General features: G+C 53.5%; 53 protein-coding genes and 1 tRNA gene (1 of these 54 only partly in view). 9 read left to right on the forward strand and 45 right to left on the reverse strand.

Translation table 11 applies throughout. The features are described 5' to 3' along the window. A protein-coding gene (gene trpE, locus TH19_RS13575; RefSeq protein WP_114102893.1) for an anthranilate synthase component I crosses the window boundary here: on the forward strand, window positions 1-1,410 show its 3' portion. 90 nt of this gene lie to the left of the window's left edge; the window shows 1,410 of its 1,500 coding nt (coding positions 91-1,500); the start codon falls outside the window, past its left edge; the stop codon is at window positions 1,408-1,410. A gap of 76 nt (window positions 1,411-1,486) precedes the next feature. Here trpE and TH19_RS13580 read toward each other — a convergent pair whose 3' ends face one another. After that, window positions 1,487-2,701, reverse strand: a complete 1,215-nt coding sequence (locus TH19_RS13580; RefSeq protein WP_114102894.1) for a divergent polysaccharide deacetylase family protein — start codon at window positions 2,699-2,701, stop codon at window positions 1,487-1,489. A 270-nt stretch (window positions 2,702-2,971) separates the two neighbouring features. Between TH19_RS13580 and TH19_RS13585 the strand changes: the two genes are divergently transcribed. The 5 genes from TH19_RS13585 to lexA all read left to right on the forward strand — a co-directional run bounded on the left by TH19_RS13585 (window position 2,972) and on the right by lexA (window position 6,769). Beyond that, window positions 2,972-3,544, forward strand: a complete 573-nt coding sequence (locus TH19_RS13585) for an anthranilate synthase component II (protein WP_114102950.1) — start codon at window positions 2,972-2,974, stop codon at window positions 3,542-3,544. 33 nt (window positions 3,545-3,577) lie between these two features. Beyond that, window positions 3,578-4,612 carry an anthranilate phosphoribosyltransferase gene (trpD, locus tag TH19_RS13590; protein ID WP_114102895.1) on the forward strand — a complete coding sequence of 345 codons (1,035 nt, stop codon included), beginning with the start codon at window positions 3,578-3,580 and terminating at the stop codon, window positions 4,610-4,612. Next, window positions 4,609-5,406 carry an indole-3-glycerol phosphate synthase TrpC gene (gene trpC, locus TH19_RS13595; protein ID WP_114102896.1) on the forward strand — a complete coding sequence of 266 codons (798 nt, stop codon included), beginning with the start codon at window positions 4,609-4,611 and terminating at the stop codon, window positions 5,404-5,406. Before trpD ends, trpC begins: the two co-directional genes overlap by 4 nt. A gap of 18 nt (window positions 5,407-5,424) precedes the next feature. Further along, the gene (gene moaC / locus TH19_RS13600) at window positions 5,425-5,904 is read left to right on the forward strand and encodes a cyclic pyranopterin monophosphate synthase MoaC (protein WP_114102897.1); all 480 of its coding nucleotides are present in this window, start codon (window positions 5,425-5,427) and stop codon (window positions 5,902-5,904) included. Window positions 5,905-6,061: 157 nt separating this feature from the next. Next, window positions 6,062-6,769: a transcriptional repressor LexA gene (lexA, locus tag TH19_RS13605; protein ID WP_114102898.1), complete on the forward strand. Its 708-nt coding sequence runs from the start codon at window positions 6,062-6,064 to the stop codon at window positions 6,767-6,769. A gap of 98 nt (window positions 6,770-6,867) precedes the next feature. Here lexA and TH19_RS13610 read toward each other — a convergent pair whose 3' ends face one another. After that, window positions 6,868-8,925, reverse strand: coding sequence for a ComEC/Rec2 family competence protein (locus tag TH19_RS13610; RefSeq protein ID WP_258547957.1), 2,058 nt, complete (start codon window positions 8,923-8,925; stop codon window positions 6,868-6,870). Window positions 8,926-9,159: 234 nt separating this feature from the next. On the opposite strand from TH19_RS13610, the gene gltX reads away from it, so the two are divergent. After that, complete coding sequence (gltX, locus tag TH19_RS13615) at window positions 9,160-10,566, forward strand: glutamate--tRNA ligase (RefSeq protein ID WP_114102900.1); 1,407 nt, start codon at window positions 9,160-9,162, stop codon at window positions 10,564-10,566. 111 nt (window positions 10,567-10,677) lie between these two features. Continuing rightward, a complete protein-coding gene (locus tag TH19_RS13620) occupies window positions 10,678-11,985 on the forward strand; it encodes a citrate synthase (RefSeq protein ID WP_114102901.1) in 1,308 nt (435 codons plus the stop codon). Between the two features lie 106 nt (window positions 11,986-12,091). Here the strand turns inward: TH19_RS13620 and TH19_RS13625 are convergent, their stop codons facing one another. From TH19_RS13625 to TH19_RS13830, 41 genes are all read right to left on the reverse strand, one after another. Further along, window positions 12,092-12,532 carry a VOC family protein gene (locus TH19_RS13625; protein ID WP_114102902.1) on the reverse strand — a complete coding sequence of 147 codons (441 nt, stop codon included), beginning with the start codon at window positions 12,530-12,532 and terminating at the stop codon, window positions 12,092-12,094. 75 nt (window positions 12,533-12,607) lie between these two features. Then, entirely contained in the window at window positions 12,608-13,774 is a 1,167-nt protein-coding gene (gene lpxB / locus TH19_RS13630; protein ID WP_114102951.1) for a lipid-A-disaccharide synthase, read from the reverse strand. Further along, window positions 13,764-14,627 carry an LpxI family protein gene (locus TH19_RS13635; protein WP_114102903.1) on the reverse strand — a complete coding sequence of 288 codons (864 nt, stop codon included), beginning with the start codon at window positions 14,625-14,627 and terminating at the stop codon, window positions 13,764-13,766. The genes lpxB and TH19_RS13635 overlap by 11 nt, the downstream gene beginning before the upstream one ends. Next, window positions 14,608-15,411, reverse strand: a complete 804-nt coding sequence (lpxA, locus tag TH19_RS13640; protein ID WP_114102904.1) for an acyl-ACP--UDP-N-acetylglucosamine O-acyltransferase — start codon at window positions 15,409-15,411, stop codon at window positions 14,608-14,610. The genes TH19_RS13635 and lpxA overlap by 20 nt, the downstream gene beginning before the upstream one ends. A gap of 2 nt (window positions 15,412-15,413) precedes the next feature. Beyond that, the gene (fabZ, locus tag TH19_RS13645; RefSeq protein WP_114102905.1) at window positions 15,414-15,863 is read right to left on the reverse strand and encodes a 3-hydroxyacyl-ACP dehydratase FabZ; all 450 of its coding nucleotides are present in this window, start codon (window positions 15,861-15,863) and stop codon (window positions 15,414-15,416) included. 11 nt (window positions 15,864-15,874) lie between these two features. Next, window positions 15,875-16,894 carry a UDP-3-O-(3-hydroxymyristoyl)glucosamine N-acyltransferase gene (gene lpxD / locus TH19_RS13650; RefSeq protein WP_114102906.1) on the reverse strand — a complete coding sequence of 340 codons (1,020 nt, stop codon included), beginning with the start codon at window positions 16,892-16,894 and terminating at the stop codon, window positions 15,875-15,877. Beyond that, a complete protein-coding gene (locus TH19_RS13655; protein WP_258547958.1) occupies window positions 16,894-17,469 on the reverse strand; it encodes an OmpH/Skp family outer membrane protein in 576 nt (191 codons plus the stop codon). The genes lpxD and TH19_RS13655 overlap by 1 nt, the downstream gene beginning before the upstream one ends. 7 nt (window positions 17,470-17,476) lie before the next feature. Further along, window positions 17,477-19,777, reverse strand: a complete 2,301-nt coding sequence (gene bamA, locus TH19_RS13660; protein ID WP_258547959.1) for an outer membrane protein assembly factor BamA — start codon at window positions 19,775-19,777, stop codon at window positions 17,477-17,479. 25 nt (window positions 19,778-19,802) lie between these two features. Further along, on the reverse strand, window positions 19,803-20,906 hold the full coding sequence (rseP, locus tag TH19_RS13665; protein WP_114102908.1) for an RIP metalloprotease RseP: 1,104 nt from the start codon (window positions 20,904-20,906) through the stop codon (window positions 19,803-19,805). 38 nt (window positions 20,907-20,944) lie between these two features. Next, window positions 20,945-22,105 (reverse strand): 1-deoxy-D-xylulose-5-phosphate reductoisomerase, encoded by a 1,161-nt coding sequence (locus TH19_RS13670; RefSeq protein ID WP_114102909.1) that lies wholly within the window; start codon window positions 22,103-22,105, stop codon window positions 20,945-20,947. A gap of 38 nt (window positions 22,106-22,143) precedes the next feature. Continuing rightward, a complete protein-coding gene (locus tag TH19_RS13675) occupies window positions 22,144-22,962 on the reverse strand; it encodes a phosphatidate cytidylyltransferase (protein ID WP_258547960.1) in 819 nt (272 codons plus the stop codon). Continuing rightward, window positions 22,949-23,689 carry an isoprenyl transferase gene (locus TH19_RS13680; protein ID WP_114102911.1) on the reverse strand — a complete coding sequence of 247 codons (741 nt, stop codon included), beginning with the start codon at window positions 23,687-23,689 and terminating at the stop codon, window positions 22,949-22,951. Before TH19_RS13680 ends, TH19_RS13675 begins: the two co-directional genes overlap by 14 nt. 2 nt (window positions 23,690-23,691) lie before the next feature. Further along, window positions 23,692-24,255, reverse strand: coding sequence for a ribosome recycling factor (gene frr, locus TH19_RS13685; RefSeq protein WP_114102912.1), 564 nt, complete (start codon window positions 24,253-24,255; stop codon window positions 23,692-23,694). A 2-nt stretch (window positions 24,256-24,257) separates the two neighbouring features. Beyond that, entirely contained in the window at window positions 24,258-24,989 is a 732-nt protein-coding gene (pyrH, locus tag TH19_RS13690; RefSeq protein WP_114102913.1) for a UMP kinase, read from the reverse strand. A 165-nt stretch (window positions 24,990-25,154) separates the two neighbouring features. Beyond that, the gene (gene tsf, locus TH19_RS13695) at window positions 25,155-26,078 is read right to left on the reverse strand and encodes a translation elongation factor Ts (protein WP_114102914.1); all 924 of its coding nucleotides are present in this window, start codon (window positions 26,076-26,078) and stop codon (window positions 25,155-25,157) included. Window positions 26,079-26,164: 86 nt separating this feature from the next. After that, the gene (gene rpsB / locus TH19_RS13700) at window positions 26,165-26,944 is read right to left on the reverse strand and encodes a 30S ribosomal protein S2 (RefSeq protein ID WP_114102915.1); all 780 of its coding nucleotides are present in this window, start codon (window positions 26,942-26,944) and stop codon (window positions 26,165-26,167) included. Window positions 26,945-27,175: 231 nt separating this feature from the next. Then, window positions 27,176-30,661, reverse strand: coding sequence for a DNA polymerase III subunit alpha (dnaE, locus tag TH19_RS13705; protein ID WP_114102916.1), 3,486 nt, complete (start codon window positions 30,659-30,661; stop codon window positions 27,176-27,178). A gap of 99 nt (window positions 30,662-30,760) precedes the next feature. Continuing rightward, a complete protein-coding gene (locus tag TH19_RS13710; RefSeq protein ID WP_114102917.1) occupies window positions 30,761-31,495 on the reverse strand; it encodes an ABC transporter ATP-binding protein in 735 nt (244 codons plus the stop codon). Next, window positions 31,488-32,738, reverse strand: coding sequence for a lipoprotein-releasing ABC transporter permease subunit (locus TH19_RS13715; RefSeq protein WP_114102953.1), 1,251 nt, complete (start codon window positions 32,736-32,738; stop codon window positions 31,488-31,490). Before TH19_RS13715 ends, TH19_RS13710 begins: the two co-directional genes overlap by 8 nt. Window positions 32,739-32,853: 115 nt before the next feature. Beyond that, window positions 32,854-34,173 carry a proline--tRNA ligase gene (proS, locus tag TH19_RS13720; RefSeq protein WP_114102918.1) on the reverse strand — a complete coding sequence of 440 codons (1,320 nt, stop codon included), beginning with the start codon at window positions 34,171-34,173 and terminating at the stop codon, window positions 32,854-32,856. A 169-nt stretch (window positions 34,174-34,342) separates the two neighbouring features. Then, window positions 34,343-34,828 (reverse strand): hypothetical protein, encoded by a 486-nt coding sequence (locus tag TH19_RS13725; protein WP_258547961.1) that lies wholly within the window; start codon window positions 34,826-34,828, stop codon window positions 34,343-34,345. A 485-nt stretch (window positions 34,829-35,313) separates the two neighbouring features. After that, the gene (locus tag TH19_RS13730) at window positions 35,314-35,553 is read right to left on the reverse strand and encodes a DUF1467 family protein (protein ID WP_114102920.1); all 240 of its coding nucleotides are present in this window, start codon (window positions 35,551-35,553) and stop codon (window positions 35,314-35,316) included. Between the two features lie 69 nt (window positions 35,554-35,622). After that, window positions 35,623-36,027, reverse strand: a complete 405-nt coding sequence (mce, locus tag TH19_RS13735; protein ID WP_114102921.1) for a methylmalonyl-CoA epimerase — start codon at window positions 36,025-36,027, stop codon at window positions 35,623-35,625. Window positions 36,028-36,438: 411 nt separating this feature from the next. Continuing rightward, window positions 36,439-38,115 carry a ribonuclease J gene (locus TH19_RS13745; RefSeq protein WP_181846413.1) on the reverse strand — a complete coding sequence of 559 codons (1,677 nt, stop codon included), beginning with the start codon at window positions 38,113-38,115 and terminating at the stop codon, window positions 36,439-36,441. 69 nt (window positions 38,116-38,184) lie between these two features. Next, window positions 38,185-38,976, reverse strand: coding sequence for a type III pantothenate kinase (locus TH19_RS13750; protein ID WP_114102923.1), 792 nt, complete (start codon window positions 38,974-38,976; stop codon window positions 38,185-38,187). A 43-nt stretch (window positions 38,977-39,019) separates the two neighbouring features. Further along, window positions 39,020-39,778, reverse strand: a complete 759-nt coding sequence (locus TH19_RS13755) for a biotin--[acetyl-CoA-carboxylase] ligase (RefSeq protein WP_114102924.1) — start codon at window positions 39,776-39,778, stop codon at window positions 39,020-39,022. Between the two features lie 2 nt (window positions 39,779-39,780). After that, entirely contained in the window at window positions 39,781-41,220 is a 1,440-nt protein-coding gene (nuoN, locus tag TH19_RS13760; RefSeq protein WP_404969486.1) for an NADH-quinone oxidoreductase subunit NuoN, read from the reverse strand. A gap of 11 nt (window positions 41,221-41,231) precedes the next feature. Further along, the gene (locus tag TH19_RS13765; RefSeq protein WP_114102926.1) at window positions 41,232-42,749 is read right to left on the reverse strand and encodes an NADH-quinone oxidoreductase subunit M; all 1,518 of its coding nucleotides are present in this window, start codon (window positions 42,747-42,749) and stop codon (window positions 41,232-41,234) included. A gap of 6 nt (window positions 42,750-42,755) precedes the next feature. Next, a complete protein-coding gene (gene nuoL, locus TH19_RS13770) occupies window positions 42,756-44,759 on the reverse strand; it encodes an NADH-quinone oxidoreductase subunit L (protein ID WP_114102927.1) in 2,004 nt (667 codons plus the stop codon). 7 nt (window positions 44,760-44,766) lie between these two features. Further along, on the reverse strand, window positions 44,767-45,075 hold the full coding sequence (gene nuoK, locus TH19_RS13775; protein WP_007089416.1) for an NADH-quinone oxidoreductase subunit NuoK: 309 nt from the start codon (window positions 45,073-45,075) through the stop codon (window positions 44,767-44,769). Then, window positions 45,075-45,683, reverse strand: coding sequence for an NADH-quinone oxidoreductase subunit J (locus TH19_RS13780; RefSeq protein WP_114102928.1), 609 nt, complete (start codon window positions 45,681-45,683; stop codon window positions 45,075-45,077). Before TH19_RS13780 ends, nuoK begins: the two co-directional genes overlap by 1 nt. An 83-nt stretch (window positions 45,684-45,766) precedes the next feature. Next, a complete protein-coding gene (gene nuoI / locus TH19_RS13785; RefSeq protein ID WP_068518918.1) occupies window positions 45,767-46,255 on the reverse strand; it encodes an NADH-quinone oxidoreductase subunit NuoI in 489 nt (162 codons plus the stop codon). A gap of 31 nt (window positions 46,256-46,286) precedes the next feature. Further along, window positions 46,287-47,300, reverse strand: a complete 1,014-nt coding sequence (gene nuoH / locus TH19_RS13790; RefSeq protein WP_114102929.1) for an NADH-quinone oxidoreductase subunit NuoH — start codon at window positions 47,298-47,300, stop codon at window positions 46,287-46,289. An 86-nt stretch (window positions 47,301-47,386) separates the two neighbouring features. After that, window positions 47,387-49,447, reverse strand: coding sequence for an NADH-quinone oxidoreductase subunit NuoG (gene nuoG / locus TH19_RS13795; protein WP_114102930.1), 2,061 nt, complete (start codon window positions 49,445-49,447; stop codon window positions 47,387-47,389). Window positions 49,448-49,474: 27 nt separating this feature from the next. After that, complete coding sequence (gene nuoF / locus TH19_RS13800; protein WP_114102955.1) at window positions 49,475-50,755, reverse strand: NADH-quinone oxidoreductase subunit NuoF; 1,281 nt, start codon at window positions 50,753-50,755, stop codon at window positions 49,475-49,477. 1 nt (window position 50,756) lies between these two features. Further along, window positions 50,757-51,419 carry an NADH-quinone oxidoreductase subunit NuoE gene (nuoE, locus tag TH19_RS13805; protein WP_114102931.1) on the reverse strand — a complete coding sequence of 221 codons (663 nt, stop codon included), beginning with the start codon at window positions 51,417-51,419 and terminating at the stop codon, window positions 50,757-50,759. Beyond that, a complete protein-coding gene (locus tag TH19_RS13810) occupies window positions 51,416-52,594 on the reverse strand; it encodes an NADH-quinone oxidoreductase subunit D (RefSeq protein WP_114102932.1) in 1,179 nt (392 codons plus the stop codon). The genes nuoE and TH19_RS13810 overlap by 4 nt, the downstream gene beginning before the upstream one ends. Beyond that, window positions 52,594-53,223, reverse strand: coding sequence for an NADH-quinone oxidoreductase subunit C (locus TH19_RS13815; protein ID WP_181846414.1), 630 nt, complete (start codon window positions 53,221-53,223; stop codon window positions 52,594-52,596). The genes TH19_RS13810 and TH19_RS13815 overlap by 1 nt, the downstream gene beginning before the upstream one ends. A 19-nt stretch (window positions 53,224-53,242) precedes the next feature. Beyond that, window positions 53,243-53,785, reverse strand: a complete 543-nt coding sequence (locus TH19_RS13820) for a NuoB/complex I 20 kDa subunit family protein (RefSeq protein ID WP_114097350.1) — start codon at window positions 53,783-53,785, stop codon at window positions 53,243-53,245. Next, the gene (locus TH19_RS13825; protein WP_008891231.1) at window positions 53,776-54,141 is read right to left on the reverse strand and encodes an NADH-quinone oxidoreductase subunit A; all 366 of its coding nucleotides are present in this window, start codon (window positions 54,139-54,141) and stop codon (window positions 53,776-53,778) included. The genes TH19_RS13820 and TH19_RS13825 overlap by 10 nt, the downstream gene beginning before the upstream one ends. Window positions 54,142-54,425: 284 nt before the next feature. Beyond that, window positions 54,426-54,502 (reverse strand) — tRNA-Asp (locus TH19_RS13830). A gap of 312 nt (window positions 54,503-54,814) precedes the next feature. On the opposite strand from TH19_RS13830, the gene fliG reads away from it, so the two are divergent. After that, complete coding sequence (gene fliG, locus TH19_RS13835) at window positions 54,815-55,834, forward strand: flagellar motor switch protein FliG (protein ID WP_114097349.1); 1,020 nt, start codon at window positions 54,815-54,817, stop codon at window positions 55,832-55,834. Window positions 55,835-55,923: 89 nt separating this feature from the next. Here fliG and TH19_RS13840 read toward each other — a convergent pair whose 3' ends face one another. Then, window positions 55,924-56,556, reverse strand: coding sequence for a hypothetical protein (locus TH19_RS13840; protein WP_258547962.1), 633 nt, complete (start codon window positions 56,554-56,556; stop codon window positions 55,924-55,926). 182 nt (window positions 56,557-56,738) lie between these two features. Continuing rightward, on the reverse strand, window positions 56,739-56,959 hold a 221-nt coding region (locus TH19_RS22940), incomplete at its 5' end, for a hypothetical protein (RefSeq protein ID WP_220151740.1).

Consider the following 56,959-nt stretch of genomic DNA (forward strand, 5'->3'; position numbering starts at 1 on the left):
GATACGCCGGTATCGGCGTTCCTCAAGATCGCCGAAGGCATGCCGAACACCTATTTGCTTGAATCTGTTGAAGGTGGTGCTGTTCGCGGCCGTTATTCATTTCTGGGCCTGAAACCTGACCTGATATGGCGATGCTTTGGGACCAAGGCGGAACTCAACCGTCGTGCCATGGCCGATGCAGATGCCTTTGAGAACGAGGCTGACGCACCACTCGACAGTTTGAAAAAACTGATTGCGGAAAGCTATATCGAATTGCCCGACAACCTGCCGCCCATGAGTGCTGGTCTGGTCGGCTATATGGGCTATGACACCGTTCGTCTGATGGAAAAGCTTCCTGACAGCAACCATGACGAACTGGGCGTTCCCGACGGAATTTTTATCCGCCCGACCGTCACGGCAAGCTTTGACACCATTGAAGATACTGTAACCGTCGTCACCCCGGTCCGCCCGGAAGATGGCATTGATGCCAATGCCGCCTATGATCTGGCCTGCGCGCGCCTGAATGATGTGGTGATGCAGTTTCAGCGCAACCTGTTCATCGACCGTCGGTCCAAATCCGTGCCCGACACCCTTCCCGACCCGAAAGTCAGCGTTGATGAGGTTGGATTTTATGACATGGTTGACAAGGCCAAGGAATATATCCGCGCGGGCGACATTTTTCAGGTTGTGCTGTCTCAGCGTTATACGCTGCCCTATCAGTTGCCGCCATTTGCCTTTTATCGGGCGCTGCGCCGGATCAATCCGTCGCCCTTCATGTTCTATCTTGATATTGGCGGCTTTCAGGTTGTCGGGGCCAGCCCGGAAATTCTGGTCCGCCTGCGTGACGGCGAAGTCACCATTCGTCCGATTGCCGGTACACGTCGGCGCGGCAAAACGCCCGAAGACGATAAAGTCATGGCCCAGGACCTGTTGGACGACCCCAAGGAACGCTCGGAACATCTGATGTTGCTTGATCTTGGCCGCAATGATGTTGGTCGTGTTTCCAAACCGGGAACCGTTCGCGTTACAGACCGCGAACAGATCGAATACTACTCCCACGTCATGCATATTGTTTCCAACGTGGTCGGTCAGATTGATGAAACAAAATATGACGCCATGGACGCGCTTAAGGCGGGTTTCCCGGCAGGCACCGTTTCGGGTGCCCCAAAAGTTCGTGCGATGGAAATCATCGATGAACTGGAATCGGTTCGGCGTGGCATTTATGCCGGATGTATCGGCTATATCTCGGCCGATGGATCAATGGATACCTGCATTGCGCTGCGTACGGCCGTGATCAAGGACGAGAAAATCCATATTCAGGCCGGTGCCGGTATCGTCGTCGACAGCAAACCGGAACTGGAACACAAGGAATGCCGTAACAAGGCCGGTGCCCTGATGGCGGCAGCACGCGAAGCATATCGGTTTGCCTGATCAATCTTCGGGATCAGATTGAAAAGGGCCGCAATCATCTGCGGCCCTTTTGCTTTAATGTCGACGTACCAGACAATCAGCCGGTAACACTTTGCGAAGACCGGCGCAAAATATCGGTCACAGGCACAAGAACAAATCCGCGCGCCTCGATTTCGGGAATCCATTTGCGAAGCGCGCTAATCGTCAGATCGCGCGGATGGCCGATTGCAATCGCATAACCCTGCTTGGCAGCAACCCGTTCAGTACGTTCCAGCATTTCGGCGATCTTGGTGGCATCATCCGCATCATCAATAAAGACATCGCGTGTAATGGCGGGCACCCCGAACTGGTTCGCCGTCGAATAGCCGACCGACTTCGCACTTGTTCGCGAATCAAGGAACAGCAGCCCGCGTGATTTCATAACTTCCATGACGATTTGCATGCGTTCGGGATCGGCGGTGAATTTGCTGCCCATATGGTTATTCACCCCGACATAACCGTCAAAGCGATCCAGCATCCAGTTCATCTCGCTGAGAATCTTTTGTCGATCAAAGTCTGCGAACAAGGCATGCGGGCCCGGATCGACCGACTTTGATGACGGCTCCATCGGCATATGCAACATGACTTCATGCCCGGCCTTGCGCGCAGCATTGACTTGCGGCTGTAAATCGCGGGCATAGGGCAAATATGAAATCGTGATCGGACCGGGTAGCTCCGTCGTGCGTGCCGTGCGTGGCTGATCAAGGCCCGCATCATCAATCACAATCGCAATTACCGGCTTTTGCCCGGCATCGGGGGCAAGGGCTGCATATTTGCGCCATGGCACATCGTTTCCCCCTGGTGCGACGGTTGTCGCCGGGCTATCGCTTCCGCTATCGCCGGGAAGAATTTCCTGTTTTGGCCGCGATGGCGGGGGTGTTCCAACAAAATCGGACAAATTTTGTCCACCCTGCCCCGGATCGACGCTTTGACGGCCGTTTTCATCAATCAGATACCCTGTCCGTCCCTCCATCGCAGGTGGCGGCGTTTTCGGTAGCTGATAATCCTTGCGCAGCATCGGCTTGTGTTCCGGTTCTGCCAATGCGTAGTCAGGCGCACGCTGATCGGATGTGCGGCCAAATTCATCGGATGCACGATCAAGTTCAAGCATGCTGCCAACAGCAATGATGGCCGATAATGTACCCGCCACAAATGCACCGCCCAGCATCAGGCGGCCAATACCACCCGATTTCTTTTTCGGTGCAGTTTTCTTTCGGCTGGATTTCTTGGGTGCCGCCTTTTTACGTTTGGCGGTCGTTGCCCGGCGTGCCACGCGGTGGTCTCCAGTATCGTTTGCTGGGTCGCTCGTAGGCGCTGTACGCTTGGGCGTACAGTTCCTTCCCATATGGTGATTATAGACCGATCATGTCGGTTATTGTTGGGATGTTTTAAAACGATGCTGGTTAGCACCCGGTTAAGAGATCATCCCGACATTGGAACAAGACAACCTGCTGTAGGAAAAAACCCTTACTCTGCTTCCGCTTGACGTAGCGGCAAGGGCGTTTATTCTCTGCCGACCTTCAGATGTATGGGCGCCTTTCCGATGTATCTACTCATCGATAATTACGACAGCTTCACATTCAATTTGTGGCATTATCTGCGCGAACTCGGCCCCGAGGTCGAAGTGCGCCGCAATGATGAACTTTCCGTTGAAGAGGCCCTTGCCCTCAAACCTGAAGGCATCGTGATTTCGCCCGGCCCCTGTGACCCGGAGCGTGCCGGTATCTGCCTTGATCTGATCAAGGCAGCAGCAGGCAAGGTCAAGCTTCTTGGGGTTTGTCTTGGCCATCAGTCCATCGGACAGGCCTTTGGTGGCAAGGTGGTGCGTGCGCCCCATTGCATGCATGGCAAGACCGATGCCATGAAGCATTCCGGTACAAGCGTTTTTGCAGGCCTTCCCAGCCCGTTCGAGGCGACGCGTTATCATTCTTTGGTGATCGAGCGCGAAACTTTGCCTGACAGCCTTGAAATCACGGCCGAAAGCGAAGATGGTCTGATCATGGGTGTCCGGCACAAGACCCATCAAATCCACGGGGTTCAGTTCCATCCTGAAAGCATTGCTTCGGAACATGGCCACGCATTGTTAAAGAATTTTATCGACTATACCGGCGCGTAAAACCGCACCGGACCGTAAACCGAGGAAACCCGAATGCCGACTGATAATGATCTGAAGCCAATCTTGGCCAAAGTCGCTGATGGTGAAAAACTGACCGAAAGCATGGCCGAACAGGCCTTTAACGTGCTGATGTCCGGTCAGGCCACCCCGTCGCAGATGGGGGCTTTCCTTATGGGGTTGCGTATCCGCGGTGAAACGATTGACGAAATCACCGGTGCGGCACGTGTCATGCGCGAAAAGGCAACCGGCATCGTTGCCCCGGAAAATGCGGTTGATACCTGCGGTACGGGTGGTGATGGCAGTGGAACGTTTAATATTTCAACCGGTGCCGCGATTGTTGCGGCCGCGGCAGGTGCTGTTGTTGCCAAGCACGGCAACCGCGCCGCATCGTCGAAATCGGGTTCTGCCGATGTTTTGATGGCACTTGGTGTCAATCTTGATGCCGATATGAAGCTGCTGGAAAAAGCGCTTCGTGAAATTGGTCTGTGCTTTATGATGGCAACCCGCCACCATTCCGCGATGCGTCACGTGATGCCAACCCGCGTTGAAATGGGTACACGTACCATCTTTAACCTGCTGGGACCACTGGCCAACCCGGCAAAGACCAAACGCCAGGTTCTTGGTGTGTTTGCCAAGGAATGGGTTGAACCGGTTGCCCATGTGCTTAATCGCCTTGGATCGGTTCATGCCTGGGTCGTGCATGGTCATAGCGGTCTTGATGAAATCTCGACCACCGGTCCGACTTTGGTTGCCGAAGTAAAGGGCGGCAATGTCACGACCTTTGAAATTACCCCGGCTGATTTCGGGTTTGAGACCGCAACCCTTGACGACCTTAAGGGCGGCGATGCGGATGTAAATGCCAAAGCCATTCTTGATCTTCTGGCAGCAAAAAAGAGTCCCTATCGCGACATCGTTCTGATGAATGCCGGTGCGGCCCTTGTTGTCACGGGTGTCGCAACCGATCTTGCCGATGGCATCAAAAAGGCAGCAGAAGCAATTGACAGCGGCAAGGCAGCAGAAACCCTGCAAGGTCTTGTCACGATTACCAACGAAGGAAACGCGGCGTGAGTGACGTTCTTCAAAAAATCTGTGATGACAAACGTGACCATGTTGCGGCCTGCAAGGCGCGCAAAAGCCTTGCTACACTTGAAGCAGAGGCAAAAGCGCAATCCGCACCGCGCGGCTTTATCAATGCCCTTGAAACAAGTGTTGCCAGTGGCCGTTATGGCCTGATTGCCGAAATCAAGAAGGCATCCCCGTCCAAGGGCCTGATCCGCCCGGATTTCAATCCGCCGGAACTGGCAAAGGCCTATCAGGCTGGCGGTGCAAGCTGCCTTTCGGTTTTGACCGATATTCCCTATTTCCAAGGCGATGACAGCTATCTGGTGGCGGCACGTGCGGCTGTTGACCTTCCGGCATTGCGCAAGGATTTCATGGTTGATCCCTATCAGATCACCGAAGCACGTGCATTGGGGGCTGATTGCATCCTTTTGATCATGGCAGCCCTTGAAGACGAACTTGCCGCCGAGCTTGAAGACGCGGCACACAGCCTTGGCATGGATGTTCTGATCGAAGTACACAATGCGCCGGAACTTGAACGTGCGCTGAAACTGAAATCACGACTGGTCGGGGTTAATAACCGTAACCTCAAGACCATGGAAATTTCGCTGACCACAACCGAGGAACTTGCCGGTATGGTCGATAGTGATCGTCTTCTGGTCGCCGAAAGCGGCCTGTTCACCCCCGAAGACCTGGCCCGTATGTCCAAGGTCGGTGCGCAATGCTTCCTGATTGGTGAAAGCCTGATGCGTCAGGATGACGTCACAGCCGCCACCCGCAATCTTCTGGGCCTTGCGGCCTGATTAACGACAGATAAAACAATGGCAGACCAACTTTCCCATATTGATGCTGGCGGCAATGCCGTGATGGTGGATATATCGGCCAAGGCCGATACCACCCGTATTGCCATCGCCAAGGCGCGGGTTCTGATGTCCGCACAAACGGCACAGCTGATTGCGGATCGTGGTCACAAAAAGGGCGATGTTCTTGGCATCGCCCAGCTTGCCGGGATCATGGGGGCAAAAAAGACGCCGGACCTGATCCCGCTTTGTCATCCCCTGCCCCTGACATCGGTTACGGTTGACCTTGAACTGGCCGATGATGTTGACGGTGTCGATATCACAGCAACATGCAAGACCACCGGTAAAACCGGGGTCGAGATGGAGGCACTGACTGCGGCATCGGTTGCTGCCCTGACCGTGTTCGACATGTGCAAGGCGGTTGACAAGGCCATGCAGATCACCGACATCCGCGTCACCCACAAGGAAGGCGGAAAGTCCGGCACCTATACCGCCGATTGATCCACACAGCTCTGTTTGAGGCCCCGTTTCAGGGCATTGATTTCCGGTAATCAGTCCCGGCGGACGGTTTTTACACGCGCATGCTTGACCGCACAGAAGAACTAAAGTAGAACATTTATGTATCCTTTTTGTTCTTACTACAGGTTCGGGAAATATCATGCTGACGCGCAAGCAATATGAGTTGCTGGTCTATATTGACAATCACCTTCGCGATCACGGCATTTCGCCCTCTTTCGATGAAATGAAAGAGGCCCTGAACCTTAAATCCAAATCCGGCATTCACCGCCTTATCACCGGGCTTGAGGAACGCGGCTTTATCCGCCGCCTTGCACACCGCGCCCGTGCCTTGGAAGTCATCCGGCTTCCTGAAAACAGCGATGATGATGCGCCGGAAACCCCGAACAACGTCACATCGATTGCCAGCGCACGCAAGGCGCCCCATCGCACGGCCACCGTACCCACCGCCTTTGCTGAAACCGGCGAAGCCATTTCGCTTCCGCTTTATGGTCGCATTGCCGCAGGTACACCGATCGAGGCGCTGCGCGATCAAAGCACGATGGTTCAGGTACCAGCCGCCCTTTTGGGATCGGGTGATCACTATGCGCTTGAGGTGTCGGGTGATTCAATGATCGAGGCAGGTATTCTTGACGGGGATACAGTCCTGATCCAGCGCTGCGAGCAGGCCCATGACGGCACAATTGTTGTCGCCCTTGTCGATGACAGCGAAGCCACCCTTAAGCGCCTTAAGCGCGGACGCGGTGAAGTTCTTCTGGAACCGGCCAATGCCCGCTATGAAACCCGTGCCCTGTCACCGGATCGTGTACGCATTCAGGGGCGTCTGGTCGGGCTTTTGCGCCAGTATTAAGCATCCCCAAATTAACGACACAAAATCGCCCGGTGCCCTGCATTCGGGCGATTTTGTTTTGGGATGCACTTTATCACCACATGACAGGAACTGGCAGATCAGTGGCTGTCACGTCCGGCCTTTCCACCGATCACAATCCAAGGCCAGTGCCCCGACGTTTCACGCACAGTTTCCAGTTCAGTGTGATCCGTGGTGATCTTTTCCGCATCGAAGGCAACGCCGCCCTGCCACCATAAAACATCATCATCAATCATCGTCCCCGTCCCGGCCTTGCGGCAGGTCTGGCGTGGCAAATCGGTTTTGAGCGTGACCACAACATCGGCATTGCGACAGGCGTAAAACGGGTTGGTCAGCTTGCTTGCAATGATGATGCGCGTTTGCAGGAGTTCCGAACCAACAGACAAAAGGCACGGATCGGTTTTGCAGACCTGCACCCTTTGATCTTTATCCTCGGGCCGGATGCCAAAACGGCCCATCCAGATCGATTTTTGGAAATCTCCGACACCATCGGAGATATGCAGGATTCCCGTATCTTTATCAAAAACTGCCCAGCTTTCCTGATCCCCAGCCACCAGCACGTTTGGCGTCCTTTGGTTCAGATATGTCATTCCGGCAAACACGATAAGCGGCAAGGCCAAACCAAGTGCGACCTGATCACGCCAGACCATAGCCCAGGCAAGTGCAAACATCAGGCAGGCTACAGCACCAAATCCAAGCCCGGAAACATACCAAAGCCCCCATTCCTGGGCAGCCACCATCGCGGCCGTTTCAATCAGCAGTGACAGCCCCGGCTTCATCAGTGCCAAAACCCACCCGGCCAAACCGAACGGCATTAAGGCAAGTGCCAGGACAATCAATGGCATCACCCAGAATGCCATCACCGGAATAGCAATCAGGTTGGCAAACACACCCAACATCGAAATACGCCCGAAATGAAACCCGATGATGGGGGCCGTAACCGCCGTCACGATCACACCGGTGATCAGCAATCCGACAACATAGTAGAAAACACGTTCATACCACGGGTGCATTCCCCGCCGATCCAGCCATCGGCGTCCCGGTCCTTCATAAAACGCGACCAGCGCGCCGACAGCGGCAAAGGAAAGCTGAAAACTGGCGCCAAGAATGGCGTCCGGGCGCAAGACCAATACCGCCACAGCCGCAACACCAACCAGCCGCAACGAAATCGCCCGTCGATCCAGCAACAAGGCAATCCAGACCACCAGCAGCATGACAAAGGCACGCTGTGTCGGCACAGTGGCCCCCGACAGGCCAAGGTAAATCAAACCGGCCAGTGCCGCGATCACGGCCGCCCATTTCTTGACCGGGTATCGCAGGGCAATGAATGGCAATGCGGCAAAGCCCAGTCGGACCAGAAAGAACACAGTCCCGCATAGCAATCCCATATGCAGACCCGAAATTGCCAACAGATGCGCCAGCCCGGACTTGCGCAAATCCTCGGCAATTTCAGGTGTGACTTCACCGCGTTCACCAATGATCAGAGCCTTGGCTATTCCGGCTTCCGGCATACTTAAATATTGATCAATCGACTTTGAAACAGATTGACGCATTTTCTCAACAAACGACCATAAGTCGCTGCGTTCAAAGGATGATGCAGACTTTAAAACCTCGAACTGACGCCCAAAGGCAAAGCCGGTTGCCCCTATGCCGCTGAAATACAGATTGCGGGCAAAGTCGGGATCATCCGGCACGGATGGCGGGCGCAACGGAAACAACCGCGCACGGACACGAACTTGATCACCAATGGCAAATTCAGCATCCCCCAAGAAGCTTAGTCTGACCTTCCAAACCAGCTGGTCAGGGGACAAACCATCTATCCTTGAAGGTTGAAGTGTTACGCGAAGTCGGCTTCCCCGGGGTTCGAGGTTCGTCACTGTGCCTTCGATTTCTGTTGAATAGAGGGTCTTGGTCAGAATGGATTTCGGTCCAAGTTCCATATGCACGGCACTGATAAACGCCCCCGCCATCAGGCTTGCCGCCAACTGCAGGGCAAATGCCAGCATGGCAAACCGGCGCACCATCCAGAAAGCACTGAGCAAAAGAATCACAGCAACGGCATTTTTGGAAACACCGATACGCGCAGGAAGCAAGAAATACAGTGCACAGCCCAACCCAAAGAAGAGAACAGAGGACAAGAACCACTTATTTCTTTGGCTTGTAACAACAAAATTGACTTGCGAGAAAAACCACACAAGCCATTGTTTTAATTCACTTCCTGCAAACGTATTACGACGAATGTCCAATAGCCTGCCTTAAGGTAAGTTTCTATCTAACATCGGCTGTGGTGCAACAGCGTGTCATTTGTGCTATAGCCTGCACGCCAAAAGTCCATACGACAAGCAACAACATCCAGATAACGGATAGATTGAATGACGGTTGTTACCCGTTTTGCCCCGTCCCCGACCGGGTATTTACATATCGGCGGCGCACGCACCGCCCTTTATAACTGGCTTTATGCCAAGCACACCGGCGGCAAGTTCTTGCTGCGCATCGAAGACACAGACCGCGAACGTTCAACGCCCGAGGCCGTAGAAGCCATTTTTGACGGCTTGAACTGGCTTGGCCTGACCGCTGACGAGGAGCCGACTTTCCAGTTCGCCCGTCGCGACCGCCATGCAGAAGTCGCCCAACAACTTCTTGATGCCGGCAAAGCATACCTTTGCTACTGCACGCCAGAAGAACTGACCGAAATGCGCGAGAAAGCCCGCGCCGAAGGCCGCCCGATGAAATATGACGGCACCTGGCGCGATCGTGACCCGTCCGAGGCCCCTGCCGGCGTCAAACCGGTGGTACGTCTTAAAGCGCCGCAAGAAGGCGATGAAGTCATCAATGATCAGGTTCAGGGCGAAGTTCGCGTTGCCAATGAACAGCTTGATGATTACGTCATTCTGCGTGGTGACGGCACGCCGACCTATATGCTTTCGGTCGTAGTTGATGACCATGATATGGGTGTCACCAATGTCATCCGTGGCGATGACCATCTGACCAACGCCTTCCGCCAGAAAGCACTTTATGACGCAATGGGTTGGGATGTTCCGACCTTTGCCCATATCCCGCTTATTCATGGCCCGGATGGTGCAAAGCTTTCGAAACGTCACGGCGCGCTGGGCGTTGATGCCTATCGCGACGAGATGGGATTCCTTCCGGAAGCCGTGAACAACTACTTGCTGCGTCTTGGCTGGGGTCATGGTGACGATGAAGTCATCTCCCAGGAGCAGGCAATCGAGTGGTTTGATGTCAAGGATGTTGGCAAAGGCGCGTCGCGTTTTGACTTCGCAAAGCTGACAAACCTGAACGGGATTTACCTTCGTCAGGCTGATGATAAACGGCTTGTAGACGAGATTTCTCAACGGGTTGCAACCATTGTTGGTATTGATGCAATTGATGCAGCGCAAAAAGAAATCTTGATCAATGGCATGTCAGGCCTTAAAGAAAGGGCCAAGACACTTATCGAGCTTGCCGAATCTTCGGCCTTCTATGTAACGGACGGTGTGGCGTCGGTTAACGAGAAAGCTCAGTCCCTGATTGATAGCGCACCTGAAGGTCTGTTTGCAGAACTGGCCAACAGCCTTGAAGCGCTTGATAGCTGGACCGAAGAGAGCGTAGACGCAAGTGTCCGTGCAACTGCCGAGAAACTTGATCTCAAACTCGGAAAAGTTGCGCAGCCCTTGCGCGCCGTGCTCACCGGCTCTAATTCTTCACCGGGCATCTTCGAAGTAATGATCGTGCTTGGCAAAGAGCAAACGCTGAAACGCATTCGACATTTCGGTGCATAACAACAGCGAATTATAAAAAACTAATAGTCTGTTTGCGCTTAATGCGCCGCAGCATTATGCTGCACCCAACTTGAAACCGTGTTCGTTCAAACAGGGAAGGAAAAATAAGTCATGGCTCAGAATTCCAAGACTTCCCACACCGTAACACTGACCGACAATGCCACTGGCAAGTCGGTCGAGATGCCGGTGATTGAGGGTAGCGTAGGCCCGTCTGTTATCGACATTCGGAAGCTTTATGCTGAAACTGGATTTTTCACGTATGACCCGGGCTTCACTTCGACCGGCTCCTGCCAGTCCGAGCTGACCTATATTGACGGCGACGTAGGTATCCTGCGCCACCGTGGTTATGCCATTGACGATCTTGCTGAACAGTCTGACTTCCTCGAAGTCTGCCACCTGCTGCTTTATGGGGAACTGCCGAACGCAACCCAGAAAGCACAGTTCGAAAACGACATCACCATGCACACCATGGTGCATGAGCAGATGCGCAATTTCTATAACGGCTTCCGCCGTGACGCGCATCCGATGGCCATCATGTGTGGTGTTGTTGGTGCGATGTCTGCTTTCTATCATGACAGCACCGACATCAATGATCCGAAGCAGCGCCTGATCTCGGCTTATCGCCTGATTGCAAAGATGCCGACGATTGCTGCGATGGCATACAAATATTCGATCGGTCAGCCGTTCCGTTACCCGAACAACAAGCTGGGCTTTGCTGAAAACTTCCTTCAGATGATGTTTGGCAACCCGTGCGAAGAGTACGTGGTCAATCCGGTTCTGGCCAAAGCAATGGATCGTATCCTGATCCTCCATGCTGACCACGAACAGAACGCATCGACCTCGACCGTACGTCTTGCCGGTTCGTCGGGTGCGAACCCGTTCGCTTGTATTGCTGCTGGTATCGCGTCCCTTTGGGGTCCGGCACACGGTGGTGCGAACGAAGCTGTTCTGGTTATGCTCAACGAAATCGGCGATGTGAAAAACATTCCGGAATTCGTTGCAAAAGCAAAAGACAAGAACGATCCGTTCCGCCTGATGGGCTTTGGTCACCGCGTTTACAAAAACTACGATCCGCGCGCCAAAGTCATGCAGGAAACCTGCCACGAAGTTCTCAAGGAACTCAACATCAGCGATCCGCTGCTTGATGTTGCCCAGGAACTCGAGCGCATTGCACGTGAAGACGAGTACTTCATCGAGAAGAAACTCTATCCGAACGTCGACTTCTATTCGGGCATCATCTTCAAGGCGATGGGCATTCCGGTCAGCATGTTCACCGTGCTGTTCGCGGTCGCACGTACCGTCGGCTGGATCGCCCAGTGGAAAGAAATGATCGAAGATCCGTCGCAGAAAATCGGCCGTCCGCGTCAGCTGTTCACCGGCGTCGCAGAACGTCCGTTCGTTCCGGTCGACAAACGCTAAGTCGTACCCGAGACGATCTGATACGAACAAAGAAAAGGCCCGGATATTTCCGGGCCTTTTTGCATGTCTGAGGTAACCTGTAACAGGGCATCCTCTGTTGGCGATGTTACCAGTTGCCGGTGTTTTCCATGCTTGCCCACGGCTCTGCCGGTGCAAGGCTTTCACCTTTCTGCAGGAACTCGATGGAAATACCGTCCGGAGAACGGACAAACGCCATGTGGCCATCACGCGGCGGACGATTGATCGTCACACCAGCATCCATAAGCTTCTGACAGGTCGCATAGATGTCATCGACTTCATACGCCAGATGACCAAAATTACGGCCGCCGGAATAGCTTTCCGGGTCCCAGTTGTAGGTCAGTTCGAGTTCAGGAGCCTTGTTTGCCTTGGCATTGGCAACATCCGCCGTCGGGGCAAGATAAATCAGGGTGAAACGCCCCTTCTCGCTTTCGATGCGGCGGGTCTCGCTCATGCCCAGAAGGTCGCAATAGAATTTCAGCGACTCATCGACATTTTCGACACGCACCATCGTGTGCAAATAACGCATAACAATGTCTCCGTCATGGATTGATCAATGACCTGAAACTAAATGCATTCCTTGCCTGATGCCAGACGTTAGAAGTTATTTTTTGCCTATAATTTTCAAAATCTGTTCGGCCGCTTTTTCGCTGGGTGCCCGATCGCCGAAGCCAAGCATTTTACAGGCATCGTCAAACCCGGATTTCTGTTCTTCCCGGGCCGGGCTTTCTTTCATCAGCGCTTCTAGCACCGGAACGATGTTCTTGGCCTTGCATTTTTCCTGAAGGAATTCAGGGATCAGTTTACGGCCCAGAACAAGATTGACGATGGTCACGGTATCAATCTTGATCAGGCGCTTGGCAATCCAGCCGGTAATTGCATTGACCTGATAGGCAATGACATGCGGAACCCCGGCAATCGCCAATTCAAGCGATACTGTGCCAGATGCTGCCAAGGCGCAATCCGCTGCGGCAAACGCATCATGACGTTCCTGATCGGTGGCAACTACGATGGGTGCCAGTGGCCAGCTTTTCATCTCTTCGGTTACGACATCGGCAACCTTGCTGACGGTCGGAACGACAATGCGTGCATCCGGATATTTTTGCGCAAGGGCTTCGACAACTTCCCTGAAAACAGGCAAAAGGCGTTTGACTTCGGAGTTACGGCTTCCAGGTAAAACCGCCAGAAGCCGTTTTTCTGCGTCCAGGCCGTGCTTTGCCCGAAATCTGCTGCCATCCCCATCATGACGCTCTTCGACGGCTGAGTGGCCGATAAACGTCGTAGAAAGCCCTTCTTTTTCGAAGTATGGGGGTTCGAATGGCAGTAAAGCCAGAAGATGGTCCAGAAAACCTGCAATCTTCTTTGCCCGTCCCGCGCGCCAGGCCCACACAGAGGGGGCAACATAATGCACAAGCGGGATACCCTTGCCCTTCAGTTTCTTGCCAACGCGAAAGCTGAAATCCGGGGCATCAATCGTGATCACCACGTCAGGTTTTTCCGATTTGGCGAAATCTGCGGTTTGAGAAATGCGTTTCAGAAGATGCGGGATATGTGGAACCACCTCGGCGATTCCCATGACCGACATTTCATTCATTGGAAACAGGCTTTGAAGGCCTTCGCCTTCCATTCTCGGCCCACCAACCCCGATAAACCGTGTATCTGGTTGCTGACGCTTGATGGCGGCCATCAGGCGTCCACCGAGTTGATCCCCGGATGCTTCGCCGGCAACCAGCATGATCTTCGGGGCTTGCACCATGTGATCAGACTCCATGGCCATCTTTCCCGTCTGCATCACGTAATCCGATGATAAACATGCCAAGCGCATCAGCCCGGGCAATAACAGCTTCTCTGTCGATGATCATCGTACCGCCAGCCAGCAACGCGATACCGCGCAAGCCAGCCTGATGGGCTTCATCAACTGTTGTCAGGCCTATGGCCGGAAGATCCAGACGTTTATCCTGCTGTGGCTTGGATGACTTCACCAGAACACCACCAACGCCGTCGCGGCGATACTGCGCGGAACGGCGGACCATTTCATCCGTCCCCTCGATGGCTTCAAGGGCAAGTACCAATCCCTGCTGAACCACGCATCCCTGCCCGACATCGGCCTGACCCAGAATACGCGCAACGCCAAGACCATGTTTGGCATCTGTCATCGCCTGGTCATCAGGGGAAACTTTACCCAACACGCCTTCGGGCACAGCAAGGTCTGTCAGAATTTCATGCGCTCCGACCAGTCGGAAGCCTTCGCGTTCCAACTCTTCACCAACGAGACGCAACAAGCCGTCATCGCCCAGCGCCTTCATACCAACTTTCATCAGAAGCTTGGCAGCACGCCAGTCAGGGCGCATTGCGGAAAAACTCGGACGTTTGACCTTGCCAGCAAGAACCACATCCCGGCAGTCATTTGTGCGCATGGCATCAAGGATTTTGGCAGCGGCGCCCAACCTTGCCGTTACGTTCGGATATGCATCCAGATCGGCGTCGTTGGCATGGCCATCAAGTTTTACAACGAAAACAGCCCGCCCGGCTGTCTGCGCAGCAGAAGCCAAGCGGGCCGGAAGCGCACCGCCCCCAGCAATAATCCCAAGTTTCGGTAAAGGATTATCCTGCGGAGCTGTCATATTTCGGCGTGCATACGGAACGCATACTTTCCGCTTTGAGGAAGTTGATGATTTCCATCACCGGTCCGACGCCTTCGAAGTCTTTGGCAACTTCTTCAACGCGTTCGGCAAGCGTACCTTCCTGTGCAAACAGCAAACGATATGCCTTGCGCAGGGAATGGATGGTTTCACGATCAAATCCGCGCCGTTTCAGGCCAACAATGTTCAAGCCCGAAAGATATGCACGGTTGCCGATTACCGAACCATAAGGGATCACATCGCTTTCGACACCGGTCATGCCACCGATCATGGCATGTTTACCGATGCGCACGAACTGATGCACCGCCGACAATCCACCGACAATCGCGAAATCCTCGACCACAACATGCCCGGCCAAAGTGCCATTATTGACCAGAATGCAGTGATTCCCGACATGGCAATCGTGACCGACATGGGCCCCGGTCATCAAAAGGCAATCATCACCGATGGTGGTTTCCATACCACCACCTTCGGTGCCGGGATTGAGCGTCGCACCTTCACGAATTTTCGTGCGCTTGCCAACGATCAAGCGGCTTTGTTCGCCCTTGAATTTCAGGTCCTGCGGCGCGTGTCCAACAGAAGCAAAGGGATAAACTTCGCAATCTTCGCCAAGGGTGGTGTTGCCTGCGACAGCAACGTGGCTGTGCAGTTTGACACGATCACCCAAGACAACATTCGGACCAATAACACTGTATGGCCCGATCTCGACATCCTGACCAATCTGCGCGCCATCTTCGACGACGGCGGTTGGATGCACTTTTGACATTATCAGCTATCCCGGATCATCGCGGCGATGGTTGCCTCGGCAACGACCTGCCCGTCTACCTTAACCTGGCTTTCGAATTTCCAGACCGGACCGCGGCTTTGTTTCTTGGTCACATGGATATGCATCACGTCACCCGGTACAACCGGCTTGCGGAAACGTGCGTTATCGATGCTCATGAAATAAACCAGCTTGCCTTCGGCATCGGCACCAAGAGTCTGAACGACAAGAATCGCCGCTGTTTGCGCCATACTTTCAATGATCAGAACACCGGGCATAATCGGCTGTTGCGGGAAGTGGCCGGTAAATTGCGGCTCGTTCATCGTAACATTTTTAACGCCGGTTGCCGATTCATCAGCGGCAATATCGATAACCTTATCAATCAGCAGAAAAGGATAACGATGCGGAATCATTTCCAGAATGCGCTGGATATCAACACTCACCAATTCGGTCATGTGTGTAGCCCTTATTTCTTTTTTCGTATCAGACGGGACAAGGCCACCGTCTGTTTATGATATTCCATAACCGGAACTGCCGGGCTTCCGCCCACAGTCTCCCCCGGTCCGATATTTTTCATGACACCTGACTGGGCTGCGACTTTTGCGCCATCGCCAATTTCAAGATGTCCGGTAACGCCCGCCTGCCCGGCAAGAACAACAAAATTGCCAAGCTTGGTCGATCCGGAAACACCGACTTGTGCGACGATCACACAACCCATGCCCATTTCGACGTTATGGCCGATTTGGACCAGATTGTCGATACGGCAACCATTGCCAATAACGGTATCAGGCCCCGCCCCGCGGTCAATTGTACTGTTCGAACCGACCTCGACATCATTGCCGATCACGACGCGACCAAGCTGCGGAACTTTCACATGTCCCTGTGGTCCCATGGCAAAGCCAAAGCCATCCTGACCGATACGTGCGCCCGGATAAATCAGGCACAGGTTCCCGATCAGACTGTGACTGATCGAGGAATTTGCACCAATCCGGCAACCGGCACCGATCACAACACCTTTGCCAATTACGGCATTGGCTTCAATGATCGTTCCATCACCAATTTCGCAGTTGACACCGATCACAGCGCCCGCATCAACCTGAACACCACGACCGAGCTTTGCCGACGGATCAATGACCGCACGGTCCGAAATTGATCCGTTGCCGGTTTCAAAGGGGTAAAACGCGGTCGCGGCTTTCGCGTATGCGCGATACGGATCGTTCGTGGTGAACAATACCATGCCTTCCGGCGCGCGATCTGCGAATTCAGGACGGACGAAACAGGCACCAGCCTTGCTGCTTGAAAATGCATCAAGGTATTTGCGGTTATCAAAGAAGCTCAGGATCGCGCTGTCCGCATTCTGGAGCGGAGATACATCCTCAAAGACGCGTGACGTATCAGGCCCGTTAACAACAGTCGTACCTGTCAGCTCAGCAATCTCGGAGATGCTGAATGGTCCCTTGCGACTAAAAAAACGCGTATCGGCCATCAGGAGCCTTCCTTGAACTCAACCTTGATTGTCGGAACCTTTTTGTTGATCCGATCAAACACTTCCTTGCTGGCATTCATCGCATTGGCAAAGATGATCACCTGCGCCTGATGCAAGACTAGGGTCGCACGGCGTTCTTCAGCCAAACCGGCAATCACATCATTCAGCGACTTCTGGAAAGTTGCCTGCGTTTCGGCGAGTGCCTGATCCAGAACACGGCTGCGCCCCTGCGCAAATTTCTGGAACCCGGCCACTTTCTGCTGAAACTGCTTTTGCTTTTCCTGATACACGTCAGCGGCAAGCAAGGTACGCTGCTGCGCAAGCTGCTTTTCTTCCTCGCGCAGGGCCTGTTGACGGGTTTCGATATCCTGCTGATAGGCGACCTGACGTTCGCGGATCTGCTTTTTGGCATCCTGCATGGCAGATGCCTCACGCATGATCCCGGCATAATCGACAATCATGACCGATGCCACGGTTTCCGGGTTAGGAGCCTCTTGCGCATGAGCCTGCGGGATCACCGCAGCACCCATTACAAGTGCAGATGCAACAACCAGCTTCTGTAGCGACTTTTTCATAATCATTTTAGAATCTGGTTCCGAAGTTAAGTCGGAACACTTCCTCTTTGTCGTGATCTTCTTTCAGGATGGCCTGCGAAAGGTCGATACCGATCGGACCAAATGGCGATTCCCAGCCGACACCAAAACCAACCGATCCACGAATTGATCCGGTATCATAAACCTCGCCGGCACGGGCGCCATCAACACCTTCGGATGAACCAAAGTCGCTAAATACGCGGCCCTTCAAGGCAAACTCGGACGGCAAGCCAAGCGGGAAGTCCATCTGAACAGAACCAGTGTAATACAGCTTCCCGCCCAATGCATCGTCTGTGGCCTTATCGCGCGGACCAATACCCGCAGATTCAAAGCCGCGAAGGTTTGCACCACCAACCATAAAGCGCTGGGAAATACGTGTATCATCATCAAGACCGAAGATATATCCGGTCCCGACACGGGTCGAGAGAACCCATTCGTGTTCTCGGTCCAGGGGATAATAATATCCACCTTCAACACGAGTACGGATATAGGATTCATCCCCGCCAAGTCCGGCGAAATCGTTCGACAGACGACCGAAATACCCGTCTGTTGGCGCAACAGAACTGTCACGCTTGTCATAGGTCAAGGTATGACCGACCGAAGATTCAATGAATTCTGAGTCTTCTGCCAACAGCAAACGCGACGCATCGGTCGTATCGATATTCGAGTAACTGTTTTGTTCAAGCGTATAGCGGAACGAATGAGACAGATCCTCGGTATATTTGAAGCCTGCGCGCAGACGTCCACCGGTCTGTTCCTCGTCATAGGAACTTTCGTCCTGATTGTCTTCCTCGCGACGGTAGACGTCGAAACCAGCGGCAATTTCGCGATCAAGGAAATACGGTTCAGTGAAGGACAAATCGATCTGCTGATCGGACGATCCCAAGGTGAAGTTCAGGCGCAGATCCTGGCCTTTACCCAACAGGTTACGTTCACGAATGCCAAGCTGACCGAAAGCACCATCATCCGTACCATAACCAGCACCGATCGAGAATTCGCCTGTCGATTTTTCTTCGACATCAACTTCGATAACGGTCTGATCAGGTGATTGCCCCGGCAACGTTTTGACATCAACCGACTTAAAGAAGTTCAAGTTTTCAATACGTTGTTTGGAACGCTTCATCTTGGAGCTGCTGAATGCATCCCCTTCGACCAAACGGAATTCACGACGAATTACTTCATCAAGCGTTCGAACGTTGCCAACAACATTGATACGTTCGACATAAACTTTCGGGCCTTCGGCAATCGTGAAGGTGATGTCGATGGTTCCGGTTTCACGGTTACGCTGAACACTCGGACGAATATCGATGAAGGCATAGCCTTGATCGCCAACCTGCGTTGTCAACGCATCAACGGCATCATCCACCATTGTTGCGTTATACCACTCGCCCTTTTCGATTTCGATCAGAGGCATCAGGGCATCGGCGTCGATTTTGTCGATCTGCGAAACGACCTTGATATCGCCAAACTCGTAACGCTGCCCTTCAGATACCGTGTAGGTGATAAAGAAGTCCGAACGATCAGGCGTCAGTTCAGCAACAGACGACAACACCTGGAAATCCGCATAGCCCGCCGACAGATAGAACCGGCGCAACAGTTCACGGTCAAACGTGACGCGGTCCGGATCGTAGTTGTCATCCGAGGTCAGGATTTTCCACCAGGCACTTTCCGTTGTACGAATAACTTCGGACAGTTCGCCATCGTCAAACGCCTTGTTACCGACAAAGTTGATTTTGCGAACGCCGGTGGCTTCGCCTTCATCAACTTCGAACACCAGATCAACGCGGTTTTGTTCAAGCTGAATGACCTTTGGTTCGACCGTCGCTGCGAAACGCCCACTACGACGATAAAGTTCCAGAATGCGCTGAACGTCGGACTGAACCTTGGTGCGGGTATAAACAACACGCGGACGGAGCTGCAATTCTGCGCTCAGAACTTCATCCTTGAGCCGGTTGTTCCCCTCGAACGCGATGCGGTTAATGATCGGGTTTTCAACGACATTAACCTGCAAGACACCCTGATTGAACGAAAAGGACACATCCGCAAACAGACCTGTGGAGAACAGCGCCTTGAGCGAATTGTTGATTTGACGCGCATCATAGGAATCGCCGGGTGCGACGGTCAGATATGCATTAACCGTCGCACTTTCGATACGGTTATTGCCTTCGACCTGAATTTCGCGAATCAGGCCGGAATTCTGTTGGGCATATGCTGCCACCGGAATGATCAATGGCGCGGTTCCGCCAAGCAAGGCTGCCATCAATGCAGCCGCTTTTACCTTACGCAGCAAGTTAACCCCCTGTTGCTGTCACACATTAGCCAGCAAGTCCTTTGAGGAAACTAAAGACACCCAATTGCGTCAAATCGTTCCACGTTGCGAAAATTATTAAGCTGAATACCAAACCCGCGCCAATACGGAAACCATATTCTTGTGCTTTTGCGCCCAATGGCTTACCGCGAATTGCCTCAATCGCGTAAAACACCAGATGCCCGCCATCAAGAACCGGAACCGGCATCAGGTTGATCAGGCCAAGGCTTATGGAAAGATAGCCCATAAAGAACAGAAGCGGGCCAAAACCACCCTCGGCCACTTCGCCAGACATCTGGGCAATACGGATCGGCCCGCCGAGCTCGGAACTGTCGCGGTCACCACTGATCATCTCGCCAAGTGCCGAAAAAGTCTGTGTCGTCAGGGAATAGAACGTCTCGAACGAACGGCTGACAGCTTCCAGAATGCTATCACGGCTGGTGTCAAAAGCACCGGCCGTAATACCAAGGCGCCCGAATGTCTGGCTGACGCCGTTTTCATCGGCAGTCACTGCTTCTGGTGTGACCGACAGATCAAGTACTTGACCATCACGTAGAACACTCACAGCAAGGGTCTGATCCGGATGGTCCCGCACAATTTCGGACAGCTCGGAAAACCATTCAATGGACGCGCCATCAATAGCCGTAATCTGGTCATTACTGAGCAAACCCGCACTTGCCGCCGGGCTGTTTTCAATGACTTCGCCAACGACCGGCAATGCACGCTGTTGACCAACAGCCGCAAACAAAACGGTAAAGACGACAATGGCAAAGATAAAGTTTGCAAACGGGCCGGCAAACACGATCGCCGCACGCACAGCGACACTTTTGTGATGGAAAGCGTATTTCGCCTCGTCCTCGGCAATGTCGTCACGCTGACCGGCACTTGCCGGGTTCATGTCGCCAAACATCTTCACATAGCCGCCAAGTGGTATCAAACTGACTTTCCAGCGCGTACCCTTTTTGTCTTTCCAGCCAAACAATTCCGGGCCGAAGCCGATTGAAAACGCTTCGACCTTCACACCGTTTTTGATCGCCACCCAGTAGTGACCGTATTCGTGAACGAATACGAGAACGGAAAGTACAAAAAGAAAGGCAAGTAAGGTTTCCATCAAGACGTCCCTTGTCCGGTCAGACCGGAAAATTCAAATTATTCAGCTGCAATGTACACAGCAGTTTCGCGACGTACACAGGCATCTGTTTCAAACACCTGATCCAGACTGGTCAACGGCTGGCTGCCAATCTTTTCCATCATGGTTTCAACAATTTCGGCGATCTGAAGGAAACCGATCCTGTCTTCCAGAAATGCCGCAACCGCCACTTCGTTTGCCCCGTTCAGAACAGTAGGCAGTGTACCACCTTCCTGCAATGCCTGACGCGCCAATCGCAATGCGGGAAACCGTTTTGCATCTGGCTTCTGGAAGTTCAAACCTCCGATCGTGGCAAAATCAAGACGGGGAACATCCACTTTAATCCGTTCGGGCCAGGCAAGCGCATATGCAATCGGCGTTCGCATGTCTGGCGAGCCCAGCTGCGCCAGTACCGAACCGTCGCAATATTCGACCATACTATGCACAACCGACTGAGGATGAACAACAATTTCAATTTTTTCTTCTGCAACAGGGAACAGGTGCCAAGCCTCGATCAGCTCGAGCCCCTTGTTCATCATGGTTGCCGAATCAATAGAAATTTTTGCCCCCATTTCCCAATTCGGGTGGGCAAGCGCCTGGGCCCGGGTGACGGACCGCATCTGATCAAGCGACCATTCCCGGAATGGCCCTCCTGACGCTGTCAGTAATATCCGATCGACCTGAGAGTCGGCCCGGTCTTCAAGCACCTGAAAAATTGCACTATGCTCAGAGTCGACCGGGATCAAGGTCGCATTATGTTTTGCAACCTCGGCCGTCATGAGCGCACCGGCACACACCAGTGTTTCCTTGTTGGCAAGACCGACCCGTGCGCCTCGACGAATGGCTGCCAATGTGGGCTTAAGCCCGGCGGCACCAACAATTGCTGCAATGACGATATCGGATGGCCGTGCGGCTGCCTCAATCAGGGCGTTCTCGCCGGCGCCGACTTCAATGCCGGTATTGGCCAATGCATCAGAAAGATCCTGATAAAGTGCCGGATCACCAATCACTGCGCATTGGGCGTTAAGTTCTTTGGCGATATTGGCCAATGCATCAACATTGCGATACGCGGTTACGGCATCGACAGTGTATTTGTCCGCATGGCTTTTGAGAATATCAACAGTGCTGGTTCCAATTGAACCGGTCACACCAAAAACGCTGACGGATTTCTTCAAGGTCATCAAACACCTGTAAAAAAACGGTCGGTTGTTCGACCGCCCTATCGCAAGGCAAGGCCTGCGAAACAGATAATAACAAATGCGACAGGAAACACCGACAACATCCCGTCGGCGCGATCAAGTAAACCGCCGTGACCCGGAATCAGGTTGCTGCTGTCCTTGACCTTAAAATGACGTTTGAGAGCCGACTCTCCAAGATCGCCAATCTGGGCAACCACGGCCAGAAACATGCTGACGGCAACAATCGTCCAGCTGATTTGACCTGCGCTGAAATAGGTAATAATCCCACCAATCACACCGGCGCAAACCATACCGCCGATCAAGCCTGCCCACGTTTTCTTGGGACTAAAGCGCGGTGCCAGTTTTGGGCCCCCAATCGTCTTGCCAAAGGCATAGCCACCAGTGTCTGTCGCCCAAACAAGGAAGAACAGCCACATGATCGTCAGCAAGCCATCATGATCCTGATCGCGAAGCCAAAGTGCAGCCAATGCAGCCAATGAAACGTAAAGAACGCCAAACCCGGCAAGGAACCAGCTTCGCCCTGCCCGCGCTGACGCGATGATCACACTGATCGCAATCGGCATCGGGATATATTCGGGCTGTCCGGCGATTTGCATCACCATGGCAACACCAAGAGCAACGGCAGCAACAATCGAAATCCCGTTATAGCTTTGCGGGGCACACATCCGCACCCATTCCCACATCATTCCTGCGGAAAACACAAACAACAGAATATCAAAATAAGGGGAACCGAACCACACCGCAGCAATTGCAACAGGTGTCATCACCAGCGCAGAAAGAATGCGCGGCTTCAATCCGGAATTATTATCTTTGAGACGTTCGGCTTCAGATGACGGCACCAAAACGCCGCTCCCGTCCGGCAAAGTTTTCAATGGCTTTTTCCAGATGGCTACGGTCAAAGTCAGGCCACAGAACATCGTCAAACACGAATTCGGTATAGGCCGATTGCCACAACAGGAAGTTACTGATCCGTTGTTCGCCACTGGTTCTGATCAAAAGATCAGGATCAGGAATACCAACCGTCGACAGATTTTGCTCGATCATGTCTTCGGTTATCGCATCCGCAGAAATCTCACCCGAAGCAACTTTTCTGGCAATCGCGCGCATGGCACAGGTAATTTCCGCCCGCGCCCCATAGCTCAGCGCTATTGTCAGATTAAGGCGCGTATTGCCCTCTGTCTGTTCTTCGGCCTTGGCCAGCAGTGCGCGAATATCATCGTCAAACCGTTCCCGATCACCGATGATACGCACCTTGATACCATTCTTGTGCAACGTCGCCAGTTCCCGTTTCAGGAACAGGCGCAACAGTCCCATCAGATCACTGACTTCGCTTTCCGGCCGCTTCCAGTTCTCAGTCGAAAACCCGTAAAGTGTCAGATACTGAATGCCGAGTTCAACCGACGCTTCGATAGAACGGCGAACGGCCTCAACGCCCGCACGATGACCCATCGTACGGGGGCGACCACGGCTACGCGCCCAACGCCCGTTGCCATCCATGATGATGGCAACATGACGCGGTACTGTTTGCGTATCTGAAGGTTGGGGTTGCGAAGAAAGCACAGCCATAATCAGACTTGCATGATTTCCTGTTCTTTATGCGCAAGCGTCTCATCGATATCCGCAATGACCTTGTCGGTCAGTTTCTGGATCTCTTTTTCTTCGCTGTGCATTTCGTCTTTGGAAATCTCGCTGTCTTTTTCCCACTTCTTCAGCTGATCCATGCCATCACGACGAACGTTACGTACCGAAACTTTCGCTTGCTCGGCATATTTACCGGCAACTTTGGAAAGTTCCGCACGACGTTCTTCGTTCAGTGCAGGAATCGGCACACGAACAAGCGTGCCGTCCGCGGCAGGGTTAAGACCGAGACCCGAATCACGAATGGCTTTTTCGACGGACTTGACCATCGACTTGTCCCAGACCTGAACCGAAAGCATACGCGCTTCGGGAACGCTGACAGATGCCACCTGGTTAAGCGGGGTCGGCACGCCATAGGCTTCAACCATGACCGGCTCAAGAAGGCTCACACTGGCGCGCCCGGTCCGCAGACCGGTGAATTCCTTGTGCAATACTTCGACAGCCCCTTCCATACGGCGGGACAGGTCCTTTTTTAGGCCAGCAACGTCAGACACGTTCAGTCTCCATTCGAAATAATCGTAAACGTCCCCTTTGCAGTAACAACGTCTGCAAAGGCACCCGGATTATGCAAAGAAAACACAATAACCGGAATATCATTTTCACGGGCCAAAGAAATAGCCGATGCGTCCATGACACGCAAATCTTTAGCCAAAACTTCCATATAGGTCAGTGTATCATAACGCACAGCCGTCGGATCGGTTTTCGGATCTGCGGTATAAACACCGTCAACCTGCGTCCCTTTAAGCAGTGCATCACAGCCCATTTCAACAGCGCGCAACGCAGCAGCCGTATCAGTGGTAAAGAACGGGTTGCCAGTACCGGCAGCAAAGATAACTACCCGGCCCTTTTCCATATGACGTACGGCGCGGCGGCGGATATAGGGTTCACAGACCGAAGACATCGGGATCGCGGACTGTACACGGGTCTGAACCCCGTGGCGCTCAAGCGCGTTCTGAACGGCGAGCGCATTCATGATGGTAGCAAGCATACCCATATAGTCGGCAGTTGCACGTTCCATACCTTGCGAGGCACCTTTGACACCGCGGAAAATGTTCCCGCCGCCAATGACCACGCAAACTTCGGCACCCATGTCATGAACGACTTTGATTTCACTGGCAATCTGGTCAACCGTTTCGGGATCAATCCCGTATTGCTGTTTCCCTAAAAGCCCTTCACCCGAGAGCTTAAGAAGAACGCGGCGAAATTTCAGTTGGCCGGTTTCTGCCATATCTCAATGCCTCTTAAATGCCGATGTAACGCATTGCCCGGATCGGGAAATGCAGAATTCAGATATAAAAAGACCGGCGAGTAACAGGGCGGATATGCGCTGCCGACCTCGCCGGTCTGGATCATACACGAAATGATGGCAAACGCACCATTCCGAACAGATGTTTTATTTGTTCAGCTGTTCTGCAACTTCAGCTGCGAAGTCTTTCTCTTCTTTCTCGATGCCATCACCGAGTTCGAAGCGAACAAAGCCCTTAAGGGTGATCGGCTTGCCAGCTTCTTTAGCAGCATTCGCAATCACGTCTTTGACTTTGGTTTCACCGTCAATAACGAAGGTCTGTTCAACCAGAACAACCTGTTCGTAATATTTACGGATACGACCTTCGATCATCTTTTCGATGATTTCGAGCGGACGGCCCGATTCTTTCGCCTGGTCGGTCAGAACTGCTTTTTCGCGCTCGACCAATTCCGGATCCAGATCGTCAACCGTTGCCGAAGCCGGGTTGGTTGCAGCAATGTGCATAGCAATCTGTTTGCCAAGGCCTTCGAGAACAGCGGCATCAGCTTCGGATTCCAGAGCAACCAGAACGCCGATTTTGCCGAGGTTCGCAGCAATCGCGGAGTGGATGTAAGAAGCAACCACACCGTTTTCGACCGACAGACCAGCCGAACGACGCAGGGACATGTTTTCGCCGATGGTGGCGATCATGTGGGTAACCTGCTCTTCAACATTACGCGAAGTGCCCGGGAAAGCAGCAGCTTTCAGTGCATCGATATCGCCATTGGCAGCAACTGCCTGGGTTGCGATCTCTGCAACGAACTTCTGGAAGTCTTCGTTACGCGAAACGAAGTCGGTTTCGGAGTTGAGTTCTACAACAGCACCGGAAGTACCGTTAACAGCAACACCAACCAGACCTTCGGCAGCAACACGGCCAGCTTTCTTGGCAGCAGCAGCAAGACCTTTGGTACGAAGCCAGTCAACAGCTGCTTCAAGGTTACCATCGGTTTCAGACAGCGCCTTTTTGCAATCCATCATGCCAGCGCCGGTGGTTTCGCGAAGCTCTTTAACGAGAGCAGCGGTAATAGCCATTTTTTAAGCCCCTATTACGCGATCAGGTGAACACCTAACAAAACGGCGGCATGTTAGCCGCCGTTTCATCAGGTACAAAATGAAACTTATGCGGAAGCTTCTTCTGCAGCTTCAACAGCAGCAGCTGCCTCGGCCGGAACTTCTTCCGCTTCGCCGAGATCTGCGCCAGAAGCAGTCATTTCTTCCTGGATACCATCCAGAACAGAACCGACAAACAGGTCGCAATACAGCTGGATCGCACGGATCGCATCGTCGTTACCCGGAACCGGGAACTGAACGTTTGCCGGATCAGAGTTGGAGTCAAGGATCGCAACGACCGGAATGTTCAGGTTTTTTGCATCCTGGATAGCAAGAGATTCTTTGTTGGTGTCAACCACGACGATGATGTCCGGCAGACCACCCATGTCCTTGATACCGCCAAGCGCGCGCTCAAGCTTGTCGCGCGAACGGGTCAGGTTCAGGATTTCTTTTTTGGTCAGACCTTCTGCACCAGAAGACAGGATCTCTTCCTGTTCTTTAAGGCGCTTGATCGAGTTGGAAACGGTGTTCCAGTTGGTCAGCATGCCGCCGAGCCAGCGATGGTTTACATAGTACTGGCCGCAACGCTTTGCAGCGTCTGCGATGATCGGGGAAGCCTGACGCTTGGTACCGACGAAGAGAACACGACCACCAGAAGCAGTTACGTCGCGAACAGCCTGCATCGCGCGATGCAGCATCGGAACGGTTTCCTGCAGGTTCAGGATGTGAATGTCGTTACGTGCACCAAAGATGAATTTTTTCATCTTCGGGTTCCAACGGCGGGTGTGGTGACCAAAGTGGACACCAGCTTCCATGAGCTGGCGCATGGTAAAGGTTGGCAATGCCATAATAGTTCCTACCTTTTTCCGGTTAATACCTCCGCGAAAGGGAATTTCATGCCTCATGCATGAAACACCGGATGGACGAGTTGCCATATGACGGCAGTCGCCGCTCTTCCGCGTGCGATGTTCGGGGCGGGTTTTAATCCCGTCCGGCAAAGAATGCAACCCCTAAAGTACGCATTTCTGCGCGATCTGGAAAGCTTTCAGGCAATCACTTTTGCAATCGCCGATGAAAGGTCAGATTTCTTCGGCAAATTCCACACCCGGAATTGCGCCAATTGCCCCAATCAGGGACGGACCAACCTTGAACTTGTCATCAAGCTCGATCTCGGCCATGCGCCCGTCATCACAGACAGATGAAAGGGTCACAAGCCCCCGTCCCTTGCCCGCACCTTCAAGAAGTCCGCGGATTTCCGCCACAGGATCGGGACGGTTCAGGCGAATGCGGATGCCTTCCGCGGCACCGGCAACAGCCTGTTCCAAATCCTCGACCCGCTGACCCTGAATACGCAGTTGGCCATCACGCATTTCGGCTGCCACCACCAGCAAGACCGGACGCCCGGCATTGATGATCTCCTTGTAGGCCGCCCATGCCTCTGCCCAGAACGCAACTTCGAAGCTGCCGGTCGGATCAGAGAACATGACAAAGGCGAATTTTGACCCGTTCTTTTTAGAGATCATCTCGCGGGCGTTGATCAGCGTTCCGGCAAGACGAATGGCGCCCTTGTTCTGGGCACGCATACGAGCCGGCAGTTCCTTGATCGGTGCGATCCCGATCCGCTGAATGCTTTTGCCGAATGTATCAAGTGGATGGGCCGAAAGATAAAAACCAATGGCCGAGAATTCCTCGGTCAGTTTTTCCATCGGCACCCAGTCGCGGTCTTCCGGCAACCGGATCTTGTCCTTGCCAAAGCCGCTGCTGTCACCAAACATCGAAATCTGGTCATCATTGCGGGCCTGCATTTCACGCTGGGCGACCGCAATAACCTTATCGACATTTTCAAACATGACCTTGCGGTTTTCAGTCAGGCAATCAAGCGCCCCCGCCCGCACAAGGTTTTCAAGCAAACGCTTGTTTACTGCACGGCTATCAATACGTGATGCAAAATCGGTTATATCCTTGAACGGTCCGTTGGCTTCGCGTTCGGCCACCAGACTTTCCATCGCGGCGTCACCGACATTTCGAACAGCCGCCAGCGCATAACGGATTTTGCGAACACCGTCGTGATTTTCGACCGAGAATGCCACTTCCGAGTTATTCACACATGGCGGCAGGATTTCGATCTCAAGGCGCTCGACTTCCTGCTTGAACACCGCAAGTTTTTCGGTGTTGTGCATATCAAGCGTCATCAAGGCGGCCATGAATTCGACCGGATAGTTCGCCTTGAGATATGCCGTCTGATAGGCCACCAGCGCATAAGCCGCCGCGTGGGATTTGTTAAAACCGTACGACGCGAACTTTGCCACCTGATCGAAAATGTCAGATGCCTGACCGCGATCAACGCCATTTTGTTCGGAGCCATCAACAAACAGCCCGCGCTGCTTTTCCATCTCCTCGGCGATCTTTTTACCCATCGCACGGCGCAGCAAGTCAGCGCCGCCAAGCGAATATCCCGCCATAAGCTGGGCAAGCTGCATGACCTGTTCCTGATAGATCATGATGCCATAGGTTTCTTCGAGGATCGGCTGCAACATCGGGTGCATGTAATCAGGTTCTTCCTGACCATGCTTACGTGCGATGTAGTGCGGGATGTTATCCATCGGCCCCGGACGATACAGCGCCACGACAGCGATAATATCTTCAAGGGTATCAGGCTTCAGGCCGCGCAAAACATCCTGCATCCCCTGGGATTCAAGCTGGAACACGCCGACGGTTTCGGCCGCCGAAAGCAGTTTGAACGCCACACGATCGTCAAGCGGAATTGCACTGATATCAAAGTTTTGCGGGACGTCTTTACGCTGCAACATCAACCGCACGGCTTCGATGATCACCGTCAGCGTCTTAAGACCAAGGAAGTCAAACTTCACCAGACCGGCATTTTCAACAAACTTCATGTTGAACTGGGTTACCGGCATGTCAGAGCGTGGATCACGGTAAAGCGGAACCAGCGCATCAAGATCGCGGTCACCGATCACCACCCCGGCCGCGTGGGTCGAGGAGTTACGATAAAGCCCCTCGATCTGCATCGCGATCGAAAGCAGTCGATCAATATCGGGGTCTTCGCGCGCAATGCGTCGCAGATCCGGTTCCATGTCGATCCCTTCCTTAAGCGGAATCGGTTTGGCCGGATCACCCGGAATCATTTTACAGATTTTATCGACATAACCATACGGGATGCTCAGAACACGGCCAACGTCACGTACGGCCGCCTTTGCCTGTAACTTACCAAAAGTAATAATCTGGGCAACGCGGTCGTGGCCGTATTTCTTTTGAACATATTCGATAACTTCGCCACGCCGATCCTGACAAAAGTCGACGTCAAAGTCAGGCATGGACACACGTTCCGGGTTAAGGAAACGTTCGAACAGCAACGAGAAACGCAGCGGGTCAAGGTCAGTAATGAGCAGCGCATAAGCCACAAGCGAACCTGCACCAGAACCACGCCCCGGTCCAACCGGAATACCATGATCCTTTGCCCACTGGATAAAGTCGGCAACGATCAGGAAGTAACCCGGAAAGCCCATCTGGTTGATGATGCCAAGTTCATAATCAAGGCGTTCCCAGTAGGGTTTTGCGACTTCTTCTTTGTCGGCGTCCGACATGTCTTCGGTATAGACGTATTTTTCCAGACGACCTTTAAGGCCTTCTTCGGACATGTGGCGTAGTTCATCGACCTCGGTACGGCCTTCGCCGCAATCAAAAGGCGGCAGGATCGGATCGATCTTTTCAACATGCCAGGAACAGCGCTTTGCGATCAGAAGCGTGTTGTCGCAAGCCTCCGGGATATCAGCAAACAGATCACGCATTTCTGCGGCAGTTTTGAACCTATGATCCGGTGTCAGTTTCCAGCGGCCTTCCTGACCAACAACCGCCCCCTGCCCGATACAGATGAAAACATCGTGAGCTTCGTACATGTCGACAGACGGGAAATAGCAGTTATTGGTCGCAACCAACGGCACGTTGTGATCATAGGCCAGCTTGATCAGGCCCGGTTCGACCTGATCTTCAAGTTCTTCGCCGTGGCGCTGCAATTCGATATAAAGCCGGTCACCAAAGATATCTTTGAGCTGCGCCAGGCACGCCTCGACCTTATCAACCTGTTCTTCGGCCAAAAGCCGCGCCAGCGGCCCGGTCGGGCCACCTGTCAGGCAAATGACATGTTCGGAGTATTTACGAATGTGATCGTAAAGGGCCTTGGGTTCGCTACCGGCTTCGGACGTCATGTGGGCGCGCGACACAATTTTAAGAAGGTTGAAATAACCTTCCTTGTTCTGCGCAATCAGCACCAGTCGATCCGGCATCGGTTCACGAGCAACCTTGCCCGCGGCTGGTTTGTCACCAAACCGCTCGACCCCCATCTGGACACCAAGGATCGGCTGCACCCCGCCGCCACTGAGTGCGCCTGCGAAATCAAGGGCACCAAACATATTGTCGGTATCGGTCATCGCAACGGCCGGCTGGCCATCAGCTGCACAAAGTTTGGCGAGCTCCTTCGTCGTGATGGCACCTTCGGCAAGCGAATAGTTGGTGTGAACACGAAGATGGACGAAACCGTTTTCCATCGTAGTTAAACCCCGGAAAATAAGACAAAAGGCAGGTACGGCGTCACTTTGGGCAAAAGCAAAGCGACGCCGTCAATCAGCTTAAAGAATTTTGACCGCTTAGGAAAGTTCGGCGGGATCAAGTTCGATCAATTGACCATCACGCAGGGTCACAACCCGGTCCATCTGGCGTGCCAGTTCCGGGTTATGGGTCGCAATCAGCGACGCCAGACCGGTTTCACGCACCAATGTCATCAACATGCCAAACACCGTATCCGCGGTCTGTGGATCAAGGTTTCCGGTCGGTTCATCGGCAAACAGGACGTCCGGCACATTGGCCAGCGCACGGGCAATCGCCACACGTTGCTGTTCCCCACCCGACAAACGGGCTGGACGATGATCCGCACGCTTTTCCAAACCAAGACAGCGCAACAATTCAAGCGCGCGTTCTTCTGCTTGGGATCGTTTCAGGCCATTGATCATTTGCGGCATAACGACATTTTCCAGTGCGGAAAATTCCGGCAGCAAATGGTGATACTGATAAACGAACCCGATATGGTTCCGACGCATTTCAGTCCGCGCCAGATCGGACAGATCGGTGCTGCGTTTACCACCAATCGATACCAAACCGCCATCGGGCTTTTCCAAAAGACCGGCAATCTGAAGCAGAGTTGATTTACCGGCACCGGACGGGCCGACAAGGGCAACGATTTCGCCCTGATGAATTTCAAGATCAACCGATTTCAGAATTTCAAGCTGATCCGGGCCCTGATTGAAAATGCGATCAATCTTTTCAAGGCGCAGGACAACATTGCGCGACCGCTGCTCGGCCGTGGTTTTGACCATATCACTCATAACGAAGGGCCTCCACCGGGTCGAGGCGCGAAGCCCGCCATGCCGGATACACCGTTGCCAGGAAGGACAGCGTCAGAGACATCACACAGACCATCACAACTTCGCTGACATCCATGTCGGCAGGCAATTGCGACAGGAAGTAAATCTCGGCGTTAAACAGATCGGTTCCGGTCAGGCTTTGGATAAACTGACGGATATTTTCGATATTCAGACAGAACAGAACCCCGATAATCAGGCCGCTTAATGTACCCAATACACCAATGGATGCACCGGCCAGGAAAAACACCTTCATGATGGATCGGCGTGTTGCCCCCATCGTGCGCAGAATGGCGATATCGCGTCCCTTGTCCTTAACCAGCATCACCATGCCGGAAATAATGTTGAATGCCGCCACCAGAATGATCAGGGTCAGGATCAGGAACATCACATTACGTTCGACCTGAAGCGCGTTGAAGAAACCGGCATTTGATTGCTGCCAGTTCACCAGTCGCAGCCGTTCTCCGGCAAGGGTGGTCAGCAACTGATCCATCGTATCGTCAAGGGTCGAGATATCATCAAGCATCACTTCGAAATGCGTGATCTGTTCGGGCAGGCGGAAATAAACCTGTGCAGCCGAAAGCGGCATAAAGATAAAGCCGCTGTCATATTCATACATGCCAATGTCAAACAGACCGGCAACCGTATAGGCCCGCACACGCGGCACAGCCCCAAATGCGGTGACATTACCCTTGGGCGAAATCAGGTTGACCGTATCACCAACACCAACGCCAAGCTTCATAGCCAGACGCGCGCCCATGATCACCGTGTCATCCCCCTTGAAGTCATCAAGCGAGCCAAAAACGATGTTATCGGCAATCGTTTTGCGTTTTTTGACATCTTCGGGGCGCATCCCGCGAACAATCGCACCGGTCGCACGACCGTTCTTGGAGGCCATCACCTGACCTTCAACGACAGGAACGGTCAGCATGACATTGCCGTTCTCGGCGATCTGCTTTTCAATTTTGGCGTAATCACCAATCCCGCCATTGCCCTGTGCATAGACAGAAATATGCCCGTTCAGGCCCAAGATGCGGCCAAGCAGTTCGGCACGGAAACCGTTCATCACCGACATGACAATAATCAGTGTCGCAACGCCAAGCATGATGCCAAGCAACGAGAAGATGGCGATGACGGAAACAAAGCCTTCCTGCCGACGTGGACGCAGGTAGCGAAAGGCCACCATACGTTCGAACGGACTGAACATGGGCAATCTATCCTTGTGGAAGCTGGTCAGGAAACGGAACAGAATATAACGCGTTATATTCATATCCGGAAATGGCAACAGGGCAGCAAAAGCTGCCCCGTTTCAATCAGGTCGATCAGGCGCTGATCTGGTTCAGAGCAGCTTCGAAAGTGACTTCTGTCTTTTCGCCGGTTCTGCGATTTTTCAGTTCAACCACACCGTTTTTCAGGCCCTTCGGACCGATCACGATCTGCCACGGCAGACCAATCAGGTCCATATCGGCGAATTTGCCACCCGCACGGATATCACGATCATCATACAGAACCTCGATCCCGGCATTATGCAATTTGGCATAGGCATCTTCGCATGCCGCATCACATTCATCATCGCCAGTACGCAGGTTGATCAAACCAACCTTGTAAGGTGCAACCGCATCCGGCCAGACAATGCCGTTTTCATCGTGCGATGCTTCGATCAGGGCACCGACAAGGCGCGAAACACCAATGCCGTAGGAACCCATCATGACCGGGACTTCCTTGCCATCCGGGCCAAGAACCGTCGCGCCCATCGGCGCAGAATATTTGGTGCCGAAGTGGAAAATATGACCAACTTCAATACCGCGCGTCGCGATCAGGTCATCGCCAGAGATCGGGCTGTTATCCGCATCGTGCTTTTCTTCGGTCGCGGCATAGTCAACAAGCGTGCCCTGCACCCAGTTTTCAAGCGCCGTACGATCATTCAGGTCAACGCCCTGGCCGCTTAGGTCCTTTTCAAGCCACTTCTTGTCGCAGAAGACTTCACTTTCGCCAGTATCGGCCAGAATGATGAATTCGTGGCTCAGATCACCGCCAATCGGGCCGGTATCAGCCACCATCGGGATGGCCTTTACACCAAGACGGGTAAAGGTCCGGCAATAGGCCAGAAACATCTTGTTATAGGCATGACGCGAGCTTTCGTAATCGATATCGAACGAATAGGCGTCCTTCATCAGGAATTCACGGCCACGCATCACGCCAAAGCGCGGGCGGATCTCGTCGCGGAATTTCCACTGAATATGGTACATCAGCTGCGGCAGCTGTTTGTAGGAACGAACATCCTTGCGGAAGATGTCGGTAATGGCTTCTTCGTTGGTCGGACCGAAAAGCATCTTGCGGTCATGACGGTCGGTGATGCGCAGCATCTCCAGACCATAATCATCATAACGGCCGCTTTCCTGCCACAGCTCGGCCGGCTGGATGGTCGGCATCAGCAATTCGTTGCAGCCAACGGCGTCCTGTTCTTCACGAACGATCTGCTCGATCTTTTTAAGAACACGGTAACCAAGCGGCAGCCATGAATAAATCCCTGCCGTGAGCTGGCGAACCATACCGGCGCGCAGCATCAAACGGTGAGAAGCAATCTGTGCTTCTGACGGGGTTTCCTTCAGGGTCGGCAGAAAGAACTGGGAAAGACGCATCAATGCCTCGTGATGATCAAATCTGAATATGTGGGTGTTGAATACCTTGCCCGGAAAATGCGACAGCGCAGCCCGAAACGCAAGCCGGAACTTCGGTTATATGCGCCAGAAGTGATTAGTTTCCAATGATGGCAAAACTACGATGGTGCAAATCACCACTGTTTAGCGCTTATCGAAAACCTGCTTCACGACAGGCCGCAATCAATTCATCGCTGGCGGCATCATCGCCCAAGGGCTGATCATTGAAGTAAACCCGGCCATTGCGATAGGAAATCTTGCCGACCGATTGTTCACCGCTCACCCCATCGGGAACCGCAATGCCACTATATTCAAAGAAGTCAATTGTCACCGGGAATTCGATTTCCTTTGGCAAGGACTGCAAAATGTTGCTTCCCCCGTTTAAATCGGCCCCTACCACCTTGTTACCATGCACATCAACACCGGGTTGATAGGCGACATCGGCATCAGGAACGTGCTTTACCAGCGCCTTGCAGGCTGACTGGGTGACCGTAATTTTTGGCGCAGCATTTTCTGGCACCGCCGTCGCAGCATCGCCGCCCCCCGTGGCCGGGGCATCCTGTGCGGACGGGAACGGGGATTCGGCCTGTGCCATGACTGACGACGCCGAGCTGACCAGAATTCCCGCAGCAACCATGGCTAATAGTCTGATTTTATGACTTGAACCACGGGTTAAAATAGGTTCGACCAATGGAATATTATACATCTCTTAGTTTCACCCTATCTGTGTGCAATGCAGCATCGAAACATTTGTGAAGTTTGGTCAAAACAGCTTGCATAAAACTGAAACATGTGGCTTTTTAGTCCTCCGCTTTCGACGCAAGATCGTTGCGGAAGGCGTATCGCAGCCGCTCATAAAATTGCGGGAGGCTTTGTTGCCAATAAGCATACAAGAAGCAGGCGCGACGTCGAAATAAAACCTGTGCCAAGAAGCCCAGGTCTTAGGAGGAAGCATAAAAAGATTACGGGAAAACAGCTATTAAAATAGCATCTAAGCAAGATCCTTGTGATCTTGCTTTTTTTTTTGCCTGTCCCTGCCCTGATAAGTTCAGATGCCCGAAATGACAAAACCCCGCCACATATGTCGCGGGGTTTTCTGTTTGGTTGGCTTTTGCCCACCGATTATTGCGGCGGGCGAACCTCAATCATGCCACTGGTAATGACAAACACCGCCACCAGCCAAAGAATTGCCGAAATGATGCTGGTTGCCAGAACCTTTTTCCACATATGGGCTTTTTCGGGCGCACCGCTGTCATGACCCGGTTCGACATTTTCGGTGCGCTTTACACCGAATGGCAGAACCATAAACAAAACCAGCCACCAGATGACGATATAGACCAGAGTACCCGAAAACCAGTTCATGCAATTCTCTTCTTGTGGTGGTGCGCATTTAGCAAGGTACCTTTACACGCCCTGCCCGGTCAGTTTTGATCAGACTTGTTCAAGCTCAACCAAGGTGCCGTTGAAATCCTTTGGATGCAGGAACAGAACGGGCTTTCCATGGGCTCCGATTTTCGGTTCCCCATCCCCCAGAACCCGTGCGCCACTTGCCAGAAGCTTGTCGCGTGCGGCCAGAATGTCATCAACCTCGTAGCAGACATGATGAATACCGCCCGATGCGTTCTTTTCAAGGAACCCATTGATCGGCGAATTTTCACCCAGTGGATAAAGCAACTCGATCTTGGTATTGGGCAATTCGACAAAGACGACGGTTACGCCGTGATCGGGTTCGTCCTGTGGCTCGGATACTTTGGCACCAAGCACATCGCGATACTGCGCGATGCCTGCCTCAAGGTCCGGTACGGCAATGGCGACATGGTTCAGCCGTCCAATCATGGTCTTGCTCCTGCATATGTGATCTGCCCGATCACCGACAAACTAGGGTCAGAACCTATTAATTTGGTTCGAATGGTCGCTCAGATTTGTGCGGATACGCGAAGCAAAACTGCCGGAAGATATGCATCTTTCAAGGTTTTGCGACAACGTAGCCCGTGCAAATCTGAGCGATCCGAAGGACAGAGTTTATCTTTGCAAACTCCGGCGTCAAACCCCTTGTGCGGGATACCAACCCGCCCGGCGGGATTTTCCTTGGATTTCGCAAAGATAAACTCTGCCATTCCAATCAAATTAATAGGTCCTGACCCTAGGATAGCTGAACATCAAAAGACAATTCCCCATTTCGTCGAACGGGCTAATTATCGCATCGGGTCCAGAATGATGTGATCTGGGTCGCAATCAGCCTGCTGATCAGCCCTTTTCGTTGACACGTACCAGATGGACTTCAATCAACGGACGTTTGCCAAGGCGCTGACGCACCGGGCGGCGCAATGCCTGACGAATGGCAAGGATGACAGCTGCATCGTCAAGAACCTCGTCATCATTAAGCTGATCAACGCGGTTGCCGATCTCGGCCGCAAAATGGTCCAGACGCAACTGGTCATCGGGTTCATCAAACAGGCTTGGTGCGGTGATCATTGGTTCATTCACCATTTCACCAAACTGGTTCAGAACCACGGTAACGAACATGACACCGTTCCAGACAATCCGGTTACGGTTACGGATGGTATCGGCATCACGTTTGAGCAACCGACCGCCATCAAGGGCAAGCACCCCGGCATCGGCAACACCAATTACATGCGCCTCGCCCGGTGACAGACGAATGACAGTTCCATCATGGGGAATAACCTGTTCGGGGATCTGGCATTCGGCACCCAGTGCGGCCTGTTCACACAGATGGCGAGTTTCACCATGCACCGGCACAAGAATTTGCGGGCGGGTCAGTTGATACATCCGTGTCAGGTCTTCACGACCCGGATGGCCCGAAACGTGGATTGGCTCATCGCGTGCGGTAATGACCTTGATCCCGCGACGGATCAAAAGGTTCTGGATATAGCCAATCGCCTTTTCATTGCCCGGAATTTCGCGGGCCGAGAATACAACAGTATCACCCGATGCCAGTTCGACCGTCGGGTGATCCCCCTTGGCAATGCGCGACAATGCCGCACGCGGTTCGCCCTGTGAACCTGTACAGATCAGCAACACCTGATCTTTGGGAACTTCCATTGCCTCTTCGTCGGTCAAAAGGTTCGGATATCCGGTCAGATAACCAACTTCGCGCGCGGCCTCGGTCACACGGTTCAGGGAACGCCCGGCCAAACCGACACAACGACCATTTTCATGGGCGGCCTCGATCACCGACTGAACACGGGCAACGTTGGTGGCAAAGCAGGCAACGGCAATGCGCCCCTGCGGATGTTCTGCAAACAAGGTGGCAAGGTTCTTGGCGACTTCGCCTTCTGATCCGGTTTTGCCTTCGGAAAAGACATTGGTGGAATCACAGACTAGTGCCATGACGCCTTCGTCGCCAAGCGCTTCGAGCTTTTTGACATCCGATGCTTCGCCGATCTGCGGATCGGGATCAAATTTCCAGTCACCGGTGTGAACGATCAATCCTTTGGGCGTACGAATAGCAAGTGCATTCGGCTCCAGGATCGAATGGGTCATGGTGACAAATTCGATATCAAAACAACCCAGCTTGAACCGTCCACCAAGCTCGATCACATGGATCGGCACCTGATCGGCAAAATCGGTTTCCGACAATTTGGCCTTAAGGAATTCGGCGGCAAACGGCGTTGCATAAATCGGACATTTCAACCGCGGCCACAAATACGGCACAGCGCCAAGGTGATCTTCATGCGCATGGGTCAGGACAAGACCAAGAAGTTTGTCCTTGCGCTCCTCGATAAAGGACGGGTCGGGCATGACCACATCAACGCCGGGCAGCCCTTCCTCGCCAAAGGACACGCCCATATCAACCATCAGCCACTGATCATCGTAGCCATAAAGGTTCATGTTCATGCCGATTTCGCCGGAACCGCCCAGCGGCACGAACAACACTTCGTCTTTTGGCAAATACAAATCCACGGACGGTATCCCTTTATTTTCGGCACTCAGATCAGGTACGGGAACATCCCCGCCCCGGCGCAAGCCCAATCAGGCCTGTTTTTCGGTCTTGTTGCTGTTACGACGATAGATCATCAACAGACCAAGCATGGTCAGATCGCCATGCAAATGTTCAATTTCATCTACAGCCTTTGCAAACAATGGTGCAAGCCCACCGGTCGCCACGACCTTGATTTGTTCAAAGTTCTGCTGTTGGCGAATACGGGCCAGCAATCCCTCGATCATTGATACATAGCCCCAGTAAACACCGGACTGCATGGCTTCGACCGTGTTTTTCCCGATGATATTACGCGGCGCTTCAATCGCCACCATCGGCAACTGGGCTGCTGCCATATGCAATGCCTTGATCGACAGGTTCACACCGGGCGCAATTACACCGCCCAGATAATCACCGTTGCCATCCACCACATCAAAGGTCGTCGCTGTTCCGAAATCAAGAACCACCAGCGGTCCGCCAAACAATTCATGGGCGGCCACGGCATTCACCAGACGGTCGGCACCGACTTCGCTGGGACGGTCCATGATGATTTTCATGTCAAGATCAACAGCCGGATCGCCAACCACCATCGGCTCGACATTGAAATAACGACGGCACAGGGTCTTAAGGCTGAATTCCGCGGCGGGAACCACCGTGGCGATGATAGCACCTGAAATCGCGTCTGCCGGTACACCGGCAAGCGTAAACAGATGATGCAGCCATACGCCAAGCTCGTCGGCGGTACGTTCGGTGGTGGTTGAACAGCGCCACTGCCCCTTGATGGTATCGCCATCAAAAACGGCAAAGACGATGTTGGTATTTCCGGCGTCAATCGCAAGCAACATGATGCTTACAGGCCTCCGCTATATCGCAAGGTAATCACTGGGATCAGGCAGCAAAGAAAACTTCGCCTGCTCCGATACGGTGTTCGTTACCGTTGTCTTCTCTTAGGACAAGTGAACCATCATCATCAAGTCCGACGAAAGTTCCCGAAAGTTCGCGTTCCGTCAATCGCGCCACAACCGGCTTGCCAATCCCGTATCCACGCAACAGCCAGGCATCGCGAACCGGGGCGAACCCGTCACGCTCCCAGATCGGCAACCAGTGGGCCACACGCCCGACATAGGCCGATACAAGATCATCAACCGACACCGGCGCCCCAAGGGCTGCCAATGATGTCGCAGGCCGTTCGGAATCATCAGGGAAAAAGGCAACATTCACCCCTGCCCCGATCACAAGGTAATCGGTGGCAGATCGGCTGTTGGATGCACTTTCAAGCAGGATACCGCAAATCTTGCGGCCATTGACCATCAGATCATTGGGCCATTTGCAGTCCGGGCGCACCTGATTGCCGGTAACCAGTTCGACAGCCTCGGCCATGGTGACCGCAATCAGAAAAGTCAGTCTTGCGGCGTCAGCTAGCGAACAAGTCGGGCGTAATAGCAAGGAAGAATAAAGATTGCCGACCGGCGAAGACCAGGCACGGCCGCGACGACCGCGACCCGATGTTTGTGTTCTTGCTAGAACAAGGGCGCCACTCTGGGCGCCCTTGTCTGCGAGGCGCTTGGCCTCTTCATTTGTGCTGTCGATCGCTTCCATTTCGTGAAGGTAAAAACCTTCGGGAAGACGGATCGTTCGCGCTGTCATACTTACATTCCGAACAGGGACGCCGCAGCCGCAGCCGCGCTGTCCATCAAAAGGTTCGGGAAGAAGACAAAGGCCAGGATGATGACAGTGGCAACCGCCATAATGACATTCATCTCGGTACCATTGCGATCAAACCCTTCAACCGGCTCGTCGAAATACATGACCTTGATGATGCGCAGATAGTAGTACGCACTGACAACCGAGGTCACGAGACCGATAACAGCAAGCGTCACAAGACCGGCATCGACAGCCGCCTTGAAGACATAGAACTTGCCAAAGAAGCCAGCCAGCGGCGGAATACCTGCCATCGAGAACATCAGGATCGCGGTAATCGCAGCCATCAGCGGCTTGGTTTTGGCAAGACCGGCAAGATCGGTGATCTCTTCGGCCATACGGTCATTGCGACGCATGCACAGGATAACGGCAAAGGTGCCCAGGTTCATGACAAGGTAAATGCCAAGATAAACCAGAATACCGGTGACGCCGTCCTTGGTGCCTGCTGCCAGACCGACAAGCGCGAAACCAACGTGACCAATGGACGAATAAGCCATCAGACGTTTGATGTTTTCCTGACGGAGGGCCGCGAACGAACCAAGTGCCATCGACAGGATCGAAATCAGAACGATGATCTGCTGCCAGTCTTCGACAACACCACCAAACGGGCCGATTGCGACACGGATGAACAATGCAAGACCGGCAATCTTCGGAGCAACCGCAAAGAAGGACGTGACCGGGGTCGGCGCACCTTCATAAACGTCCGGGGTCCACATATGGAACGGAACAGCGGAAACCTTGAAGCAAAGACCTGCAAAGATGAAGGCCATGCCGACCATCGCACCAACCGGCAGGTTACCGGCGGTAAGAACATCTGCAAGGGTGGCAAAGTTGGTGGTGCCGGTGAAACCGTAAACCATCGACATGCCATACAGCAGGATGCCCGACGCGATCGAACCAAGGATGAAGTATTTCAGGCCGGATTCCGTCGAACGCACGGTGTCACGGCGAATTGCAGCAACAACATAAAGTGCAAGCGACTGAAGTTCGAGACCAAGATACAGCGACAACATGTCGGTCGCCGATACCATCGCCATCATGCCAAGCGTGGCAAGGGTGATCAGGATCGGGAACTCGAAACGTGCCATATTTTCACGCTCGGCGAAATTCATCGCCATGATGATGCCGGTTGCAGAACCGATCAGGATCATGACTTTGCAGAACTTGGCAAAGGCATCAGCACTGAACTGGCCAAAGAACGCGGTGCCACCCTCGCCCGTCACCACCAGAATGATGGCGACAAGCTGAACAGCAACGGCCAGCCAGGAAACAGTACGGAACGCTTTGTCCTTGCCGGCGAAAACCCCAAGCATCAACAGCGCCAAGGCAGAAACTGCCATAAAGATTTCGGGCAGTGCGGCCCCGAGGTTGAGCATAGAAACTCCCATGTTCATTCCCCTCAATTCGCGGCCAGCTGGGCGGCGTGTGCCGCTGCAGCCTGTGCCGTTTCGACCTGGTTGACGAGGTTTTCAACCGAAACATGCATGATGTCGAGGAAGGAGACCGGATAGACCCCCATCCACAGAACGATGACCACCAGCGGCGCAAAGATCAGCCATTCACGCGGGCTCAGATCGAGGATGGTTTTCAGGTTCTCTTTGGTGAGTGCCCCGAAAATAATCCGGCGATAGAGATACAGCGCATAAGCCGCCCCAAGGATCAGACCGGTTGCAGCAAAGAATGCAACCCAGGTGTTCGCTTCGAACGCACCCAGCAGTGCCAGGATTTCGCCAACAAAGCCACCCGTCCCCGGAAGACCGACAGACGCCATGGTGAAGAACATGAAGATCAATGCATAGCTCGGCATACGGTGAACAAGACCGCCATAAGCGTCAATTTCACGGGTATGGATGCGGTCATAGACAACGCCAACGCAAAGGAAGAGCGCGCCCGAAACCACACCGTGGCTGAGCATCTGGAAGATCGAACCTTCGATACCATGCTGGTTAAAGGTGAATGCACCGATGGTCACGATACCCATATGGGCGACCGACGAATATGCAATCAGCTTTTTCATGTCCTGCTGGGCCAGTGCGACCAGCGAGGTATAGATGATTGCAACAATCGACAGCGTGAAGACGAGCGGCGCGAAGGTTTCAGATGCCAGCGGCATCATCGGCAGCGAGAAACGCAGGAAACCGTAACCACCCATTTTCAGAAGAACGCCAGCCAGAATAACAGAACCGGCAGTCGGTGCTTCAACGTGGGCATCCGGAAGCCAGGTATGAACCGGCCACATAGGAACCTTAACCGCGAAGGATGCGAAGAACGCCAGCCACAGCCAAAGCTGCATATTATAGCTGAACCCGTGCTCCATCAGGGTCGGAATGTCGGTCGTGCCTGCGTCGAAATACATCGCCAGCAGCGCAACCAGCATCAGGACCGAGCCAAGAAGCGTATAAAGGAACAGCTTGAATGCCGCATAGACACGACGCTGACCGCCCCAGACACCGATGATGATAAACATCGGGATCAGGACGCCTTCGAAGAAGAGATAGAACAGCAGACCGTCAAGCGCGCTGAACATACCGACCATCATCGTTTCAAGAACGAGGAAGGCGATCATGTATTCCTTCACGCGCTTCTGGATTGCTTCCCATGCCGAAAGAATACAAATCGGCGTCAGGAATGTCGCAAGCAGAACGAACAGAACCGAAATTCCGTCAACGCCCATGTGATAGGAAATGTTCAGACCCGGCATCCAGTCCGCCTGTTCGACGAACTGGAAATCTGCGGTCGTTGCATCAAAGTTCACCCACAACATCAAGGAAACGAGGAAGGTGAACCCCGAGGTCCAAAGCGCAACCCAGCGGGAATTGCGGGCAACAGTCGCCTCCTCACCATTGATCAGGAGCAGCAAGGCTGCACCGACCAGCGGCAAGAAGGTGACGATCGAAAGAATTGGCCAATCACTCATCGCCCGTTAACCCATCTTCCAAATTGTGTAGGAGACCAGCGCTGCAATACCGATCAGCATCGCAAATGCATAGTGATAGACGAAACCACTCTGAATGGCGCTGACACGGCGGGCAATGTTACGGCAAGCCGCAGCAACACCATCCGGGCCACAACCATCAATGATGGCACCATCACCCGATTTCCAGAAGCCATAGCCAAGTGCGAAGGCCGGTTTCACGAAAATCTTGTCATAGAGTTCGTCAAAGTACCATTTGTTCAGCGCGAAGCGATACACACCGTTGAAGGTGTTCGCCAGAGTGCGCGGAAGCGACGGAACCAGTTTGTACATCACAAGCGCGATCACAAAGCCGGTAACCATGGCAACAAACGGTGCCAGCTTCACCCAACCCGGAACATGGTGTGCATGCTCGAGCGCAAGGTGGCCTTCGGCCATGAACAGGGCACCATTCCAGAACGCAAGCATTTCCTCGTAGTCGCCACCACCGAACCAGTCTTTTGCAAACCAGCCGGCAAAGATCGCACCAACGGTCAGGAACAGCAGCGGACCGGTCATGACAGCCGGGCTTTCATGAACATGTGCCATGGTACGTTCATCAGCACGCGGAGTGCCGAAGAAGGTCATGAACACCAGACGCCAGCTATAGAACGAGGTCATCAAAGCAGCAAGGATACCAGCCCAGAAGGCATAAAGACCAACACCGGTATGTGCCGCATATGCACTTTCGATCACAAGGTCTTTGGAATAGAAGCCGGCAAGCCCCGGGAAGCCGGTAATGGCAAGCGTACCAACCATCATCACAGCGAAGGTCAGCGGAACCATTTTCCAGATACCGCCCATCTTGCGCATGTCCTGTTCATCAGACATCGCGTGGATGACAGAACCGGCACCAAGGAACAGAAGCGCCTTGAAGAAGCCGTGCGTCATCAGATGGAAAACACCAGCCGAATAAGCCGACACGCCGCAAGCAAAGAACATATAACCGAGCTGCGAACAGGTCGAATATGCAATCACGCGCTTGATGTCGTTCTGTACGCAGCCAACGGTCGCAGCAAAGAACGCTGTGGTCGCACCAACGATGGTGATGATCATCAGGGTGGTTTCGGCATATTCAAAGATCGGCGACAGACGCGCGACCATGAATACACCGGCCGTCACCATGGTTGCCGCGTGAATAAGTGCGGAAACCGGGGTCGGGCCTTCCATTGCGTCCGGAAGCCAGGTGTGCAGACCAAGCTGTGCCGATTTACCCATCGCGCCGATGAACAGCAGGAAGCAGGTAATTTCCAGAGCCGAGAATTCATGGCCCAGGAACATCAGCGTCGTACCGGCAACTTCTTCGGCATTGCCAAAGATGACGTCGAACTGAACGCTGTCAAACAGCACATAGACGGCAAAGATACCAAGTGCGAAACCAAAGTCACCAACACGGTTGACGACGAAAGCCTTGATCGCAGCAGCCGACGCAGACGGTTTGGAATACCAGAAACCGATCAGAAGGTAGGATGCAAGACCAACGCCCTCCCAGCCAAAGAACAGCTGGATCAGGTTGTCAGCAGTAATCAGCATCAACATCGCAAAGGTGAACAGGCTCAGATACGCCATGAAGCGCGGCTTGTCCGGGTCATGCGACATATAACCGATGGAATAGATATGCACCATCGAGGACACGCCGGTCACAACGATCAGCATCACACAGGTCAGCGTATCAATACGCAGGGCCCAGGATGCGTCGAAGCTGCCCGAAGAAATCCAGGTGAACAGTTCGATCGTCTGCGGGTTGCCGCCAAGTGCGACATCCACAAAGGCAAAGATCGAAATGATGAAGGCAATAACAACACCGGCAACGGTGACAAGCTGTGCCACGCGATCGGCCGAAGAAACACCATGATGGTGATGACCATGCGCGTCATGCGGGGCATCTTTCGCGGTCGACATGGCGCCGACCAGCGTGATGGTCCCGGCAATGGCTGCCGCGATCAGGGGCAGGAATACAATCAACGGATACATATCTGCCTTACCCCTTCATCATGTTGATGTCTTCAACCGCGATGGTGCCGCGGTTACGGAAATAGACGACCAGGATCGCCAGACCAATTGCCGCTTCAGCCGCAGCAACCGTCAGAACGAAGATGGTGAAAACCTGTCCAACGAGGTCGCCGAGGAACGACGAGAACGCGACCAGATTGATATTGACCGCCAGCAGCATCAGCTCGATCGACATCATGATGATGATGACGTTCTTGCGGTTCATGAAGATGCCGAAGATCCCGAGTGTGAAAAGGATCGCCGCGACGGTCAGATAATGTGCAAGACCGATTTCCATCAGATCCCCCTTCCGACCGGAACTTTTTTGACTTCAAGCGTATCAGCGCGGTTACGCTTGACCTGCTCGGAGATTTTCTGACGGCGGACACCTTCACGGTGACGCAGCGTCAGGACAATTGCGCCAATCATCGCAACAAGCAGAACCAGACCAGCCGCCTGGAAGATGTATGCGTAATCGGTGTAGATCAGTTGACCGAGTGCTTCGACGTTGGTCAGGCCCGCCGGTGTCGGCTGCGCAAGAACTGCGACCGCCCCGTCCGTCAGCGTCCAACCAGCGCCAACCAGTGCCAGCTCGACGAACAGAACCACTGCTATCAGAACCCCGATCGGCAAGTAGTTCAGGAAACCCTGGCGCATTTCAACAAAGTTGATGTCCAGCATCATCACGACGAACAAGAACAGGACTGCAACGGCGCCGACATAAACGACGACGAGCAGCATGGCGAGAAACTCGGCACCCAGCAGGACGAAAAGTCCGGCTGCGTTAAAGAATGTCAAGATCAGCAACAGTACCGAATGCACCGGGTTGCGAACGGTCACAACCGCAGTCGCGGACAGGACCGCGACGGTAGCAAACAGGTAAAAAGCCAAAGCCTGTACGACCATAAGGTACCCCCTTGGCGAACCGTTGCCGCCCTACTGGCTGACAACGGCCCATGAACTCTCTTTCTAACGATCAGACGCGACACTTACCGATAAGGTGCGTCTGCCTCCAATCGTGCAGCAAGCTCGGCTTCCCAGCGCTCGCCGTTTGCCAGCAGCTTGTCCTTGTCATAGAACAGCTCCTCGCGGTTTTCGGTTGCGAACTCGAAGTTCGGACCTTCGACGATGGCATCTACCGGGCAGGCTTCTTCGCAGAAACCACAATAGATGCATTTCGTCATATCAATGTCGTAGCGGGTTGTACGACGCGAACCATCGTCACGCGGCTCTACTTCGATGGTAATGGCCTGTGCCGGGCAGATTGCTTCGCAAAGTTTACATGCAATGCAACGCTCTTCCCCGTTCGGGTAACGGCGCAGTGCGTGCTCACCACGGAAACGCGGGCTCAGCGGGCCTTTTTCATACGGGTAGTTCAGCGTCACTTTCGGCTTGAACATGTATTTCAAGGTGAGCGCCATACCCGATACGAGTTCCGCGAGCAGGAAGCTCCGGGCCGTCCGATCAATAAATGACATCGTTTACCTCTCTCTTTCCGATGCGCGGCGATCAGGCCGGGACCTTGTCAAAAACAACGAGGAACGTGGCAACCAGCATGACCCATGCGAAAGACAGCGGCAGGAAGATTTTCCAGCCCAGACGCATCAGTTGGTCATAACGGTAACGCGGGAAGGTTGCACGGACCCACAGGAAGATGAACAGAACGAAACAGATCTTCAGAATGAACCAGATCGCCCCCGGGATGAATTCAAGGAACGGCAACGGCGCGCTCCAGCCACCCAGGAACAGAATGGCGCAAAGGCCACTCATCAGGATCATGTTCGCGTATTCACCCAGGAAGAACAGCGCAAAGGTCATTGCCGAATAATCGACGTTGTAACCCGAAACCAGTTCTGCTTCCGCTTCAGGAAGGTCAAACGGTGCGCGGTTGGTTTCTGCCAGGATGGACACGATGAAGATGATGAACATCGGGAAGTGATAAACAAAGTTCCACTCCCACATGCCGCCGGTCTGGCCGCGGACGATGTCGCTCAGGTTCAAGGAACCGGTGGTCAACAGAACCGAAATGATGATCAGGCCAATCGAAATCTCGTACGAAACCATCTGCGCGCCGGAACGCAGCGCGCCAAGGAATGCGTATTTGGAGTTCGATGCCCAACCGGCCATCACGATGCCGTAAACACCCAGCGAAGAAATCGCGAAGATATAAAGGATACCAACGTTCAAATCTGCCAGAACCATGCCTTCGTCGAACGGGATAACCGCCCAGGCGATGATTGCCAGAATGAAAGTCAGCATCGGGGCGATGATAAACACGCCCTTGTTCGCGCTGCTCGGAATGATTGTTTCTTTCAGAAACAGCTTCAGACCATCAGCGAGCGGCTGCAGAAGGCCGAACGGCCCCACAACGTTCGGGCCTTTACGGAGCTGAATAGCACCGATGACCTTACGCTCGGCGTAGGTCAGATAGGCGACAGCGACCAGTAGCGGGACCACAATCGCCAAAATTTTGGCGACGATCCAGACTAGCGGTTCAATATATCCGTCCCAAAGAAGTTCCATCGGTCAAACCGTATCTTTTGCGTTTCGTCCCAGAATTGGGACACCCCCTAGCGGGACGGGCGACGCGTGAACGCCGCCCATCTTACTCAGGCAACCTTCTCGGCAGCCGCATCCTTAACAAAGGCCTCAGTACATTTGGCCATCGTTACCGATGCACGGCTGATCGGGTCGGTCATATAGAAATTGCGAACCGGCGATACGAAACCTTCCGATTTCATTTCACCTGCTTTACCGAAATCGGTCCATTCTGCCTTGGACGGAACGTTCAGCGACGCGAAGGTCGGGCTGATTTCCACCATGCGGGCACGAACAGCATCGATGTTGTTGTACGGCAGGGTCTGGTCAAGGGCACCCGAAAGTGCGCGAACAATTGCCCAGTCCTCACGCGCGTCACCAACCGGGAAGATCGCACGCCAGCCCTGCTGGGCGCGGCCTTCGGTGTTGACATACGTGCCGTTCTTTTCGGTATAGGCAGCACCCGGCAGAATAATGTCTGCCGCCTGTGCACCGGCATCACCCATGGCACCCTGGTAAATGACAAATGCCTTTTCCAGTTTGCTCATATCGACTTCGTCTGCACCAAGAAGATAGACAACTTCGACGTCGCCTTTGGCAGCGGCATCAAGGATGTCATTGGTTGCAAGACCGCCCTCACCCGGGACAAAGCCCAGATCAAGGCCGCCAACACGCGATGCTGCGGTGTGCAGAACGTTGAAACCGTTCCATTCACCGGAAAGCATGCCGAATTTCTCGGCAATCGCGCGGGTAGCTGCCAGAACGGCGTCGCCATCTTCACGGTTCAGCGCGCCCATTCCGACGATGATCATCGGCTTTTCGGCGGCTTCGAGAACCTTGGCGAAATCGTTCTTGCCTTCAAGAATTTCAGAAAGGGTGTCCGGGCCTGCACCAAGATAATCGTTCTTGTAGGTCGGATCCCATTTTTCGCCGATGATGCCAACTTTGAAATCACCAGCCGTCGAACGCCAGCGCTTGCGCAGGCGGGAATTGATGATCGGCGCTTCGGCACGGATGTTTGCACCGACGATCAGGCAGGCATCTGCCTCGTCAATACCGGCAATCGTGCTGTTGAAGATATAGGAACCACGCGGGCCACCGATCTTCGAACCGTCCTGACGGCAATCAAGGTTCGGGGAACCCAATTTACCCATCAGGTCTTTGAGCGCGGTCATTGCTTCGCAATCAACCGTGTCACCAGCAAGGGCGGCAATCTTTTTGCCATCCAGACCGGAAACCTTTGCCTTGATCGCAGCGAATGCCTCGTCCCAGCTTGCCGGGGCAAGCTTGCCGTTTACACGGACATACGGACGGTCAAGGCGCTGACGCTTCAGGCCATCAATGGCGTAACGGGTTTTATCCGAAATCCATTCTTCGTTGATGTCTTCGTTCGTACGCGGAAGAACACGAAGAACTTCGGCGGTACGGGCATCAATGCGGATATTCGAACCAACCGCATCCATGACGTCGATGCTATCGGTCTTTTTCAGTTCCCAAGGACGTGCAGTGAACGCATACGGCTTGGAGGTCAAGGCACCGACCGGGCAAAGATCAATCAGGTTCCCCGAAAGTTCGGAGTTGATTGATGCTTCGATATACGGTCCGACCTCGGTGTCCTCGCCACGGTAAACAGCACCCATGGTGCCGACACCGGCGACTTCCTCGGAGAAGCGAACGCAACGGGTGCAGTGAATGCAACGGGTCATGATCGTTTTGACGATCGGGCCCAGTTCCTTGTCTTTCACTGCACGCTTTTTCTCGGCGTAACGTGAAGAGTCAAAACCATAGGCCATGGCCTGGTCCTGAAGGTCACATTCACCACCCTGGTCACAAATCGGGCAATCCAGCGGATGGTTGATCAGCAGGAATTCCATCACGCCATTGCGTGCTTTTTTGACCAGATCGGAATCGGTTTTGATCACCATTCCATCTGCCGCAGGCATGGCACAGGACGCGACCGGCTTGGGCGCGCGTTCCATTTCAACCAGGCACATACGGCAGTTGCCGGCGATTGACAGGCGTTCGTGATAGCAGAAACGCGGGATTTCCTTACCGGCCTCTTCACAGGCCTGAAGGACTGTCGCCCCGGCTTCTACTTCAACTTCAATACCGTCAACTGTTAGTTTCGGCATGTCTCAATCCCTCTCAACAGGCCCCTCTCAGGCCGCGATCCGTGCGCGATATTCCTTGATCCGACGTTCCATTTCGGGACGGAAATGACGGATAAGGCCCTGAATCGGCCATGCGGCAGCATCGCCAAGCGCACAAATGGTATGGCCCTCGACCTGTTTGGTCACATCCCACAACAGATCAATTTCATCAAGCGTGGCCTGACCACGGACCATGCGTGCCATCATACGCATCATCCAACCGGTACCTTCACGGCACGGCGTGCACTGACCACAGCTTTCATGCTTGTAGAATTCCGAAAGACGCGCGATCGCGTAGACAATGTCGGTCGACTTGTCCATGACGATCACGGCAGCCGTTCCAAGACCCGACCCCACTTCACGCAGGCCATCGAAATCCATCAGAACGTTGTCGCAGACATCTTTGGGCATCAACGGAACCGACGAACCGCCCGGAATAACCGCAAGAAGGTTGTCCCAGCCACCACGGACACCGCCGCAATGCTTTTCGATCAGTTCTTTAAGCGGAATGCTCATTGCTTCTTCAACGGTGCACGGCTTTTCGACGTGACCGGAAATCGCAAACAGCTTGGTACCGTGGTTGTTTTCACGGCCGAAACCGGCAAACCACGAACCGCCACGACGCAGGATGGTCGGAACCGCTGCGATACTTTCAACGTTGTTCACCGTGGTCGGGCAGCCATAAAGACCGGCATTTGCCGGGAATGGCGGCTTAAGACGCGGCTGACCTTTTTTACCTTCGATACTCTCGATCAGGGCGGTTTCTTCGCCACAGATGTAAGCACCGGCACCAAGATGCAGGTAAAGGTCAAAGTCCCAGCCAGAACCACAGGCGTTTTTACCGATCAGACCCGCTTCATAAGCTTCGTCAATCGCACGCTGAAGGTTGGAAGCCTCGTGGTAAAACTCACCACGAATATAGATGTAGGCCGCATGTGCATTCATCGCAAAGCTGGCAAGAAGGCAACCTTCAACCAGGGTATGCGGATCATTGCGCATGATTTCGCGGTCTTTACAGGTGCCCGGTTCGCCTTCGTCGGCATTGACGACGAGGTAGCTCGGACGACCATCCGATTCTTTGGGCATGAACGACCATTTAAGGCCGGTCGGGAAGCCTGCACCCCCGCGACCACGCATACCGGATGCTTTCATCTCGTCGATGATCCAGTCGCGGCCTTTTTCGATCAACGCCTTGGTACCATCCCAGTTGCCACGGGACTGCGCGCCTTTAAGGCCGAAATCCTGGAAACCATACAGGTTGGTAAAGATACGATCCTTATCTTGCAGCATATCAGGCGTCCCCTTCGCTTGCATCAGCATCCTGCGGGGCTGCACCGCAGCCACAGAATGCCTTCAGAACCTTCGGACCGCCCAACGGTTCGCACCCTTTACGGCCGATCTGCGGGCCGGCTTTCGGCTTTTCGCCCTTTTTCAGGGCATCAAGGATCGCCTTGGTCGATTCCGCTGTCAGGTCTTCGTAATAATCGTCGTTAATCTGCATCATCGGCGCGTTCACACACGCACCAAGGCATTCAACTTCGATCAACGTGAACTGACCGTCTTCGGTGGTATCGCCGATGCCGATGCCGAGTTCCTTTTTGCAGGTATCGACAACGTCGGCAGAACCGCGAAGCCAGCACGGCGTCGTGGTGCAAACCTGGATGAAGTTCTTACCCACCGGGGCAAGGTTATACATCGTATAGAAGGTTGCGACCTCGTAGACGCGAATGGCCGGCATTTCGAGCATGTCTGCAATGTAATCCATTGCAATGGTCGGAACCCAGTTACCTTCGGTCTGACGCTGTGCCAGATCAAGCAACGGCATGACCGCGCTCTGCTGGCGGCCTTCCGGATACTTGGCGATGATCTTGTTTGCCCGCTCCAGATTTTCTGGAGTGAAAGCAAAGCTGGTCGGTTGAAGCTCTTTCGGAGCTGGTCTTCTCAAATGGCTCATCGGTCAATCTCACCGAACACGATATCTAGCGACCCGATATTGGCAACGACGTCGGCCAGCATGTGACCTTTCGACATAAAGTCGATGCCCTGAAGGTGCGGGAACCCGGGTGCGCGAATTTTGCAGCGATACGGACGGTTCGAGCCATCCGACACAAGATACACACCAAACTCCCCTTTCGGTGCCTCGACCGCGGCATAGCATTCGCCAGCCGGAACGTGGAAACCTTCGGTGAAGAGTTTGAAGTGATGGATCAGGGCTTCCATCGAACGCTTCATATCGGCGCGCGACGGCGGTGCCACCTTGTTATTTTCAACAATAACAGGACCATCTGGCATGTTTTTGATGGCCTGCTTGATGATTTTCAGCGACTGCCACATCTCTTCGAAGCGGACAAGGAAGCGGTCATAGCAATCGCCGTTCTTGCCAACCGGAATGTCGAAGTCGAATTCTTCGTAAGAGTCATAGGGCTGCGACTTACGCAGATCCCATGCCAGACCGGATGCACGAATGTTCGGACCGGTGAAGCCCCAGTCAAGCGCCTCTTCCGCACTCACGATACCGATATCAACCGTACGCTGTTTGAAGATACGGTTGCCGGTCAGAACGCGGTCAAAGTCCTTGAGGAAGATGTCATACTGATCCGCCCAGGCATCGATGTCTTCAAGAAGACCAGCCGGAAGATCAGCCGCAACACCGCCCGGACGGAAATAGTTGGCGTGAAGACGGGCGCCACAGGCACGCTCATAGAATTCCATGAGCTTTTCACGTTCTTCAAAGCCCCACAGAAGCGGGGTCATCGCACCAACGTCCAGTGCGAACGCGGTCAGGTTCAGAATGTGGTTCAGAATACGACCGATTTCCGCATAGAGAACACGGATATACTGACCACGTTTGGGAACTTCGATCCCCATAAGCTTTTCGATGGCCAGGCAATAAGCATGTTCCTGGTTCATCGGCGCAACATAGTCGAGACGGTCGAAATACGGGGTCGCCTGAATATAGCTCTTATATTCGATCAGCTTTTCCGTACCACGATGCAGAAGACCAATATGCGGGTCGGAACGTTCGACGACTTCGCCGTCCATTTCCAGAACCAAACGCAGAACGCCGTGCGCCGCAGGGTGCTGCGGGCCGAAGTTCATGGTCATATTTTTGATTTTTTGTTCGGACATCAGGCGTTGCCCTCCGCCTTTTCATCACCCGGAAGGACATTCTGGATGCCTTCCCACGGGCTTTCGAAATCGAAATTACGGAAATCCTGGACCAGTTTTACCGGTTCGTAGACGACGCGCTTCTGCTCATCATCGTAACGAACTTCAACATAACCGGTCAGCGGGAAATCCTTGCGCAGCGGATGACCTTCGAAACCATAGTCGGTCAGAATACGGCGGGGATCCGGATGATCGGCAAAGAAGATACCGTACATGTCCCACGCTTCGCGCTCGAACCAGTCGGCGGCGCTGAAAACAGGAACGCTGCTTGGTACCGGGGTTTCTTCGTCGGTACGGACCTTAACACGGATGCGCAGGTTATGTTTAAGCGACAGCAGGTGGTAAACCACGTCGAAACGTTCTGCACGTTCCGGATAGTCTGCACCACAAACGTCGATAAGCTGCTTGAACAAGCAGCCCGTATCGTCCCGAAGGAAGGTCAGAACTTTAAGAATATCATCGCGCTTTGCGACGATGGTCAGCTCGCCGTAACGAATCTCGCTTTCGAGGATTTCGTTGGCCAGCTGGGACACCACAAGATCTTTAAGATCATTCAATGCGGCGCTGTTATCGCTGAGCAGTTCGCTCATGCAAGCCCCCTCTTACGGATCAGCGTGTCAGGACACCAGTACGGCGGATTTTCTTTTGCAACTGCATCACGCCGTAAATCAGCGCTTCGGCTGTCGGCGGGCAACCCGGAACATAAACGTCAACCGGGACAACACGGTCACAACCGCGAACCACCGAATAGGAATAGTGATAGTAACCGCCGCCATTGGCGCACGAACCCATCGAAATAACCCAGCGCGGCTCTGCCATCTGGTCATAGACCTTACGCAGTGCCGGGGCCATTTTGTTGGTAAGTGTACCAGCAACGATCATCACGTCTGACTGACGCGGGCTTGGACGGAACACCAGACCATAACGGTCAAGGTCGTAACGCGACGCAGCCGAATGCATCATCTCAACAGCACAGCAGGCAAGACCGAAAGTCATCGGCCAAAGGGAACCGGTGCTAGCCCAGCTTGCAAGCTTGTCGAGATTGGCAAGGACAAAGCCCTTGTCATTCATCTCGTCAAACACGCCCTTAAGCAGTGCATCCTGATCCGTACCGGGTGCCAGGGGTGCGCCTGTATTGGTGCTCACTCCCATTCCAAAGCTCCCTTCTTCCATTCATAGATAAATCCGACCGTCAAAACAGCCAGGAAGATCACCATCGATACAAAGCCGAAAGTCCCGATATCACCGAGGGTAACAGCCCACGGGAACAGGAAGGCGACTTCGAGGTCGAAAATAATGAACAAGATTGCGACCAGATAGAACCGAACGTCGAACTTGATACGCGCATCTTCGAACGGCGCGAACCCGCACTCGTATGCGGACAGTTTCTCAACATCCGGTGCCTGCTTGGCAAGAACCAGCGACGCGATGACGATTACCGCCGAAAGACCGACGGCGATCCCGATGAATACCAGGATCGGAAGATATTCCGAAAGAAGCTCTTGCATCTCTCTGACCTCTCAAGAACAGGCCTTGTGACCCGACCAGGTCCCCACCTGGCCCATTACGGCGCACCATAACGTATGCACCGCACAAGTTCCAGCCCTCAAGCAGGATTAAGCTGCTCTAAGACCGGAAACTTTCTAATCTTTTTGCCGTTTACTATCGTCCGATATCGGGGCGCATGTCGTGATGATCAAGACCCTGCCCTGCGAAGCAGCATTAGCAACACATGAAAAGGCGATCGCGGAAAAGACGAAACGCCCGACAAAAGACAACAGATGATCGGTCATGGCGCGAGTGACGGGACTTGAACCCGCGGCCTCCGGCGTGACAGGCCGGCGCTCTAACCAACTGAGCTACACCCGCAAATGACCATCAATCGGCGGGCCTTTGTTAGACCACCCCCAAAACCAAGTCAAGCAGCTAGCAGTGTTTTCAACCCTTTCGACAATTGGAGCCGCCAACATCGCGCTTTGAAACGCATTTTTCGGTCTCTTTTGTACTGATTCCAACAAATCCGTACATTTTGTGCGGTCTATACATGTGGGTCTTTGCAAAGACGCGTCGGCTTTTATAGAATTGTTGACAAATTCCTCCTATCTTACGGTGCGATAGGGGCAAGTCTTGCATCACCGTTTAAATGCAAGATCAGAGTCATTAGGACGGAGAAGACCACCCGTGGGGCGCGTTAAAGAAGAATACAGATCTCTGGCCGGACCGGAAAAGGCAGCGATTCTCATGCTTGCTCTTGGGGAAGAGCACGCGACCAAGATGTTCAGCATGATGGATGACGAGGAAATCAAAGAGATTTCGCAGACCATGTCAGGCCTTGGCACCATCAGCTCCAACATCGTTGAACGTCTGTTTGTTGAATTCGCCGATCAGCTTTCTTCGACTGGCTCTCTGGTCGGTTCGTTTGACACCACAGAACGCCTGCTGTCCAAGGTTCTGCCTGAAGACCGCGTTAACGGCATCATGGAAGAGATCCGCGGCCCTGCGGGTCGCACCATGTGGGACAAGCTGAACAACGTTAACGAAGCCGTCCTTGCGAACTATCTGAAAAACGAATACCCGCAGACTGTTGGCGTGGTGCTGTCGAAACTCAAACCGGGTCACTCGGCATCGGTTCTGTCGCTTCTTCCTGAAAACTTCTCGATGGAAGTCATCATGCGTATGTTGCGCATGGAAGCAGTTCAGAAAGAAGTCCTCGACAATATCGAAAAGACTCTGCGTACCGAATTCATGTCGAACCTTGCGCGTGGCTCGCGCGGCGACAACCACGAACTGATGGCCGACATCTTCAACAGCCTTGATCGCCAAAGCCAGGATCGCTTCCTGACGGCGCTTGAAGAACGCAACCGTGACTCGGCTGAAAAGATCAAAGCCCTTATGTTCACCTTCGAAGACCTTGCGCGTCTCGACAACAACGGTGTTCAGACCCTTCTGCGTCAGGTCGAAAAAGACAAACTCGCCCTTGCGCTCAAAGGCTCCACCGATCAGATGCGCGATCTGTTCTTCAAGAACATGTCCGAACGTGCCGGCAAGATGATGAAAGAAGACATGGACGCATTGGGTCCGGTCCGCCTGTCAGATGTCGAAGAGTCGCAAATGATGATCGTTCAGCTGGCCAAGGAACTGGCAGCACAGGGCCAGATCGTTATTTCCGAAGGCAGCGGCGAAGACGAAATGGTTTATTAGGCTGCTTTTCAAGCCGCACACAGACACCGAATACAGAAAGGGACAGCATTTGCTGTCCCTTTGTCATTTCAAAGCACGCTATCCCTGCCCTAACCGATAATCACGTTGGGCACCGGGTCAGTAATCGATTTGATTTCCCAACGCAGACGGTTCTGACCACCAACTTCCTTGAACTCGGCTGCGTTGTGGCTGCGGATGCCTGCCGTGGTCCGGAATTCAATCTTGCCGGTCATCTGATAGCCAAGGGCATTCAATTTGTCCTGATACTGATCAGGGACAAAACCGCCACGGATTTCGACCGTGTTGCGTTCCTTGTGGAAAAACATCTCAAGAATGCGGGATTGGCGGCGCACGAAGACAAAGCTTTTTTCGCGCATGATATTGCCGCGACGCTCATAGACGACGTTAAACACACCACGACCGCCATATGTAATTTGCCTGAAACCCGAATCGCGTTTCAAATCGGCCAGAACCTTTGCGACCTTTTCCTTTTCAGCATCCACATCCAGGCTCTTGTCCAAAAGGCCCTGGGTAATGGTTGGCTGCACCAGCATCCCGCGATAGCTCAGCCGGTAATCTCCATTGCGCTCCATCGACAGATCAATGTTGAAGGCCTCGGGCAAATAGCAACTGGTCAGGAACAGCGGAACACACAGCACAAGCACCAAACGCCGCAAATGCGGTGCCATGCTGGCAATATGTTCAACAAACTGATTTTTCATCATGCGGTTCCTGATCTTGATGTCTTTGGCCTTAACAGTGCCCGCCTGATCAGCAAGCGTCAACTTTTACAGCGCGTTACCAGCCCTACCTCCAACCAATGTGAGAAGGCCATCACTTATAGCGCTCACAGTCCCCACTGACTTCCAGATCAGCAACCAGGCAATTGCCCGCCCCAACAGCCCTAGAAGCCCACGCAGATGCAATAAATGTAATTTGTTACAGGACAGCGAAAACAAGCCCAAACGCCCTGCAGGACGATTTGACGCGCCGCAACGAGCATTGCAGCAAGCATGGTCACGACAATGACTGAGGATGTGAACCGGATGGGGAAATACAGAAATGAAAAAAGGCAGCCTTTAAGGCTGCCTTTTTCATGGTGGGTGATGAGAGATTCGAACTCCC

The sequence above is a fragment of the Thalassospira profundimaris genome (assembly GCF_003326675.1).
GTDB lineage: Bacteria > Pseudomonadota > Alphaproteobacteria > Rhodospirillales > Thalassospiraceae > Thalassospira > Thalassospira aquimaris.

Bases quoted from the DNA above. Each gene is read 5' to 3' on its own strand.
- TH19_RS13585 (WP_114102950.1), top strand. From the start codon at position 2,972: ATGTATCTACTCATCGATAATTACGACAGCTTCACATTCAATTTGTGG.
- trpD (WP_114102895.1), top strand. From the start codon at position 3,578: ATGCCGACTGATAATGATCTGAAGCCAATCTTGGCCAAAGTCGCTGAT.
- moaC (WP_114102897.1), top strand. From the start codon at position 5,425: ATGGCAGACCAACTTTCCCATATTGATGCTGGCGGCAATGCCGTGATG.
- lexA (WP_114102898.1), top strand. From the start codon at position 6,062: ATGCTGACGCGCAAGCAATATGAGTTGCTGGTCTATATTGACAATCAC.
- gltX (WP_114102900.1), top strand. From the start codon at position 9,160: ATGACGGTTGTTACCCGTTTTGCCCCGTCCCCGACCGGGTATTTACAT.
- TH19_RS13620 (WP_114102901.1), top strand. From the start codon at position 10,678: ATGGCTCAGAATTCCAAGACTTCCCACACCGTAACACTGACCGACAAT.
- TH19_RS13625 (WP_114102902.1), bottom strand. From the start codon at position 12,532: ATGCGTTATTTGCACACGATGGTGCGTGTCGAAAATGTCGATGAGTCG.
- lpxB (WP_114102951.1), bottom strand. From the start codon at position 13,774: ATGGAGTCTGATCACATGGTGCAAGCCCCGAAGATCATGCTGGTTGCC.
- TH19_RS13635 (WP_114102903.1), bottom strand. From the start codon at position 14,627: ATGACAGCTCCGCAGGATAATCCTTTACCGAAACTTGGGATTATTGCT.
- lpxA (WP_114102904.1), bottom strand. From the start codon at position 15,411: ATGTCAAAAGTGCATCCAACCGCCGTCGTCGAAGATGGCGCGCAGATT.
- fabZ (WP_114102905.1), bottom strand. From the start codon at position 15,863: ATGACCGAATTGGTGAGTGTTGATATCCAGCGCATTCTGGAAATGATT.
- lpxD (WP_114102906.1), bottom strand. From the start codon at position 16,894: ATGGCCGATACGCGTTTTTTTAGTCGCAAGGGACCATTCAGCATCTCC.
- TH19_RS13655 (WP_258547958.1), bottom strand. From the start codon at position 17,469: ATGAAAAAGTCGCTACAGAAGCTGGTTGTTGCATCTGCACTTGTAATG.
- rseP (WP_114102908.1), bottom strand. From the start codon at position 20,906: ATGGAAACCTTACTTGCCTTTCTTTTTGTACTTTCCGTTCTCGTATTC.
- TH19_RS13670 (WP_114102909.1), bottom strand. From the start codon at position 22,105: ATGACCTTGAAGAAATCCGTCAGCGTTTTTGGTGTGACCGGTTCAATT.
- TH19_RS13680 (WP_114102911.1), bottom strand. From the start codon at position 23,689: ATGGCTGTGCTTTCTTCGCAACCCCAACCTTCAGATACGCAAACAGTA.
- pyrH (WP_114102913.1), bottom strand. From the start codon at position 24,989: ATGGCAGAAACCGGCCAACTGAAATTTCGCCGCGTTCTTCTTAAGCTC.
- tsf (WP_114102914.1), bottom strand. From the start codon at position 26,078: ATGGCTATTACCGCTGCTCTCGTTAAAGAGCTTCGCGAAACCACCGGC.
- rpsB (WP_114102915.1), bottom strand. From the start codon at position 26,944: ATGGCATTGCCAACCTTTACCATGCGCCAGCTCATGGAAGCTGGTGTC.
- dnaE (WP_114102916.1), bottom strand. From the start codon at position 30,661: ATGGAAAACGGTTTCGTCCATCTTCGTGTTCACACCAACTATTCGCTT.
- TH19_RS13710 (WP_114102917.1), bottom strand. From the start codon at position 31,495: ATGAGTGATATGGTCAAAACCACGGCCGAGCAGCGGTCGCGCAATGTT.
- TH19_RS13715 (WP_114102953.1), bottom strand. From the start codon at position 32,738: ATGTTCAGTCCGTTCGAACGTATGGTGGCCTTTCGCTACCTGCGTCCA.
- proS (WP_114102918.1), bottom strand. From the start codon at position 34,173: ATGCGTCTTTCCCAGTTCTTTCTGCCGACCCTGAAGGAAACCCCGTCA.
- TH19_RS13725 (WP_258547961.1), bottom strand. From the start codon at position 34,828: ATGGTTGCTGCGGGAATTCTGGTCAGCTCGGCGTCGTCAGTCATGGCA.
- TH19_RS13730 (WP_114102920.1), bottom strand. From the start codon at position 35,553: ATGAACTGGTTTTCGGGTACTCTGGTCTATATCGTCATCTGGTGGCTG.
- mce (WP_114102921.1), bottom strand. From the start codon at position 36,027: ATGATTGGACGGCTGAACCATGTCGCCATTGCCGTACCGGACCTTGAG.
- TH19_RS13750 (WP_114102923.1), bottom strand. From the start codon at position 38,976: ATGTTGCTTGCGATTGACGCCGGAAATACCAACATCGTCTTTGCCGTT.
- TH19_RS13755 (WP_114102924.1), bottom strand. From the start codon at position 39,778: ATGACAGCGCGAACGATCCGTCTTCCCGAAGGTTTTTACCTTCACGAA.
- nuoN (WP_404969486.1), bottom strand. From the start codon at position 41,220: ATGGGAGTTTCTATGCTCAACCTCGGGGCCGCACTGCCCGAAATCTTT.
- TH19_RS13765 (WP_114102926.1), bottom strand. From the start codon at position 42,749: ATGAGTGATTGGCCAATTCTTTCGATCGTCACCTTCTTGCCGCTGGTC.
- nuoL (WP_114102927.1), bottom strand. From the start codon at position 44,759: ATGTATCCGTTGATTGTATTCCTGCCCCTGATCGCGGCAGCCATTGCC.
- nuoK (WP_007089416.1), bottom strand. From the start codon at position 45,075: ATGGAAATCGGTCTTGCACATTATCTGACCGTCGCGGCGATCCTTTTC.
- TH19_RS13780 (WP_114102928.1), bottom strand. From the start codon at position 45,683: ATGGTCGTACAGGCTTTGGCTTTTTACCTGTTTGCTACCGTCGCGGTC.
- nuoI (WP_068518918.1), bottom strand. From the start codon at position 46,255: ATGTCATTTATTGATCGGACGGCCCGGAGCTTCCTGCTCGCGGAACTC.
- nuoH (WP_114102929.1), bottom strand. From the start codon at position 47,300: ATGGAACTTCTTTGGGACGGATATATTGAACCGCTAGTCTGGATCGTC.
- nuoG (WP_114102930.1), bottom strand. From the start codon at position 49,447: ATGCCGAAACTAACAGTTGACGGTATTGAAGTTGAAGTAGAAGCCGGG.
- nuoF (WP_114102955.1), bottom strand. From the start codon at position 50,755: ATGCTGCAAGATAAGGATCGTATCTTTACCAACCTGTATGGTTTCCAG.
- nuoE (WP_114102931.1), bottom strand. From the start codon at position 51,419: ATGAGCCATTTGAGAAGACCAGCTCCGAAAGAGCTTCAACCGACCAGC.
- TH19_RS13810 (WP_114102932.1), bottom strand. From the start codon at position 52,594: ATGTCCGAACAAAAAATCAAAAATATGACCATGAACTTCGGCCCGCAG.
- TH19_RS13815 (WP_181846414.1), bottom strand. From the start codon at position 53,223: ATGAGCGAACTGCTCAGCGATAACAGCGCCGCATTGAATGATCTTAAA.
- TH19_RS13820 (WP_114097350.1), bottom strand. From the start codon at position 53,785: ATGGGAGTGAGCACCAATACAGGCGCACCCCTGGCACCCGGTACGGAT.
- TH19_RS13825 (WP_008891231.1), bottom strand. From the start codon at position 54,141: ATGCAAGAGCTTCTTTCGGAATATCTTCCGATCCTGGTATTCATCGGG.
- TH19_RS13840 (WP_258547962.1), bottom strand. From the start codon at position 56,556: ATGAAAAATCAGTTTGTTGAACATATTGCCAGCATGGCACCGCATTTG.